This is a genomic window from Cellulomonas sp. ATA003 (genome assembly GCF_031582905.1).
GTDB lineage: Bacteria > Actinomycetota > Actinomycetes > Actinomycetales > Cellulomonadaceae > Pengzhenrongella.
On sequence record NZ_CP133990.1, the window covers coordinates 2,866,386 to 2,924,056 of the forward strand.

Below are 57,671 nucleotides of genomic sequence, written 5' to 3' on the forward strand. Positions count from 1 at the left end.
CGCCGGGGCTCTCGGCGGTCGCCGCCGCGGTGTGGGACCTGGTGTGGGCGGGCCACCTCACCAACGACGGGCTCGGTCCGCTGCGGGCACGCCTGGGGGCGGGGGCACGGCGGGGGGCACCACGGAACCGGGCCCCGGCCCCGCGGTCCCGACCGATGCTGCGCGGGACCCGGCTCGGGCTGCGCCCGGGGGCGTCCCGGCCCGCGTCGTCGGTCGCCGACCTCGCCAACCCCGACGCGGGCGGGCGCTGGTCCATGCTGCCCGCGCGCGAGACCGACCCCACCGTCCGTGCGCACGCCCTGGCCGCCCAGCTCCTCGACCGGCACGGCGTCGTCACCCGTGCGGTCGCACCCGCGGAGGGCATCGCCGGTCAGTTCGGGCTGGTCTACAAGGTGCTCGCGGCGCTCGAGGGGGCCGGGCAGGTCCGGCGCGGGTACTTCGTCGAGCACCTCGGCGGCTCGCAGTTCGCGCTCCCCGGCGCGGTCGACCAGCTGCGCGCCGACGCGAAGGAGGCGACGACGGAGTCCGCGGACGACGACGTCGCCGGCCCGCCGCGCGGGGGTCGTGCGCCCGCGGTCGCGGTCGTGCTCGCGGCGACCGACCCGGCGAACCCGTACGGGGCAGCCCTCGCCTGGCCGGCCGCCGGCACGGCCGGCGCATCGGCGGCGGGTGCCCCGGCGGTGGGCACCACGTCGGCGGCCGGCACCACCTCGGCAGCCGGCACCACCTCGGCAGCCGGCACCACCTCGGCGGCCGGCACCAGCGCCTCGGCGGCCCGGCCGACCTCGGGGACCGGCACCACGGCCGCATCGCCACCGGCCGTCGGCGCCACCACGGCGACCGCCGCCTCCGGCGACGCCCCCGCCACGACGCGGCACCGGCCGGGGCGCAAGGCGGGATCCGTCGTCGTCCTCGTGGCCGGTGCGCTGGTCCTCTACGTCGAGCGGGGCGGGCGCACCGTGCTGTCGTTCACGGACGACGCGGACCGCCTCGCCACCGCGGCGGCCGGGCTCGCCGACGCCGTCCGCACCGGCCGTCTGGGACGCACGGCGTTCCAACGCGGCAACGGGACCGAGCTGCTCGGTGACCTGCAGAGCCCGCTCGGCCGGGCACTGGTCGGTGCCGGCTTCGCGCCGACCCCACGCGGGCTCCGGCTGCGGGGCCAGGTGTGACCGATGCCTGAGGGGGACACGGTCCGGCGCACCGCCCGGACCCTGGAGCAGGCGCTGACCGGACGCGTGCTGGAGCGCGCCGAGCTGCGCTGGCCGTCCGCGGTCGGTGTCGACCTGAGCGGGCGCACCGTGGTCAGCACCCGGTCCTACGGCAAGCACCTGCTCACCCGTGTCGACGACGGCCGGACCCTGCACACCCACCTCCGGATGGAGGGGTCCTGGAAGATCGCGCGGACCGGGGCGCCCGGTGCGCAGGGCCGGGTGCGTACATCCGCGCCGTGCTCGCCAACGCGGTGTGGACGGCCCTCGGGGACCGGCTGGGCATGCTCGACGTGGTCGCGACGCGGGACGAGGGCACGCTCATCGGCCACCTGGGCCCGGACATCCTCGACGACGCGTTCCCGACCGAGGGGCTCGCCGAGGCCCTGCACCGGATCGCTCAGCGCGGCCGGACGCCGATCGCGGAGGTGCTGCTGGACCAGACAGCGCTCGCGGGGATCGGCACCATCTGGGCCTCCGAGCCGCTGTTCCTGCGGCGCATCTGGCCGTGGACGCCCGCCGCCGAGGTGCCGGACCTCGCCGGGCTGCTGCTCATGACGCGGGGGCTCATGGTGCGGTCGGTGGAGTCGACGTCCGGGCCGACGGTGACCGGCGAGGGTGGGCGCGGGCAGGGCAGCTATGTGCACAGCCGGATGGGCCGACCGTGCCGGCGGTGCGGCACGCCGATCGAACGCGGGGTGGCCGGCGAGCCGCCCACCGAACGCCCCATCTCCTACTGCCCGCGGTGCCAGCCGGCGCCCTGAGGGGCCGCGGGTGCCGTGCCGGCGACCGGCCGGAGGGTCCCGGACGCACGAACGCACCGGCCATCGGCCGGTGCGTTCGGGTCGTGTGTCGATCGACGGCGCGTCGCGGTGCGCCCGTCGGTCGCGTCAGCCGGTCGGGGCGAGCTCTCCGCGGGCGCGGGCCCAGCCCAGTCCGGGCTCGGCGACCGGGCTCATCGACGTGGCGAGCTCGACCGGGACCGTGTCGGGGATGAGGAGGCCCTCGGCGACGGCGACCCGGTCGCTGACCTCGCGCAGCACGAGCGACAGCGGGATGTCCAACGCGTCGCAGATGCTGCCGAGCAGCTCCGACGACGCCTCCTTCTGGCCTCGCTCGACCTCGCTGAGGTATCCGAGCGACACCCGCGCGGCGGAGGACACCTCACGCAGGGTCCGACCCTGTCGCTGGCGGGCATCCCGCAGCACGTCACCGATCTCGCGGCGCAGTACCACCATGTGGCGTCCCCCTCCCGTACCTCGTGCGGTCGACGACCGCGGATCCTGTCGGGCCACCGGCGGTCGTCCGACGACCACCCCGTTGACCCGCCCCTTCGTGGGGACGTTCCTACCGTACCCCGGCGCATCCGGCCTGCCCTGCGGGGCGCCGGTCACCGGTCCTGTGTTGTGCACATTTCATCCAACGCCGTGCTCCACCCGGGTGTTCCCACCCGGACGAGCGTCCGTGAGGACCTCGACGGCGTAAGCGAGCACCGCACGCGCCGCACCGGCACGGACCTCGGCCCGCCCCCCGTCGAGCCGCAGGGAGCGCACGTGCACCTCCTCGCCGACGGCCACCGCGACGTGGACCTCCCCGGTGCGTGCCCGTCCTGGGGATCCGGTCCGGCCACACCGGTCGTCGCCAGCCCGACGTCGGCGCCCAGCCGGGCGCGCACGCCCTGCGCCATCTCGCCGGCGACGCCGGGGTCGACCGCGCCGACGCGGGCGAGCAGCGCACGGTCCACCCCCAGCAGCTGGGCCTTGAGGTCGGTCGCGTACGCCACCACGCCCCCGCGGAGCACGCGGGACGCCCCCGGGACGTCGACCACCGCGGCGGTGACCATCCCGCCGGTGAGCGACTCCGCGACGGCCACGGACCGGCCGTGCGCGGCGAGCGCGGCAACCAGGGCCGCGGCGTCGGACAGACCTGGCTCCCCGCTCACGGCGGGACGGACGTCGTCCGGACGCGGGACCTCGCGACGCGGGACCTCGCGACGCGGGCCGTCCGCACGTGTCACGCGCGGCCGGCGTGGCGCAGCCGGAGCGCCTGGCGCACGTAGTCGGCGCCGGTGAGGAGAGTGACCGCGACCGCCGCCACCATCGTGATCGTGGCCAGGACCCCGACGAGGTCCGGCAGGCGGTCGAGCGGGAGCAGGTAGAGCGCGATCGCGATCACCTGCAGCACGGTCTTGAGCTTCCCCCGCGCGAGGCCGGCATCACGGCGTAGCGCAGCACCATGAAGCGCATCGCGGTGATCCCGAGCTCGCGGACGAGGATCACGGCGGTCACCCACCACGACAGGTCGCCGAGGACGGACAGGCCGATGAGCCCGGACCCGATGAGCAGCTTGTCGGCGATGGGGTCGAGCAGCTTGCCCAGGTCGGTGATGAGGTTGTCGCGCCGGGCGAGGTAGCCGTCCAGCCGGTCGGTGACGGCCGCGAGCAGGAAGATCCCGGTCGCGGTCAGACGCCACGCCACCGAGTCGCCACCGTCGGCGAGCAGCGCCAGCACGAAGAACGGCACCAGCGCGATGCGCGCGAGCGTCACCGCGTTGGCGACGTTCCATCGGGACGGGGCTGTGGTGACCACTCCGCCAGCCTAGGCCTCCCGGGTGCGCCCGCCTCCCGGGCCGTCCGCGTCCGCCCTGCTCCGGTGTGGTCGACGACCGGGCGACCTCGTCCGGCGACGGCGCCCACCGACGTGACCGACACCCGGTGGCGGCGACACCCGGGCGACACCCGGGCGACGCCGGCGGGCGCCCGGCACGCACTCGCTAGGGTCACCGGTGTGAGCTCGACCAGCGCCGATCGACGTCCCACGGGGCCGGCTGGCCGCATCGCCGCGGTGATGCTGGCGCTGGCCCTGCTCGCGGCGCTCGGCTGGGCGCTCGTCGCCGGGTGGCGTGCCACCTCGACGGACGCGCCCGGGTCACCGGTGGTGTCCGAGCCGGCGCCGACGGACACCCCGGCCCCGCCGACCCCCACGCCCACACCCACCGCCACACCACCCCCGGACGCGACCTTCACGCTCCTCGCCGCCGGCGACGTGCTGCCGCACGGGTCGGTGATCAGGTCGGCGCAGACACCGGCGGGCTTCGACTTCGGACCGCTGCTCGAGCCGCTCGACCCGTGGGTGCGCGGTGCGGACCTCGCCCTGTGCCACCTGGAGGTCCCGATCGCGCCGGACGGCTCCGCACCGTCGGGGTACCCCACGTTCGGCGCGCCGCCCGAGCTCGCCGACGCCCTGCGGGCCCAGGGCTGGGACGGCTGCTCGACGGCGTCGAACCACTCCCTGGACCGTGGCCGCGCGGGCCTGGTCGCCACGCTGGACACCCTGGACGCCGCGGGCCTGGGGCACGTGGGCACCGCACGCACCGCGGCCGAGGGGGCCGCAGCCCAGCTGTACCGCCTGGAGCGCGCCGGTCAGACGGTCACGGTGGGCCACGTCGCCGGGACGTACGGGCTCAACGGCCAGCCGGTGCCCTCGGACGCCCCGTGGTCGGTGACCCTCCTCGACCCCGCCGTGCTGATCGCGCAGGCGACCGCGGCGCGCGCGGCCGGGGCCGACGTCGTGGTGGCGAGCGTCCACTGCTGCGTGGAGTACGTCACCGCGCCGTCCCCCGAGCAGGTCGACGTCGCCCGGACGCTCGCGGACTCCGGTGTCGTGGACCTCGTGATGGGGCACCACGCCCATGTGCCGCAGCCCGTGGCCCGGCTCGAGGGGGTCCGCGGGGAGAGGGCATGTGGGTCTTCCACGGGCTCGGCAACCTGCTGTCCAACCAGGACGCCGAGTGCTGCCCGGCCGCGACGTCGTCGGGGCTGGTCGGGACCGCGGAGGTGGTCAAGCCGGCCGACCGACCGGCGCGGGTGACCGCGGTCGGGTGGACCGGGGTCACGGTCGACCGCGGCGCGGGGCACCGGGTGCACGCCCTGCCGGACGTGACCGCCGGGACCGCGACGCTCGACGCCGCGGAGGTCGCCGCCCGGGCCGCGCGGGTCGCCGACGCGGTGGGCGCCGAGGCCCCCGGACGGACGTCACCGCCCGAGCCGACCGGACCACCGCCCCAGGTGGTCGCCCGCACCGGGTGAGCGGGAGCGCCGGGTGAGCGGGGGCAGCGGGTGGGCGGAGCCCGTCAGCCCGGTGCGTGCGCCGGGTAGGCGACCCCGAACAGCCAGCCCTGCGCGTAGCGCCAGCCGCCGTCCCGCAGGACCGTCGCCTGCTCCTCGGTCCGGACGCCCGCCGCGATCGTGGCGAGCCCGAGCTCGGCGGCCAGGACACCGACCGCGCGCGTGACCCGGGCGGCGGCGGGGTCGTCGGCGAGGCCCGCGGTGAACGACGGGTCCAGCCGCACCCCGTCGAGCGGCAGGTCACGCACCGCCGTCAGGGAGGACCCGACACCGAAGCCGTCGAGCACCACCGCGACGCCCGCGGCACGGAGCACCTCGAGGTCGCGGCGCACGCGCCCGGCGCCGTCCGGGGTGGACGCCTCGGTGAGCAGCACGACCAGCGGTCCCCCGGCCGGCCCGGCGGGGGGCAGGTCGGCGACCAGGGACTCGACGACCGCGCCGTCGCCCAGCACCGACGCGGGCACGGTGACCGCGAGGCGCGTGCCCACCGCAGCGGGTGCCGTGCCACCCGTCCGTGCCGCGTCGCGCAGGGACGCCGCCGCGAGCCCCAGCACGTGCCGGGTCAGGGCACCGGTCAGGCCCGCTGCCTCCGCGGCCGGCCGGAACGCGGGCGGGAGCAGCAGCCCGCGGGTGGGGTGCTGCCAGCGCACCACCGCCTCGTGCCCGACGACCGCCCCGTCGGCGAGGTCCACGAGCGGCTCGAGGTGCAGCACGAGCTCACCTCGCGCCATCGCGTCGGCGAGCTCGTCCGAGGGCGCGACGGGTGCACCGGCGTCCTGCATGCTCGGGTCGTACACCTCGGTCCGGGAGCGGCCCGCGGCCTTCGCCCGGTACAGCGCCGCGTCGGCGGCGGCGAGCAACCCCGGGGCGCCCCGGGCGACGAGGTCGGCCGAGGCGATCGCGACACCGACGCTCGCCCGCACGGTCACCGGGTGCCCGTGCAGCCGGACCGGCTCGCGCAAGCCGGCGTGGACGGCGCCGGCGGCCTCCAGCACGGCCTGCGGTCCGCGCACCGCGGGCAGCACCACGACGAACTCGTCCCCGCCCAACCGCGCCACGGTGCCCGCACCCCCGGCCGCCGCGCGGAGCACCCCGGCCACGTGCACCAGGACCTCGTCGCCCGCGGCGTGCCCGTAGCGGTCGTTGATCGGCTTGAACTCGTCGAGGTCGCAGGCCAGCACGGCGACCGTGCCCTCGGCGCCCGCCCGGTCGAGCACCGTCCGGAGGACCTCCTGCAGCAGTGCCCGGTTGGCGAGCCCCGTCAGCGGGTCGTGCATCGCACGGTGCGTCATCGCCTCGGAGCGCTCGCGGTACTCGCTGACGTCCCGGGCCGTCACGAGAAGCCCCTCGGGCTGCCCCGAGGGGTGGCGTACGAGCGCGACGTCCAGGGCGACCCACGCGTGCCGTGCCTCGGCGCGCGGGACGCGCCGCTCGAGGGAGAAGCGGTGCCGCCCGCCGGCCACGAGCGCGGCCACGGCGTCGCGCCACCCGTCGGCGCCCGCCCCGGCAGCGCCGGCCCCGTCAGCACCGACCCCGTCAGCCCCGAGCCCGTCGGTACCGCGCCCGCCAGTACCCGCCCCGTCGGCACCGGTCTCGCCGACACCGGGGAGCACCCGCCCGACGACGTCGCCCGGACGCGACCCGAGCGCCTCGGCGAACGCCCCGGTCGCGTCGACCACGCGGCCGTCCAGGTCGGTCAGCGCCATCGGGACCGGGGCGCTGCGCAGCACCGCGCGCACCGCGGCCGCGGCCGACGCGGAGGTGCCCGCGGCGAGGTCGACGAGCGCGGTCACGACCAGGGCGTCGTCCGCATCGGTCGCGGGCAGGACGGCGCTGCGGACGCGCAGGCGGCGCGGACGCCCGTCCGGCCCCGGGGCGCCCTGCACGCCCACGACCACCGGCTCGGTCGCGCGTCCCGCGGCAGCGGACGCCCGGTGGCCCAGCACGGAGGCCGGGGTGAGGCTGCGTCCGGCGTCGTCCAGGAACACCACGGGCAGGTCGCTGATCGCGCGCCCGCGGGGGTCGGCCGCATCCGCGAGGCCGAGGACGCGCCGGGCGCCGTCGGTCAGGTCGTGGACGCGGCCGTCGACGGACTGCACGAGCGCACCGGTGCCGGTGAGCTCCTCGAGGGCGTCGTCGCGACGTCGCACCGCGCGCAGCCGGGACTCGATCGCCGCCGTGCGGGCCGCCTCCCGCCGCGACCGCACCAGCAGGACGACCACGGCCGCGAGCGCGAGCGCTGCGACGAGCGTCACCACGACCAGCGGCCACGCCGCGGTGTCGGGTGCGGTGACGGCGTCCGTCACCGACCCCACCGGGCGGCGTCCTCCTCGTCGGCTCCGTCGTGGTAGTCCGTCGCAACCGGGGGCATCCCCTCGCCGATGACGTCGTCGTCGGCGGCCACCGGTGGCTCACCGCGCAGCAACGCGAGCGTCCCGGGCAGGTCGTCCGGCTGGACCATCACCTCACGCGCCTTCGACCCCTCGGAGGGCCCGACGATCTCGCGGGACTCGAGCAGGTCCATGAGGCGGCCGGCCTTGGCGAACCCGACCCGCAGCTTGCGCTGGAGCATCGACGTCGACCCGAACTGGGTGGTGACGACGAGCTCGGCGGCCTGCAGCAGCAGGTCGAGGTCGTCGCCGATGTCCTCGTCGACGGCCTTCTTCTCGACGGTCGGGATGACGTCCTTGCGGTACACGGGCTTGAGCTGGGTCTTGACGTGCTCGACGACGGCGTGGATCTCGCTCTCGGACACCCAGGCCCCCTGGGTGCGCATGGGCTTGGACGCCCCCATCGGCAGGAACAGCGCGTCACCCTGACCGATGAGCTTCTCCGCGCCGGGCTGGTCGAGCACGACGCGGGAGTCGGTGAGCGACGACGTCGCGAACGCGAGGCGCGAGGGCACGTTCGCCTTGATGAGGCCGGTGACGACGTCGACCGAGGGTCGCTGCGTGGCGAGCACGAGGTGGATGCCCGCGGCGCGGGCGAGCTGGGTGATCCGCTGGATCGACGCCTCGACGTCGCGCGGGGCGACCATCATGAGGTCGGCGAGCTCGTCCACGATGACCAGCAGGTACGGGTACGGGGCGATCTTGCGCTCGCTGCCCGGAAGCGGGTGCACCTTGCCCGCACGGACCGCGGCGTTGAAGTCGTCGATGTGCTTGAACCCGAACATCGCGAGGTCGTCGTAGCGCGCCTCCATCTCCCGGACCACCCACTCCAGGGCCTCGGCGGCCTTCTTGGGGTTGGTGATGATGGGGGTGATGAGGTGCGGGATGCCCTCGTAGATCGTCAGCTCGACGCGCTTGGGGTCGACCAGCACCATGCGGACGTCGTCCGGCGTGGACCGCATGAGGATCGAGACGATCATCGAGTTGACGAAGCTCGACTTCCCCGCGCCGGTGGCGCCGGCGACGAGGAGGTGCGGCATCTTGGCGAGGTTCGCCACGACGTAGCCGCCCTCGACGTCCTTGCCGACGCCGATGACCATGGGGTGCTCGGTGCGCCGTGCCGCGGAGGACCGCAGGACGTCGCCGAGCGAGACGGTCTCCCGGTCGGTGTTCGGGATCTCGATGCCGATCGCGGACTTGCCCGGGATCGGCGAGAGGATCCGCACGTCCGCGCTGGCGACCGCGTAGGCGATGTTCTTGCTCAGCGCGGTGACCCGCTCGACCTTGACCGCGGGCCCGAGCTCGACCTCGTACCGAGTGACCGTCGGCCCGCGCATGAAGCCGGTGACCTGCGCGTCGATCTCGAACTGGTCCAGGACGGTGGTCAGCGCCTCCACGACGCGGTCGTTGGCCGCCGAGCGGACCTTGTGCGGGGCGCCCTTCGCGAGCACCTCGTCGGTCGGCAGCGTGTAGACGACGTCACCCTCGAGCATGGGCTGCTCCCCCGCGGCACCCCCGACGTGGGCGGTGGCGCGAGATCGCGGCCCGGGGCCCCCGGCGACGGCACGACGGCGGTCGGTGCGGTGGCCGCGGGGTCGGTGGGGACGTCGGCGGCGTCGTCGTCGGCGGGGGCGACGATCGCGGCGCGCTCGAAGGCCTCGTCCGCCTCGTACTGCGCGAGCAGCGCGGCGGCCTCCGCCTCCGCCTCGGCCTGGGCCTCGGCGCGCTTGCGGGCGCCCAGACGACGCGGGCGCTTGGTCGGCGGCTCCTCGGGCTCGGGCTTCGCCGTGTGACCGGCGTTGATGACGAGCGGGGCGTCGTCGTCGTCGGCGGTGTCCGTGGCGTCGTCCGTGCGCTGCTCCCCGGTGAGCCGGTGGTAGACCGCGCGCAGCCGCGGGACGACCAGGTGCACGGGCGTCGCGGTGACCACCAGGACACCGAACAGCCCGAGCATGAGCAGGAGCGGGACGGCGACCCAGGCCGTCAGGGCGCTGGCGAGCGGGGTGGCGCTGAGGTAGCCGATGATGCCGCCGGCCTCCCGCAGCGCGGCGAAGCCGTCCGCCGGGGCGGGCAGCCCGGTCGACAGGTGCACGAGCGCGCACGCCGCCACGCCCATCGCGGCGATCCCGATCGCGACGCGCGAGTTGGCCTGCTCGTGCTCCGGGTGGCGCAGCAGCCGGACGGCGAGGCCGAGCAGCACGAGCGGCACCACGACGCCGACCCGGCCGAACGTCCCGGCCACCACCGCATGGATGACGTCACCCGCGGTCCCGGCCAGTCCCCACCACTCCCGGGAGGCGACGACGACCGCGAGCGCGAGCAGCGTGAAGCCGATGCCGTCGCGGCGGTGGGCGGGGTCGAGCTCGCGGGCGCCGTGGCCGATCCGGCGGGCCGTCCCTCCGACGACGTGCGCGCACCCCATCCACACCCCGCGGACCATGCGGACCGGGAGCGCGGGCCGGTGCGGCGCCGGCACCGCGGTCGCCCCGCGGCCGGGTGGGCGCGACGAGCCGCCGCCCGTGGACGCGGACCGGGGAGCGGAGGTCCGGGTGCGCGTCGCCTGGGCGGACCGGCCGGAGGAGGACGTGCGGGTCGCCATGGTCCCCGACCGTAGCCCCAGCAGGTCGGCGGGTCGCCGCCGACACCCCGCACCGCGGGTGCGTGGCCGACCTCACGTCGCGGTCAGCAGTCCGATCCCGAGCGTCACGACGGCCACTGCGAGGACGACCGCGCCGACCACGAGCAGCCCCACCCATTGGCTGGGGCGCGTGCGACCCCGGCCCATCGCGGAGAGGAAGAACCCGGCGGGCATGAGGATCGCCGCGACGAGCACGCCGGTCTGCGCCAGCCACCGGACGGCGCCGCCGAGGGCCGTCGCCTCGGCGAGCAGCAGGCACACCAGCCCCAGCGTCACGAGCACACCGGCGTGCGCGTGACCGGCCCGGTAGAAGCGGTGCTGGAACTCGGTGGTCGCCACCGCGCCCGCGTTCACCCGGAGCATGAACACCCCGCCCGACTCGACGGCCACCACGGTCAGCAGGACGATCCCGGCCGTGGACCGAGCCGCCTCGGTCAGCTCCAGCACGGTGCGCTCCTCGGGCCGCCACGGTTTGTGAACGTTGTTATGGAACAGCGTCACAGAACCCCTGTCAAGACCCTAGACTCGGCCGATGGCCCGCCCCCGCCTGCACGACGACGCCCTGCGCACCCGCCTGCTCGAGGTGGCCTCGCGGGTCGTCGCGGACGGCGGCCCCCGTGCGCTGACGGTGCGCGACGTCGCCGCGCGCGCCGGGACGTCGGCGTCGGCCGTGTACGCCCTGTGGGGCGGACGCGACGAGCTCGTCCGGGCGGTCGGCGAGGAGGCGCTGCGCCGGTTCGCCGCCCACCTGGCCGCCGCCCCGGGCACCGACGACCCCGAGGCCGACCTGCTCGCGCTGGGCCTCGCCTACCGGGACAGCGCCCTCGCCGACCCGCACTTCTACCGCGTCATGTTCGACACCGCGGGCGCCGGGGCACGCGGCCCGGACGCCCCGCCGTCGACCGCGCAGCCGACGTTCACCGTGCTGGCCGACGCCGTCGCCCGGGTGCTGCGCTCCCACGGCGCACCACCGGACGTGGCCGCTCGCGCGGCGGTGCCGGCGGCGCTGACGCTGTGGGGCCTCGCGCACGGGCTCGTCGAGCTGGAGCTGTCCGGACTCCTGCCGGGCGACCCCGCCGAGCGGGCGGAGCGGTTCCGCGACTCGCTGGTCGCGGTCGGCGGGGCGGCGGTGCCCGGCGCCGCCGCTACGCCGCGACGACCACCGGCATGATCATGGGGCGCCGCCGGAGCCGGGTGTTCACCCACCGCCCGACGACCCGCCGGACGATCTGCTGGAGCTCGTGGGTGTCGACGCCGCCGGCGTGCGGCGCCTCCGCGAGCGCCCGGGCGATCTCCGGGACGACCTCCGTGAGCACGGCGTCGTCCTCGGCGAAGCCGCGGGCCTGCAGGTGCGGGCCCGCGAGCACCGCACCGGTCGAGGAGTCCACGACCACGACGATCGAGATGAACCCTTCCTCGCCGAGGATGCGCCGGTCCTTGAGCTCGGCGTCGGTGATGCCGCCGACGCTCGCGCCGTCGACGTACACGAGCCCGCACGGCACCGCGCCGACCACGGTGGCCCGCCCGTCGACGAGGTCGACGACGACGCCGTCCTCGGCCAGCACGACGTTCTCGGCCGGCACCCCGGTCTGCACCGCGAGCGCGGCGTTCGCGACGAGGTGCCGCACCTCCCCGTGCACGGGCATGACGTTGCGCGGCCGGACGATGTTGTAGCAGTACAGGAGCTCGCCGGCGGACGCGTGCCCGGACACGTGCACCTTGGCGTTGCCGCCGTGGACCACGCGGGCGCCGAGCCGGGTCAGCCCGTTGATGACGCGGTAGACGGCGTTCTCGTTGCCGGGGATGAGCGACGACGCCAGCACGACCGTGTCCCGCGGCCCGACGGCGATCTTGTGCTCACCGCTCGCGATCCGCGACAGCGCCGCCATGGGCTCGCCCTGCGAGCCCGTGCACATGAGCACGAGCTCGTCGTCCGGCACGGTGTCGATCCGCTTGGCGTCGACGAGCACGCCGTCCGGCACGGCGAGGTACCCCAGGTCCGCGGCGATCGTCATGTTGCGGACCATGGACCGCCCGACGAGCGCGACCCTGCGGCCGTGCGCCGCGGCGGCGTCGAGCACCTGCTGGACGCGGTGGACGTGCGAGGCGAACGACGCCACGACGATGCGCTGCTCGGCGGCCGCGAAGACCGCGTCGAGGACCGGCCCGATCTCGCGCTCGTGCGTGGTGAAGCCGGGCACCTCGGCGTTCGTCGAGTCGACCATGAACAGGTCCACGCCCGCCTCGCCGAGCCGGGCGAACGCCCGCAGGTCCGTGATGCGACCGTCCAGCGGCAGCTGGTCCATCTTGAAGTCCCCGGTGTGCAGGACCGTGCCGGCCGGCGTCCGCACCGCGACCGCGAGCGCGTCCGGGATCGAGTGGTTGACCGCGACGAACTCGCAGTCGAAGACGCCCAGCCGCTCGGTCTGCCCCTCGCGCACCGCGAGCGTCAGCGGCGCGATGCGGTGCTCCTTGAGCTTGGCCTCGACGAAGGCGAGCGTGAGCTGGGACCCGACGAGCGGGATGTCGCGGCGCAGCCGCAGCAGGTACGGGACCGCGCCGATGTGGTCCTCGTGGCCGTGCGTGAGGACGATCGCCTCGATGTCGTCGAGCCGGTCGGCGATGTGGCTGAAGTCCGGGAGGATCAGGTCGACGCCCGGCTGGTGGTCCTCGGGGAACAGCACGCCGCAGTCGACGACGAGCAGCCGGCCGTCGTACTCCAGGACGGCCATGTTTCGGCCGATCTCCCCCAGCCCGCCCAGCGCCACGACGCGCAGAGTGCCGTCCGCGAGGGGCGGCGGCGGGCCGAGCTCGGGCAGGGGCTGGGACATCGGTCCTCCGGGGTCGTGGCCGGCGCGTCGCGCCGGCGCGTCGGTCGCGTCAGGCGGTGGGCAGGAGCCCAGCCGCGACCATCGCCGTGCGCACCGCGTCGACCTCGTCGTCGGTCGCGGTCGCCTGGGGCAGTCGCATCGTCCGGCCCGGGATGAGGCCGAGGAGCTCGAGGGCCACCTTCGCCCGCAGCGCCCCGTTCCCGGAGCCGCAGACGATGTCGATCGCCGGCAGCATCCCGAGCACCGTCGCGCGCGCGGCCGGCAGGTCCCCGGCGTCCACGGCCCGCACCAGCGCGGCGAGCGCGTCCCCCGCGACGTGCCCCACCATGCTGACGACGCCGGCCGCGCCGTGGGTGAGGAAGGCGAGGTTGAGCGGGTCGTCGCCCGAGTAGTAGGCCAGGCCCGTGCGCTCCATGGCCCGCAGCGCGGCGAAGACGTCCCCGGTGGCGTCCTTGACCGCGACGATCCGGTCGTGGGCCGCGAGCCGGTCCAGCGTCTCGGGCGCGTACCGGACGACCGTGCGGCCCGGGACGTCGTACAGCATGACCGGCAGGTCGGTGGCGTCGGCGACCGCAACGGTGTGCTGGTACACGCCTTCCTGCGACGGCCGGGTGTAGTACGGGGTCACGACGAGGAGCCCGTGGGCACCGGCCTCGGCAGCCTGCTCGGCCATCCGGACGGCGTGCTTCGTGTCGTTCGACCCGGCGCCGGAGACCACGATCGCGCGGTCGCCGACCGCCTCGACCACGGCCTCGATCAGGGCCACCTTCTCCGGCGCGTGCGTGGTCGGGGACTCGCCGGTGGTGCCGTTGAGGACGAGCCCGTCGTGGCCGTGGTCCACGAGGTGCCGCGCCAGCTGCGCGGCCGCCCGCAGGTCGACGTCGCCGGCGTGGTCCATCGGCGTCACCATCGCGGTCAGCACCGCTCCGAACGGCCGCGCGGGGGTCGGGGAGGCAGGCATGGGGGCGAATCTACCGCTCCCGGGGCCTGCGCCCGCGTCGTGCCCCGCGCCCGGCCCGCTGCCGGTCCGACGCGCCGGCCCCCACCCGCACGGCGACGCGGTTGTGGAGGCCCGGCGAACATCCGGCGAACGTTCGCCGGTGCGACCCCGTGCGCCTTCCGCACGGCCGCGGGCGGCTGATGGGATCGGGCACGGGCCCGACCGGGTCCGGCGCAGCACCGCACACCGACACCCGCACCGGAGGCATCGCCCGTGCACCCCACCACCGACCCGCTCGTTATCGCCCACCGCGGCGACTCCCGGTCGTTCCGGGAGAACACCGTCGCGGCGGTCGAGGCCGCCGTCATCACCGGCGCCGACGCGATCGAGGTCGACGTCCAGCTCGCGGCCGACGGCACCCTCGTCGCCGTGCACGACGACACGTTCGAGCGGCTGTGGGGCGACCCTCGCCCGGTCGCGGCCATGACGTGGGACGAGATCAGGGGCTGGGGACGGCCGAGCAGCGCGTCCCGCGCCTGGCGGACCTGCTGGAGATCTCCCGGTCCAGCGGCATCCCGCTCGTGCTGGACCAGAAGCACCCCGTCGCCGCGATGGCCGCGGCGCGCCTGGTCGACCGCATGCACGTGCCCACCACGGCCTTCTGCGGGTCCACCGAGGGGCTCGTCGCGATCCGGGCCGCTCGCCCGGACGCGACCATCTACCTCAACGACGCCGCGTACACCCCGCCGGACATCCGGCTGCTCGCGACCGTCCGGCCGCAGTTCTACAACCCGCTGTGGACGAACCTGTCCCCCGGGACGGTGCACGCGATGCGGACGTTCGGCATCGCGCTGTGCTGCTGGACGCCCAACGAGGACGCCGACCTCGCGCTCGTGCTGGACCTCGGCGTCGACGCCGTCATGACCGACCGCCCCGGCCGGCTGCGGGCGCTGCTCGAGGAGCGCGCGGACGCCGGTCGGCGCCCGGCCGCCACGTCGCCGACGACGCCCGGGCCCACGTCCTCCCAGCCCGCGGTGTATCAGCCTGCGGTGTCCCGACCCGCGGTGCCGGCGGTCCCGCAGCGCGCCCTCAGCGGCGCCGCAGGGTGAGGTAGCGGTACCGCGTCCCCGTCGTGGACGTGTGCCACCCCTCCTCGGGGTCGGTGCGCACGGGCCGCCACACCGCCGGGTCGACCGGCGGGGCGACGGCGTCACCGGCCACCTCGACGTCGACCTCGGTGATCTCGAGCAGGTCGGCGCGGTCGAGGAACGCGGTGTAGACCTGCCCGCCCCCGATCACCCACGCGTCGCGGCCGGCGAGGACCCGGACGGCGTCGGGCACGCCCGCGACCACGACGGCGCCCGGCGCGTCCCAGCCCGCGGTGCGGGTCAGGACGACGTTGTCCCGCCCGGGCAGGGGGCGGAAGCGCGGGGGCAGGGAGTCCCACGTGGCGCGCCCCATGACCACGGGGTGCCCGGCGGTCAGCCGGCGGAACCGGGCCAGGTCCTCCGGGACCCGCCACGGGATGCCGCCGTCGTGCCCGATGACCCCGGCCGGCGTCTGCGCCCAGATCATGGCCAGCGTCATCGGACGGTCACACCGCGACCGGCGCCGCGATGGCGGGGTGGTGCCGGTACCCGACGACCCGGACGTCGTCGAGCGTGTACTCGAAGAGCGACGGCGCACGGCGCAGCTCGAGCGTGGGCAGCGGGTACGGCTCGCGGGTGAGCTGCTCGGTGACCTGGTCGACGTGGTTGTCGTAGATGTGGCAGTCCCCGCCGGTCCAGATGAACTCGCCGACCTCGAGGCCGACCTGCTGGGCGACCATGTGGGTGAGCAGCGCGTACGACGCGATGTTGAACGGCACCCCGAGGAACAGGTCGGCGCTGCGCTGGTAGAGCTGGCAGGAGAGGCGGCCGTCGGCGACGTAGAACTGGAAGAACGCGTGGCAGGGCGCGAGCGCCATCGCGTCCAGGTCCGCGACGTTCCACGCCGAGACGATGATGCGACGGGAGTCCGGGTCGGACCGCAGCTGGTCGAGCACGCGCGCGATCTGGTCGATGTGGGCGCCGTCCGGCGTGGGCCACGAGCGCCACTGCACGCCGTAGACCGGGCCCAGGTCACCGTCCGCGTCGGCCCACTCGTCCCAGATCGTCACCCCGCGGTCCTGCAGGGAGCGGACGTTGGACTCCCCGCGCAGGAACCACAGCAGCTCCTCCACGATCGCCTTGGTGAAGACCCGCTTGGTGGTGACCAGCGGGAAGCCGGCACGCAGGTCGAACCGCATCTGGTGCCCGAAGACGCTGCGCGTGCCGGTGCCTGTCCGGTCCGCCTTGGGCGTCCCGGTCTCCAGGACGAGCCGCAGCAGGTCCTCGTAGGGGGTGGGGACGGGCGTGTGCGGCGACGGCGTGGCGGCTGCGGCCGGCGGGAGCGCCGTGGGCGGCGTGGGCGCGGTCATGGCCGCCATCGTAGGTCGCCGCCGGCGCTCGTCAGCCCGGCGGCACCGTGCCGTGGCTCATCCCCCGCGTGATACTCGAGGGATGTCCCACGCGACACCCAGCGCCCTGCCCCGCGACCTCGCGCACCACGTCCCGACCGGCCTGCTGGTCGACGGCGAGTGGCGCCCGGCGCAGGGCGGCGGCACGTTCGCCGTCGACGACCCCGCGACCGGCCGGACGCTCACCGAGGTCGCCGACGCCGGCCCCGAGGACGGGCTCGACGCGCTCGCCGCCGCGCACGCCACCGCGCCGGCGTGGCGCGACGTCGCCCCACGGGAGCGCGCCGAGCTGCTGCGCGCGGTGTTCGAGACGCTCGTCGCCCGGACCGAGGACTTCGCCGCCCTCATCACCGCGGAGGGCGGCAAGCCGCTCGCCGAGGCCCGCGCCGAGGTCGCCTACGCGGCCGACTACGTGCGGTGGTTCTCCGAGCAGGCGGTCCGCGTCGGTGGGCTGACCCGCACCGCACCGTCCGGGACCAACCGGCAGCTCGTCCTGCGCCGACCGGTCGGCCCCGCGCTGCTCATCACGCCGTGGAACTTCCCCTCGCGATGATCACCCGCAAGGTCGCGCCCGCGCTCGCCGCGGGCTGCACCGTCGTCGTCAAGCCCGCCGAGCTGACGCCGTTGACCACCGCGCTGTTCGCCGAGGTCGTGCGCGACGAGCTCGAGCGCCGCGGCCTGCCGACCGGCGTGGTCGCCGTCGTGCCCACGTCCTCCGCGAGCGCGCTCAGCGAGCCGCTGCTCGCCGACCCGCGGCTGCGCAAGCTGTCGTTCACCGGGTCGACGGAGGTGGGCCGGATCCTGCTGCGGGGCGCCGCCCAGAACGTGCTGCGCACCTCGATGGAGCTCGGTGGCAACGCGCCGTTCCTCGTGTTCGACGACGCCGACGTGCCCGCCGCGGTCGAGGGCGCCGTCGCGGCCAAGATGCGCAACTCCGGGCAGACCTGCGTCGCCGCCAACCGCTTCCTCGTGCACGAGCGGGTCGCCGGGGAGTTCACCGCCGGGCTCGCCGAGGCGTTCCGCGGGCTCGTCGTCGGGCCCGGCGCCGATCCTGCGACGACCGTGGGGCCGCTCATCGAGGAGCGCGCGGCGGTCCGGGTGGACGAGGTCGTGCAGGAGGCCGTCGACGGCGGCGCCCGCGTCACGGTCGGCGGCGGGCGGCCGGACGGCCCCGGCTGGTTCTACCGACCGACCGTGCTGACCGGGGTGGACCCCGGGGCCCGCGCCGTGCGCGAGGAGGTCTTCGGTCCGGTGGCGCCGGTCGTGACGTTCGGGTCCGAGGCCGAGGGCCTCGAGCTGGCGAACGCGTCGGAGTTCGGGCTGGTCGCGTACGCCTACACCCGGGACGTGGGCCGGGCGCTGCGGGTCGCCGAGGGGCTCGAGGCCGGGATGGTCGGGCTCAACCGCGGCATGGTGTCCGACGCCAGCGCGCCGTTCGGGGGCGTCAAGCACTCCGGGCTCGGCCGCGAGGGCGGCGAGGCGGGCATCGAGGAGTACCTCGAGAGCGTGTACGTCGCGCTGTAAAGCCGCTGGTGCCGTGGCCCGTGGCAGTGCCGGCACGGGGGCTGGTTAGGGTGGCCGCCGTGTCCCGCCGGCCCCTCGCCCCACGCGCACGCCCGAGGAGCGCGGCGCCGTCCGGCAGGCGGTCAGCGTCTCGGTCGCGACCGGGCTGTACGGGGTCTCGTTCGGTGCGCTGTCGGTCGCCGCGGGCCTGGACGTGCTGCAGACCATGGCGCTGAGCCTGCTGCTGTTCTCCGGCGGATCGCAGTTCGCGTTCATCGGTGTCGTCGGCGCCGGCGGCGCCCTCGCGGCGGTCGCGACGGCCGGACTGCTCGGTGCGCGCAACGGCCTGTACGGCGTACAGGTGGCACCGCTGCTCGGTGCCCGCGGTTGGCGGCGACCGCTCGCCGCGCACCTGACCATCGACGAGTCGACCGCCGTCGGGACCGCGCAGACGACGCCGTCCGCGGTCCGTGCCGGGTTCTGGTGGACGGGTGCCGGCGTCTTCGCGCTGTGGAACGCGTTCACGCTCGCCGGTGCGCTCCTCGGCGACGCCCTGGGCGACCCGTCCCGCTACGGCCTGGACGCGGCCGCGGCCGCCGCCTTCCTCGGGCTGCTGTGGCCGCGGCTCGCCACCCGGCTCGCCCGGGTCACCGCGGTCGCCGCGCTCGGGGTCGCCCTGGCCCTGACGCCGCTCGCCCCCGCCGGCGTCCCGGTCCTCGCCGCGGCCGCGGTCGCGGTCGTCCTCGGGTGGCGGGCGCCGGCCGGCAGCGTCCCCGTCGTCCCCACGGACGCCGCCCCGGGCACGGGGTCGAGCCCGCACACCGACGCCCGCCCCCGGAGGCACCGTGAACCCCGACGTCGCGACCTGGCTGGCCGTCCTGGCGGCGTCCGCCGTCTGCTTCGGGATCAAGCTCGTGGGCCACCTCGTCCCCGAGCACTGGCTCGCGGAGCCGCGGGTCGCCCGCACCGCGTCCCTCGTCACGGTCGCGCTGCTCGCCGCGCTCGTCGCAGTCCAGACGGTGACGACCGGGCAGGCGGTGAGCCTGGACGCGCGCCTGCCGGCGCTCGTGGTCGCCGCCGTCGCGCTCGCGCTGCGCGCACCGTTCGTCGTCGTGGTCATCCTCGCAGCGGGGACCGCGGCCGGGCTGCGCGCGCTCGGCTGACGCGACCCGGACCCCGCGGCGGCTAGCCTCGTCCGGGACCGTCCATCGACCCGGGAGCCACCGTGCGCGCACCGACACCGTCCGACGCGACCGAGACCCGGCGCTGATGGCCCTGTTCCGCGAGACCGCCGACGTCTCGGTCCGCCCCGCCGTCCGGGGGACGAGGACGCGATCGCCGACGTCCAGCTCGACGCGTGGCGCGCGACGCACGCGGAGGTGGTGGGTGTCGACGCCCTGAGCGCCCTGGACCGCGACGCCGTCCGCGCCCAGTGGGCCGCGGCGATCACCCGGCCGCCCGGCCCCGGCTACCGCGTGCTGGTGGCGTGCGAGGGCGCGACCGTGGTCGGCCTGGCGGCGGTGGCCCCGCTGCCCGCGCCGGAGGACTCCCCGCTGGCCGCACCGGGTGGCGAGCTGCTCGCGCTCGAGGTCGCGCCGGGGGCTCGCCGGTCGGGGCACGGGTCGCGGCTGCTGACGGCGGTCGTCGACGGGCTGCGCCAGGACGGCGCCGACCACCTGCTGGCCTGGGTGCTCGACGGCGACGCGGCGCGCGGGCAGTTCCTGCGGTCCGCCGGCCTGGGACCGGACGGGACGGTGCGCGAGCTCGCCACCGGACCGGTCGCGGCCGACCAGGGCCCGGACGGCTCCCCGCCGTCGTGCGCACGGTCGCCGAGCACCGCTGGACCGCGGCGATCTGACCGCTCCGGGCTACGACTCCTTGCGCAGCCGCGCGGCGAGCCGCAGCGCGGCGCGGGCCCGGCGGCGATCCCCCGCGGCGTCGTACGCGAACCCGAGCCGGAACCGGGCTGCCCAGTCCTCGGGGTGCGCCTCAGCCTCGACCCGCGCGGCCCCGAACGCCTCGCGCGCCGCGGCCCGGTCGATCCGTCCGCTCGGGAACCGCGGCAGGGTGTCCTCCGGCAGCTCGCCGCGCGCGGCGAGCTCGTCCGCCATCCGCTGGACGGTGGCGCCGAGCATCCACTCCCGCACGATCAACCCGACGGCGAGCAGCGGCAGGAGCAGCACGCCGAGCCCGAGCAGGACCCCGACCGGCTCGCCGGTCGCGATGAGCGCGACCCCGCGCAGCGCGACCACGACGACGTAGATCGCCAGCAGCGCCGTGAGCGCCAGGGCACCGAGGACCGCCCGCTTCCTCACGGTGCCGTCACCGTGCCCGGCGACCCCGCGCCGTCCAGCCCGAGGAGAGCCTCGAGCCCGACGGTCAGACCGGGCCGGTCGCCGATCCGGCGCACCGCGAGCAGGACGCCGGGCATGAACGAGGCACGGTCGAACGAGTCGTGGCGGATGGTGAGCTGCTCGCCGGGGTTCCCGAGCAGGATCTCCTCGTGGGCGACGAGCCCACGCAGCCGGACGCTGTGGACGCGGACCCCGTCGACGTCCGCCCCGCGCGCACCCTCCAGACCGGTCGCGGTGGCGTCCGGCATGGCGCCGAGCCCGCCGGCCTCGCGCGCCGCGGCGATCGCGGCGGCCGTGTGCCGCGCGGTGCCCGACGGCGCATCGACCTTGTCCGGGTGGTGCAGCTCGACGACCTCGGCGGACTCGAACCAGCGCGCCGCCTGCGCGGCGAACGACATCGCCAGCACGGCACCGAGCGCGAAGTTGGGGGCGACGAGCACGCCGACGCCGGGTGCCTCGGCGAGGTGGTCGCGCACCCGGCCGAGGGACGCCGCGGTCCAGCCGGTCGCCCCGACGACGGCGTGCACGCCGGCGTCGACCAGGGCGTGCACGTTGGCCTCGGTGACGTCCGGGACGGTGACGTCGACGGCCACGGTCGCACCCGCGGCGGCGGCCGCGGCCGGGGCGTCCCCGCGGTGCAGGGCCGCCGCGAGCTCGAGGTCGGGCGCGCCGCGGACGGCGTCGCACACCTGGGTCCCCATGCGCCCACCGGCGCCCAGCACCGCGACCCTCAGCGGGGCGGTCACGGCTGCGTCCCGGCACCGCCCGAGCCGACCGGCCCGACGAGGACGCGTGAGCGGGGCATCGCGGCGAGCTCGCCGGCGAGCACCCGGACCTCCTCGGCGGTGACGGCACGGATCCGCTCGAGCGACTCGTCGAGGCCGAGGATCTCCCCGTGCACGAGCTCGGACTTGCCGAGGCGGCCCATGCGGGACCCGGTGTCCTCCATGCCGAGCACGAGGCCACCGGAGAGCTGGCCGATGCTGCGCTCGAGCTCACCCGGCGTGAGCCCGTCGTTCGCGAGTCGCTCCCACTCCTCGGCGAGCAGCGCGGTGACCTCGTCGACCTTGGCCGGCGTGCACCCCGCGTACAGCCCGAAGACGCCGGTGTCGGCGTGCCCGGACGAGAACGAGTAGGTCGAGTAGGCCAGGCCCCGCTTCTCGCGGATCTCCTGGAACAGCCGCGACGACATCCCGCCGCCCAGTGCGGCGTTGAGCACCGACAGCACGAACCGGCGGGGATCGGTGGCGGTGAGCCCCGGTCCGCCGATGAGGACGTTGGCCTGCTCGGTGGGTCGGTGCACGACGACGTCGGCACCGGTCTGCGGCGTCCACGCGGCGACGAGGCCGTCCTCACCACGACGGGCGAGCGGTGCGACCGACGACGACGTGTCCCAGCCACCGGCCCCGAGCGCGTCGAGGACCTGCGCGCACAGCGCGTCGTGGTCGACGCCGCCCGCAGCCGTCACGACGAGCGTGCGGGGGCCGTAGTGCTCGCGGTAGTGGTCCCAGACCGCCGCGCGCGGGACCGCCATGATCGAGTCGGGCGTGCCGCCGATCGGGCGGCCCAGCGGGTGCGAGCCGAGCACCGCGGTGGCGAACTGCTCGTGCGCGACGTCCGACGGGTCGTCGTCGTTCATCGCGAGCTCTTCGAGGATGACCCCGCGCTCGGTCTCGAGCTCGCCGGCGTCCAGGCGCGCGGAGGTGACCATGTCCGTGATGACGTCGACCGCCATCGGCAGGTCGAGGTCGAGCACCCGGGCGTAGTAGCAGGTGTGCTCCTTGCCGGTCGCCGCGTTGGCCTCGCCGCCGACGGCGTCGAACGCCTCCGCGATGTCCATCGCGCTGCGCCGGGCCGTGCCCTTGAACAGCAGGTGCTCGAGGAAGTGCGTCGAGCCGTGGTGGCCGTCACGCTCGTCACGCGAGCCGACGCCCACCCAGGCCCCGACGGTGGCCGAGCGCAGGCCGGGCATGCGCTCGGTCAGGACCCGCACACCGCCGGGCAGGACGGAGCGGCGCACGATGGCGCCGCCGTCCTGCCCGGCGGAGAGCTCGCTGCCCGGGTCACCGGGCACCGCGAGCGGGAGTGCGAGCGGCACGTCAGGCGTCGGTTCCCGCGGAGGCCGAGGCCGCCGCGGCACCCTCGCCGCCCTCGGAGCCCTCACCGGCGGTCTCCTCGACCACGGCGTGCAACGAGAGCTTGCCGCGCGGGTCGATCTCGCCGATCTCGACCTGGACCTTCTGGCCCACCCCGAGGACGTCCTCGACGTTCTCCACGCGCTTGCCGCCGACGAGCTTGCGGATCTGCGAGATGTGCAGCAGACCGTCCTTGCCCGGGGAGAGCGACACGAACGCACCGAAGGTCGTCGTCTTGACCACGGTGCCGACGAAGCGCTCGCCGACCTCGGGCATGTGCGGGTTGGCGATCGCGTTGATCGCCGCCCGTGCGGCCTCCGCCGACGGACCGTCGGTGGCGCCGATGTAGACCGTGCCGTCGTCCTCGATCGAGATGTCGGCGCCGGTCTCCTCCTGGATCTGGTTGATCATCTTGCCCTTCGGCCCGATGACCTCGCCGATCTTGTCGACCGGCACCTTCACCGCGATGACGCGCGGGGCGTTCGGGGACATCTCGTCCGGGACGTCGATGGCCTCGGCCATGACGTCGAGGATCGCCAGGCGCGCGTCGCGGGCCTGGGTCAGCGCGCCGCCCAGGACGGACGCGGGGATGCCGTCGAGCTTGGTGTCGAGCTGGATGGCGGTGATGAACTCCTTGGTCCCGGCGACCTTGAAGTCCATGTCACCGAACGCGTCCTCCGCGCCGAGGATGTCGGTCAGCGCGGCGTAGCGCGGCTGGCCGTCGACCTCGTCGGAGATGAGGCCCATGGCGATGCCGGCGACCGGCGCGCGCAGGGGCACACCGGCGTTGAGCAGCGAGAGGGTGGACGCGCAGACCGAGCCCATCGACGTCGAGCCGTTGGAGCCCAGCGCCTCGGAGACCTGACGGATCGCGTACGGGAACTCCTCGCGGCTCGGCAGCACCGGCATCAGGGCGCGCTCGGCGAGCGCGCCGTGGCCGATCTCGCGGCGCTTGGGCGAACCCACGCGGCCCGTCTCACCGGTCGAGTAGGGCGGGAAGTTGTAGTTGTGCATGTAGCGCTTGCGCGTCTCGGGCGCGAGGGTGTCCAGCTGCTGCTCCATGCGGAGCATGTTCAGCGTGGTGACGCCGAGGATCTGCGTCTCGCCACGCTCGAAGATCGCCGAGCCGTGCACGCGCGGCAGGACCTCGACCTCGGCCGACAGCGTGCGGATGTCCGCGAGCCCACGGCCGTCGATGCGGACGCCGTCGGTCAGCACGCGCTTGCGGATGAGGGACTTCTGGACGCTGCGGTACGCGGCGGACAGCTCCTTCTCGCGGCCCTCGAACTGGGCACCGAGCGAGTCGACCATCGACGCCTTGATCTCGTCGATCCGGCTCTCGCGCTCCTGCTTGCCCGCGATCCGCAGCGCGGCGGAGAGGTCGGCGGAGACCGCACCCTCGACCGCGGCGTACGCGTCGTCCTGGTAGTCCAGGAAGCGCGGGAAGTCCTGCACCGGCTTGGCGGCGCGGCGGGCCAGGTCGGCCTGCGCCTCGCACAGCGCGCGCAGGAACGGCTTGGCGGCCTCGAGGCCCTCGGCGACGACGGCCTCGGTCGGCGCGGCGGCGCCCTCGGAGATGAGGTGCCAGGAGCCCTCGGTGGCCTCCGCCTCGACCATCATGATCGCGACGTCATCACCGACGACGCGCCCGGCCACGACCATGTCGAAGACGGCGCGCTCCTTGTCGGAGTGCTTGGGGAACGCGACCCACTGGCCGTCGACGAGCGCGATGCGCACACCGGCGATCGGGCCGGTGAACGGCAGGCCGGACAGCTGCGTGGACAGCGACGCCGCGTTGATCGCGAGCGTGTCGTACGCGTCGTCCGGGTGCAGGGCCATGACCGTGATGACGACCTGGACCTCGTTGCGCAGCCCCTTCGCGAAGGTCGGGCGCAGCGGGCGGTCGATCAGGCGGCAGGCCAGGATCGCCTCGGTGGACGGGCGTCCCTCACGGCGGAAGAACGAGCCGGGGATGCGGCCCGCGGCGTACATCCGCTCCTCGACGTCGACCGTCAGCGGGAAGAAGTCGAACTGGTCCTTGGGGTACTTGCCGGCCGTGGTGGCCGACAGCAGCATCGTCTCGCCGTCCAGGTAGGCGGCGGCGGAGCCGGCGGCCTGGCGCGCGAGGCGTCCGGTCTCGAAGCGCACGGTGCGCGTGCCGAACTTGCCGTTGTCGATGACGGCTTCGCTGAACTCGATCTCGGGACCCTCCATGGGTGCCCTCCTCTTTCGTGAGGCGCCCCCCACGCTCTGCGATCAACGGTCGACGTGCGCGGAGCGGCTGCTCTGCGCACCTCGGCCGGCGACCGCACGCGCGGGTGGCGCGGGGTGGTGCTCTGCGGTGGTGCTGGGGTGGTGCTCTGCGGTGGTGCTGGGGTGGTGCTCTGCGGTGGTGCGGGGGACGCGCCCGGGCCCCATGCGACACAGCCCGGACCTGCAGGCAGGTCCGGGCTGGGTCGAGAGGGGCTAGCGGCGCAGGCCGAGGCGCCCGATCAGGGTGCGGTAGCGGTTGACGTCCACCTTCTGCAGGTAGCCGAGCAGCCGACGGCGCTGGCCGACGAGGAGCAGCAGACCACGACGGCTGTGGTGGTCGTGCTTGTGCTCCTTGAGGTGCTCGGTGAGGTCGAGGATGCGCTGCGTCAGCATCGCGATCTGGACCTCGGGGGAACCGGTGTCGCCCTCGTGCGTGGCGTACTCGGTCATGATCGACTTCTTGGTTGCTGCGTCGAGGGGCACGGCTCTCCTTGGTGGTGTCTCGTTGCGCGGTGCTCCGGGGCATGTCCACCCGGGCGCTCTGGGTCCGCGGCCGATCTGACGGCGGTCCGAGTTTACCAGGTGCCCGCTGCGGCCCCGTCCGGCGGTCCGGCGGCGTCGAGGGCGGCGCGGACCCGCTCCACGTCGCCGTCCATGGTCGCGACGAGCTCGGTGACGGACTCGAACCGCAGCGTCGGCCGGATCCGGGCCACGAACTCCACGACCACCTCGCGGTCGTACAGGTCGAGGTCGGTGCGGTCCAGGACGTACGCCTCCACCCGGCGGCCGACGCCGTCGAAGGTGGGGTTGGTGCCCACCGAGATCGCGGCCGGCAGGCGCGGCCCCGGGAGCGCGGTGTGCGCGTCGGCGGCCTTGACCGCGTCGATCTCGGGCGTGCACTCGGTGAATCCCGGCAGCGGCTCGCGCGTGACGTGCAGCCAGCCGGCGTAGACGCCGTCGGCGGGCACCATCCCGGCCGACGACGGCGCCAGGTTGGCGGTCGGGTAGCCGAGCTCGCGCCCGCGGGCGTCACCGTGCACGACCTCCCCGCGCACGCGGTGCGGGCGCCCGAGCACGTCGGCCGCCTCCGCGACCCGGCCGGCGGCGAGCAGCTCGCGCACCCAGGTGGACGACCAGCGCCGGTGCAGCGGCTCGGCGACCCGCCGCAGGCGCTCCACCTCGGCGCGCGCGACGTCGTCGTCGTCGGCCCGGTCCGCACCGTTCGCACCGTCCGGGACGTGCGTGCGGGCGCCGTCGGCGGGCTCCGGCTCGGCCGCCTGGTCCTCGATGACCTCGACCGCGAAGCCGAACCGCTCCCCGAGCTCGGTCATGGTCGCGAGGTCGCCGGCGTTCTCCCAGCCGAACCGCACGTCACGCCCGACGACGACGGTGCGTGCCCCGAGCGCCTCGACGAGGTAGCGCCGGACGAACTCCTCGGGCGACTGGCGGGCGAAGTCGAGCGTGTACGGGAGCACCAGCACGGCGTCCAGGCCGGTCTGGCCGAGCAGCTCCAGGCGGTCGTGCACGCCGGTGAGCAGCGGGGGCGCGTCCTGCGGGTGGTGGACCTGCGCGGGGTGCGGGTCGAACGTCACGACGACGGCACGTGCGCCCGCGGACCGGGCGTCGGCGACCATCCGGGCGAGGACGCTGCGGTGGCCGCGGTGGACGCCGTCGAAGTTGCCGAGGGTCACCACCGACGGGCCGTAGCCCTGCGGGACCTGGCCGAGATCCGTCCAGCGGTGCACTGCGGCTCCTGTCTGACGTGCGGGCGGGCGACGGGGACGACCTCGACGCGGGGACGGGGCGAGGTCGGCTGCGGTGCGCAAGCCTGCCACGCGCGCGGACCGCTCGCGGTACCGGTGACCGCGGTCAGGCGGGGGCGAACACGAGGACGGGCCGGGCCTGCGGTCCCGCGCTGTGCAGCAGCGCGACCAGGGTGCCGTCCGGGCCGATCGCGGCGACCGGCTCGCTGGGCGTCGGCGGCCCGGGCGCGATCCGGTGACCGTAGGACAGCGAGCGGGCCTCCCCTCGGTGAGGTCGCGGACGGGGAAGGTGGCCCGCGCGGCGTCGGCGAGGGACAGCACGGTGAGCGGCACGTCGTCGGGCGTCGCCGCGAGGTCGTCCAGCGTGCGCGCCACCCCGAGCCCGTACCCACCGACCCGGGTGCGGCGCAGCGCGGTGAGGTGCCCGCCCACCCCGAGGGCGGCGCCGAGGTCACGGGCCAGCGCGCGGATGTACGTGCCGGACGAGCACACGACCGTGACGTCGACGTCCAGCGCCGCCGGCCCCGGCGCCCTCGGTCCCCTCGGGGGGCACGGGGCGCACGTCGTGCACGTCGAAGCGGGAGACGGTCACCGGCCGGTCGGCGAGCTCGACGCTCTCCCCGGCGCGGACCCGGGCGTAGGCCCGCTGACCGTCGACCTTGATCGCGCTCACCGAGCTCGGGACCTGGCGGATCTCCCCGGTGAGGTCGCGGACGCCGGCCCGGACCGCGTCCTCGTCGACCCCGGCGGTGTCCGTCCGTGCGAGGGCCTCCCCTCGGCGTCGTCGGTCGTGGTGGCGACGCCGAGCCGGATCGTGGCGGTGTACTCCTTGTCGGCGCCGACGACGTAGGTGAGCAGCCGCGTCGCGCGACCGACGCCGAGCACGAGGACGCCGGTCGCCATCGGGTCGAGCGTCCCGGCGTGCCCGACCTTGCGGGTGCCGGCCAGCCGGCGCATCCGGGCGACGACGTCGTGGCTGGTCCACCCGGCGGGCTTGTCGACGACGACGATCCCGTCCGGCGCGGTGGGCCGGCGGGCAGGGCGCACGGTGTCGTCGGCCATCCCCCGAGCGTATCGGCGCGCTCCGACGACGCCGGACACGCCCGGCGGTCGCCGGCGTCAGTCCGTCTCGTCGTCCTCCGCGGGCTTGCGGTAGGGGTCGGCCTCGCCCGCGTAGGCGGCGCGGGCGGCGAGCGCCGCCACCTCGGCGTCGCGCCGGGCGGCCTCCTGGAGGGCGGCGTCGAGCTGCGCGGCGGTCTCCGGGACGGCGTCGAGGAAGAAGTCCAGCGAGGGCGTGAGGCGGATGCCGGTCTGCTTGCCGACCTCCGACCGCAGCAGCCCCTTCGCGCTCTCCAGGGCAGCAGCGGTCCCGGCGCGGGCCTCCTCGTCGCCGAGGACGGTGTAGAAGACCGACGCGTGCTGCAGGTCACCGGTGACCTTGACGTCGGTGATCGTCACGAAGCCCAGGCGCGGGTCCTTGACCCGGGTGTCGAGCAGGTGGGCGACGATCTGCTGGATCCGGTCGGCGAGCTTCCGGGCGCGTGCGGGATCAGCCATGACGGATCTTCCTCTCCTCCCCGCGGACGACGGGCGTCGCGGGGCCGAGACGTCCGCTGCGGGTGGCGCGGACGTGGGTGTGGTGGGACGGACGGCGGCGGGGCCGGGGGCACGTGTGCCCTCGGCCCCGCCGGACGGCCGGCGCCGCACCCCACCCGGGTGCGTCACCGACCGTACCCCGATCAGCTGCGGGGCTTGACCCGCATCTCGAACGTCTCGATGACGTCGCCGATCTCGACGTTGTTGAACGACCCGAGGCCGATACCGCACTCGTAGCCCTCGCGGACCTCGGTCGCGTCGTCCTTGAACCGCTTGAGCGACTCGACCGTGAGGTTGTCCCCGATGACGGCACCGTTCCGCAGCACACGGGCCTTGGTGTTGCGGGTGATCGACCCGGACCGCACGAGCGAACCGGCGATGTTGCCGAACTTGGAGGAGCGGAACACCTCGCGCACCTCGGCGGTGCCGAGCTGGGCCTCCTCGTACTCCGGCTTGAGCATGCCCTTGAGGGCGGACTCGACCTCGTCGATCGCCTGGTAGATGACCGAGTAGAACCGGACGTCCACACCCTCGCGCTCGGCGAGCGTCTCGACCCGCTCGGCGTACTTGACGTTGAACCCGATGATGATCGCGTTGTCGACGGTCGCCAGGTTGACGTCGTTCTGCGTGATCGCACCGACGCCGCGGTGGATGACGCGCAGGTCCACCTCGTCGCCGACGTCGATCTTGAGCAGGGCGTCCTCGAGCGCCTCGACGGCACCCGAGACGTCGCCCTTGAGGACGAGGTTGAGCGTGTCGACCTTGCCCTGCTGCAGCGCCTGCGTGAAGTCCTCGAGGCTGATGCGCTTGCGACGCTTGGCCAGGAGCGCGGCCCGCTCGGCGGCCTCGCGCTTCTCGGCGATCTGCCGCGCGGTCCGCTCGTCCGGCGCCACCAGGAAGGTGTCACCGGCGCCCGGCACCGACGCCAGACCCAGGACGAGGACCGGACGTGCCGGCCCCGCCTCGGTGACGTTGTTGCCGTGCTCGTCGAACATCGCCCGGACGCGGCCGTGGGCCGTGCCGGCGACGATCGCGTCGCCGACGCGCAGCGTCCCGGTCTGGACCAGGACGGTCGCGACCGCACCGCGGCCCTTGTCGAGGTTGGCCTCGACCGCGACACCACGGGCGTCCTTGTCGGGGTTCGACCGCAGGTCGAGCGCGGCGTCCGCGGTCAGCAGGACCGCCTCGAGCAGGTCGTCGATACCCAGGCGCTGGAGCGCGGAGATGTCGACGAACATCGTGTCGCCGCCGTACTCCTCGGCCACCAGGTTGTACTCGGTGAGCTGCTGGCGGATCTTGGCGGGGTTCGCCCCTCCTTGTCCACCTTGTTGACCGCGACCACGATCGGCACGCCGGCCGCCTGGGCGTGGTTGAGCGCCTCCACGGTCTGCGGCATCACGCCGTCGTCGGCCGCGACCACGAGGATCGCGATGTCGGTGACCTGGGCACCACGGGCACGCATGGCGGTGAACGCCTCGTGACCCGGGGTGTCGATGAACGTCACCGCACGGTCCTGACCCTCGTGGGTCGTGTGCACCTGGTAGGCGCCGATGTGCTGGGTGATGCCACCGGCCTCGCCCGCGACGACGTCCGTGCGACGGATCGCGTCGAGGAGCTTGGTCTTCCCGTGGTCGACGTGGCCCATGACGGTCACGACCGGCGGACGGGCCATGAGCTGCGAGTCGTCCTCGTCGGCCAGCTCGGCGTCGAGGTCGATGTCGAAGGCACCGAGCAGCTCGCGGTCCTCCTCCTCGGCCGACACCATCTCGACGCGGTAGCCGAGCTCGTTCGCGAGCGTGCCGAACGTGTCCTCGTCGAGGGACTGCGTCGCGGTCGCCATCTCACCGAGGTGGAACAGCACCGTGACGAGGCTCGCGGGGTTCGCGTCGATCTTGTCGGCGAAGTCGTTCAGCGACGAGCCGTGCCGCAGCCGGACGACCGTCTGGCCGTCGCCGCGCGGGACCTGCACGCCACCCAGCGAGGGGGCCTGCATCTGCTCGAACTCCTGGCGCTTCGCGCGCTTCGACTTCCGTCCACGGACGGGGCGCCCACCGGCGCGGCCGAAGGCACCCTGCGTGGAACCACGGCCGGCACCACCGGGACGACCGCCACCGCCGGGGCGACCGGCGAAGCCGCCACCGCCACCGGGGGCGCCGCCCGGGCCGCCACCGGGGCGACCGGCGTAGCCGCCGCCCCCACCGGGACGACCGCCCGGGCCACCACGGCCGGGGGCCGCGGGACGCTCACCGGGACGACCGACGCCGCTCGAGGAGCGACCCGGCATCATGCCGGGGTTGGGGCGCGGACCGCCCGGGCGCGGGGCCGGCGGACGCGGCCCGCCGGGACGCTCGCCGGCACCGGCCGGAGCGGCCGAGGCCGCCGGGTCGGCCGGGCGGCGGTCGCCGGGACGCGGCATGCCCTGGCTGGGCGCGAACGGGTTGTTGCCCGGACGCGGACCGCCGGGGCGCGGACCGGCCGCTCCACCGCCGGCACCGGGGCGCTGGTTCGCGCCGCGGTCCCCGCGGGGCATGCCCTGGCTCGGGGCGAACGGGTTGTTGCCGGGGCGCGAGGCCGCCGGACGTGCCGGCGCCGGGGCGGCCGGACGCGGGGCGGCCGGACGCGGCCCCGGTGCTGCCGGGGACTGCGCCGCGGGGGCGTCACCGGCCGGCGCCGGAGCGGCAGGAGCAGCCGGGGTCTGCGCAGCAGGAGCCGGAGCAGCCGGAGCCTGCGCAGCGGGTGCCTGAGGGGCCTGGGCCGGAGCAGCCGGAGCCTGCGGAGCGGGTGTCGCAGCCGGGGCGGGCGCCGCCGGCGTCGGTGCCTGCGCAGCGGGAGCCGGAGCAGCCGGAGCGGGCGCGGCCGGAGCCGGCGCGGGAGCCGCGGCGGGCTTCGGGGCCGAGGCCTTGGGTGCGGAGGCGCCGTCGGCGCTCCCCGCGGGGTACAGGTCGCGCAGCTTGCGCACGACGGGCGGCTCGATGGTCGAGGACGCCGAACGGACGAACTCCCCGAGCTCGCCCAGCTTGGTCATGATGGTCTTGCTTTCCACCCCGAGCTCTTTCGCGAGCTCGTAGACGCGGACCTTGGCCACAACTCTCCCTGTCTCGGTCCGCCCAGGACAGGGTCGGACCGTGGTTAGTGCTGGGTACTCATCGCTGGGTACTCATCGGTCAGTGCTCATCGGGCAGCCATCGGCTCGGTGACCCGCTTCCCATGTCGCAGTTGACGTTGCGTCGACCGGTACGGTCGCGCGCCGGGTACGGACCCGGCACGTCCTCTCTCTAACCCCGCCGGCGCTCGAGATAGTCCTGCACCGCCCCGGCGTCCAGCGGGCCTGCGTGACGCAGGGACCGCGGGAACGCCCGACGGCGCTCGGCGAGCTCGAGACAACGACGGTCTGGGTGCAGCCAGGCACCCTGCCCGGCAGGCTCCGCCGGGTGTCCACCACCAGGACGGGCTCGGATGAGCCGTCGCGGGTGACCACCACGCGGAGCAGGTCGGACCTGGACCCGACGGACCGGCATCCCACACACGTACGCACCGGACCCGTGTCGGGGCCCGGCCGCGGTGGTCGGGGAGGCCGAGCGCCGGGCTCAGCGTCACCCAGCCTACCGCCCCGGGGCACCGGGCGTCACCGTGGTGCGCCGGCACCGGCGCCGGACGCACCGGAGTCGACGGGCGCGGCGTCGGAGCGGATGTCGATCCGCCACCCCGTGAGCTTCGCGGCCAGGCGGGCGTTCTGCCCCTCCTTGCCGATCGCGAGCGAGAGCTGGAAGTCCGGCACGATGACGCGGGCGGCGCGGGCCTCGCGGTCGACGACCTCCACCGAGAGCACCCGGGCCGGGGACAGCGCGTGCGCGACCATCTCGGCCGGGTCGTCGCTGTGGTCGACGATGTCGATCTTCTCCCCGTGCAGCTCGGCCATGACGGCGCGGACGCGCGCCCCCATGGGTCCGATGCACGCGCCCTTCGGGTTCAGCCCGGGGACCCGGGCACGGACCGCCATCTTCGTGCGGTGGCCCGCCTCGCGCGCGATCGCGGTGATCTCGACCGAGCCGTCGGCGATCTCCGGGACCTCCATCGCGAACAGCTTGCGGACGAGGTGCGGGTGCGTGCGGGACAGCACGATCGACGGCCCCTTGGGCCCGCGGGTGACCTCGAGCACGTAGGCGCGCAGCCGCTCGCCGTGCACGTACTTCTCGGTCGGCACCTGCTCGTGCGCGGGCAGCACCGCCTCGGTGCCTCCGACGTCGACGAGCACGATCCGCGGGTCGCGGCCCTGCTGGATGACCCCGCCGAGGATCTCGCCCTCCTTGCCGCGGAAGGTCCCGAGCACCTGGTCGTCCTCCGCGTCCCGCAGGCGCTGGACGATCACCTGGCGCGCGGTCGCGGTCGCGATCCGGCCGAAGCCCTCCGGGGTGTCGTCGTACTCGGGACCGGGGTCCGTCGCGACGCCGTCCTCGTCGACCACGGGCGGGTCGGTCGCCCACACGGTGACGTGACCGGTCTTGCGGTCCACCTCGACGCGGGCCTTCGCGCGCGCACCGGGGGTGCGGTGGTAGGCGGACAGCAGCGCCTGCTCGATCGCGGAGACCAGGACGTCGAAGCTGAGGTCGCGCTCACGCTCCAGCAGCCGCAGCGTGGTCATGTCGATGTCCATGTCAGGCCTCTTCGTCGGAGTCGTCGTCGGTGGTGACCCGCGAGAGCTCGACCTCGACGAGCCCGCGGGCCACGTCGGCGAGCGGCACGCGGGTCGGGTCGCCCGTGGTGTCGCGTCCGTTCGCCGGGTCCACCGGGCCCAGCACGAGGGTGTCGCCCTCGACGGCCAGCAGACGGCCGAACGCGGAAGAGCCGTCCACCATCGCCAGGCGGACGAGGCGGGTCCGGGCGCGCTTGAAGTGCCGAGGCTCGGTCAGCGGACGGGAGGTGCCGGGCGTGGACACCTCGAGGGTGTACTCCCCGGCCACCGCGTCGGTGTCGTCGAGCGCGGTGCCGACGTCGCGGGAGACGTCGGCCAGGGTGTCCAGGTCGAGGCTCCCGACGGCGTCCTCGTCCAGGTCGATGACCAGCCGGACGACCGAACGCTTGCCGGCCCGGGCCACGGCCACGTCCTCGAGCACGAGCCCGGCGGTCGCCACCACCGGCTCGGCGGCGTCCCGGACCCGCTGCGTACTGGCTGGCGCCACCATCGTTCACTCCCGTCGTCCCCGTGCAGACACCGCACAACACCGCGGTGCGGGTTCGACCCTGTGGTGTTGTGGGGCCCCAGCCTATCGAGGTCGGGCGGGGGCGGACGCATGGCAGGATCACCCGCGATGAGCCAGCCCCGGACCGCCGTCGCCCGACCCGCCCGGCCGTCCGCCGCGCTCGGGCTGGTGCTCGTGATCGTGCTCACGCTCGTGGCCGGGTGCGGCGTGCGCCTCGAGACGCCCCCGCCCGCCGCGCCGTCACCGGACGCCCAGGAGTCCGCGCGGCAGCGGGCGTCCGCGGACGCCGTCGCGCTGGAGGTCCTCGCAGGCCCCGCGGACGCACCGCCGGACCCGGCGGCCGACCCGCTCGGCGCGGCGCGCGCCGCCGTCGCCGCCGACGCCCGGGTCCACCTGGACGCCCTGGGCGGGCTCTACCACCCGGACCCCGCGACGACGCCGCCGGCCGACGGCGACGACACCCGCACGACCACAGGGACGAGCACACGGACGGACACGGGCACGGCCGCCGACGCCACGGGTGCCTCGCCGACGCCGGGCACCGCCGCTGCGCCCGTGCCGGAGCCGGCGCCCGCCGCGCCGGAGGTGCTCGCCAGCGCGCTCACCGAGGCGGCGGCCACCGCACGCGCCGACGCCGACGCCGTGGCCGACGGCCCGTTGGCCCGCCTGCTCGCGTCGATCGCGGTCAACCGGCTCCTCGCCGCCGACCGGCTCGCGGACGCATCGGGTCTGGCTGCTCCCCGGTCCCGCCGGTGCTCGTCCCGGACGCCGCACCCGAGGGCGTGGCGGGCGCGGACCTGTCGGCACTGGTCGCGAGCGAGGACGCCGCGGGGTACGCGCTGGAGGTCGTGGCCGCCCAGCACCGGGACGACCTCCGCCGGCGCGCGGGCGACCGCGCCGTGACGCACCGGTCGCGGGCCGAGTCGTGGGCCCGCGCCGCCGGTGTCGCGGGGACCGGGCTCGATCCCCGGCGGGTCGCCTACACCCTGCCCTCCGGGCTGGGTGACCCGGCGGGTGCCGCCGCCGCCGTCGCGGGCCTGGAGACGTCCCTCGCCGCGCACTACGCCGGCCTCGTGGCGTCCGCTCCCGCCGGGGGCAGGGCGGCCCTGGTCGATGCCGTCGCGGAGACCACCGCCGAGGCGGTGGCCTGGGGTGCGGCTCTGCCCGCCCTGCCGGGGATGCCGGAGCAGGACGCCGGCTGAGGACGGCACGGCCGCGCGGGCCTGCACGGCCGCCCGCCGGGGCGACCGTACGGACCCGCGGGACGGTCAGGCCTTGGCGAGCAGCGCGTCGACGAGCTCGGCGACGCGGTCCGCAGCCGCGTCCACCGGGACCTGCTCGGCCCCGATGCCGGCCTGGCCGGCGCGTCGCGGACGGACCTCGACGACGCCCTCGGCGAGCCCGCGCCCCACGACGACGAGCAGGGGCACACCGAGCAGCTCGGCGTCGGCGAACTTGACCCCGGGCGAGACCTTGGGGCGGTCGTCGTAAAGCACCTCCACCCCGCGCCCGGCCAGGGTCGTGGCGATCGACTCCGCGGCGGCGAACACCGCCGGGTCCTTGCCGGTCGCCACGACGTGCACGTGTGCGGGCGCGACGGGGCCGGCCAGGCGAGGCCGGCGTCGTCGTGGTTGGCCTCGGCGAGCGCCGCGAGCACCCGGCTGACCCCGATGCCGTAGGAGCCCATCGTGACCACGACGGACTTGCCGTTGCGGTCCAGCACGGTCAGGCCCAGCGCCTGGGCGTACTTGCGCCCCAGCGCGAAGATGTGGCCGATCTCCATGCCGCGCGCGAGCTCCAGCGGGCCGGAGCCGTCGGGCGCGGGATCGCCCGCACGGACCTCGGCGGCCTCGATCGTGTTGTCGGCGCCGTCCTGGCCGGCGGCGACGAAGTCACGCCCGGCGACGAGGTCGAACACGTGCCGACCCGGGGCGTCGGCGCCGGTGATCCACCGGGTGCCGGCGACGACCCGCGGGTCGAGCAGGTACCGGACGCCGAGCGGGGCGCCGTCCGCGTCCACCCCGCGGTTGGCGCCGAGCACACCGGGTCCGATGTACCCCTTGACCAGCTCGGGGTGCCGGGCGAAGTCCGCCTCCGTGGCGGTCTCCACCTCGGCGGGTGCGACGCCCGCCTCGAGCCGCTTGAGGTCGACCTCGCGGTCGCCGGGGAGCCCCACGACGAGCAGCTCCCGCTCGCCGGTCGGGCTCACCAGGGCGAGCACGACGTTCTTCAGGGTGTCGGCGGCGGTCCATGGCCGGTCGGGGCGGGGAAGCGCTCGTTGGCGACCGCGACGAGGGTCCCGATCGTGGGGGTGTCCGGGGTGTCCTCGACGTGCGCCGCGGGCGCGTCGTGGAACGGGACCGCGGGCGGCACGACGGTGGTGACGGCCTCGACGTTCGCGGCGTAGCCACCGGGTGACCGGACGAAGGTGTCCTCCCCGATCGGGGTCGGGTTGAGGAACTCCTCGCTGCGCGAGCCGCCCATCGCCCCGGACGTCGCCGCGACGATGACGTACTCGAGCCCGAGCCGGTCGAAGATGCGCTGGTAGGCGGCGCGCTGCGCGGCGTACGACGCCTCCAGGCCGTCGTCGTCGACGTCGAAGGAGTACGCGTCCTTCATGACGAACTCACGTCCGCGGATGAGCCCGGCCCGCGGGCGCGCCTCGTCGCGGTACTTGGTCTGGATCTGGAACAGCGCGAGCGGCAGGTCCTTGTACGAGGAGTACAGGTCCTTGACGAGCAGCGTGAACATCTCCTCGTGCGTCGGCGCGAGCAGGAGGTCGGCACCCTTGCGGTCCTGGAGGCGGAACAGGTTGGGGCCGTACTCGGTCCACCGCCCGCTCGCCTCGTACGGCTCCCGGGGCAGCAGCGCCGGGAAGTGCACCTCCTGCACGCCGGCCGCCTCCATCTCCTCCCGGACGACGGCCTCGACCTTGCGCAGCACGCGCAGCCCGAGCGGGAGCCAGGTGTAGATGCCGGGGGCGGCGCGCCGGATGTACCCGGCCCGCACGAGCAGCCGGTGGCTCGCCACCTCGGCGTCCGCCGGGTCCTCTCGCAGGGTCCGCACGAACAGGGACGACATCCGCAGCAGCATGCGCGCCAGCCTAGTGGCCGCCCCGGCACCCCTCGGTCGGGGTGGACAACGGCCCGCGGTGCGCCACGATGAGCGCATGCCCGAGCTGCCCGAGGTCGAAGCCCTCGTCCGGTTCCTGCGCGACCGCACCACCGGTGTGGCGATCGCCGGGGTCGAGGTGGGCGCGATCAGCGCGCTGAAGACCTTCGCGCCCGCGCCGGCCGACCTCGCCGGGCGCACCGTGACCGACGTCGTGCGCCGCGGCAAGTGGCTCGACGTCACCACGGAGCCCACCACGCCTGGCGACGGCGGCGGGCTCCACCTCGTCCTCCACCTCGCCCGGGCCGGGTGGCTGCGCTGGTTCGACCGGGTGCCGGCCACCGCCGTCCGTCCTGGCAGGTCCCCGATCGCGCTGCGGGTGCGCCTCGCGGACGGCGCCGGCTTCGACCTCACCGAGGCCGGGACGCGCAAGCGCCTCGCGGTGCACGTCGTCACCGACCCGGGGTCGATCCCCGCGGTCGCGACGCTCGGGGTGGAGCCGCTGTCGGACGAGTTCACCGCGGAGCGGTTCGCCGCGCTGCTCGCGTCCCGCAACAAGCAGGTCAAGGGCGTGCTCCGCGACCAGGGGACGATCGCGGGGATCGGCAACGCCTACTCCGACGAGATCCTGCACGCGGCCCGCACGAGCCCGTTCGCGCTGACGCGGTCCTTCGACACCGTGGCGGCCGGGGTGCTGCACGCTGCGATCCTGCGGGTGCTGCGCGAGGCGGTCGAGGCCGCGGCGGGCAAGCCCGCGGCCGAGCTCAAGGACGCCAAGCGACGCGGCATGCGGGTCCACGGCCGCACCGGGCTGCCGTGCCCCGGGTGGGACGGCGTCCCGTGCGGCGACACCGTCCACGAGGTGTCCTTCGCGGACTCGTCCCTGCAGTACTGCCCGACGTGTCAGACCGGCGGGCAGCCGCTCGCCGACCGCCGGCTGTCCCGGCTGCTGCGCTGAGTGCCGGCCGCGGCCGACGCCGCCCGAGCAGGCGCCCCTCGGAGCAGGCGCCCCTCGGTGCCGGCGTCGGTCAGAACAGGACGGTCGCGTACGTGCCCACCTGGCGGAACCCGACCCGGCGGTAGGCCGCGAGCGCGCGCACGTTGTAGTCGTTGACGTACAAGGAGACCGTGGGGGCCACGTCGCGACGGGTCAGCTCGACGACCGCCGCCATGCCGGACTCCGAGAGCCCGCGCCCGCGGTGCCCGGGCTCGACCCAGACGCCCTGGACCTGGGCGACCCCACCGGCGACGGCGCCGAGCTCGGCCTTGAACTCGACCTGCGCACCCAGGCGGCCCTTGCCGAGCCGCACGAAGGACCGGCCCTCGGCGATGAGGGTCCGGACGCGCTGCTCGTACGGACCGTGCGGGCCGGACGCCGGGGAGTAGCCCACCTCCTCGGCGAACATCTCGATGCAGGCGGGCAGCACGACGGGGTACTCCTCGGGCACCGACCGGCGCACGACGGCGTCGGGCTTGACCAGCGGGTCGTGGTCGATGACCAGCGACGGCTGGTTGGCCCGGACCTCGCGCGGGGCGGGCCACCGGTCGCGCAGCCGCTCCCACAGCCCGAGGGCGGCGTCCGCCTGCCCGACGATCGACGAGGACCGTCGGCCCTGCTCGTGCGCCATCCGGGCGAAGGCGTCCAGGGCGCGGGGGTCGCCGTCGGGCACCACCGGGACGACGTTGGCGCCGGCCCAGCAGACGGCGTTGAGCTCACCCTCGCGCTCGTAGCCCCACAGCTGGCCACCCGCGGGTCCCAGCCCGGTCCGGGCGGCCACGGCGATGCGGCTGGCGGCGAGGACGGAGTCGACGGGCACGCGTGCGCACACGGCCATGGCGGCCTCGATGTCGGCGTCCTGGAGCAGGCGACCGTCGGCCGCTCTGCCGCTCAGGGTCGCGCCGTGCCAGCGTCCCATGGGTGAATTGTGCACCACCGTCCGGATGGTCGCGCGGCGCATCGCCGTCCGGTGCGGACGGGTCCCTCCGGGACCCGTCCGCAGGGGCGGTGTCAGCCGACGGTGACGACCGGGGCGCCGTCCGCGGTGCGCTCCATTCCGTCGGCGATGCGCATGGCCTCCTCGATGAGGGTCTCGACGATCTGCGACTCGGGGACCGTCTTGACGACCTGCCCCTTGACGAAGATCTGCCCCTTGCCGTTGCCGGACGCGACGCCGAGGTCGGCCTCGCGCGCCTCCCCGGACCGTTGACGACGCAGCCCATGACGGCCACGCGCAGCGGGACCTCGAGGCCCTCCAGGCCGGCGGTGACCTTCTCGGCGAGCGTGTAGACGTCGACCTGCGCGCGCCCGCACGAGGGGCAGGACACGATCTCCAGCTTGCGGGGTCGCAGGTTCAGCGACTGCAGGATCTGGATGCCGACCTTGACCTCCTCGACCGGCGGCGCGGACAGCGAGACCCGGATGGTGTCCCCGATGCCCTTGCTCAGCAGCGCGCCGAACGCGGTCGCCGACTTGATCGTCCCCTGGAACGCCGGGCCCGCCTCGGTGACCCCGAGGTGCAGCGGCCAGTCCCCGGCCTCGGACAGCAGCTCGTAGGCGCGGACCATGATGACCGGGTCGTTGTGCTTGACCGAGATCTTGAAGTCGTGGAAGCCGTGCTCCTCGAACAGCGACGCCTCCCAGACCGCGGACTCGACGAGCGCCTCGGGCGTCGCCTTGCCGTACTTCGCCAGCAGGCGGGGGTCGAGCGAACCGGCGTTGACGCCGATGCGGATGGAGACGCCCGCGTCGGACGCCGCGCGGGCGATCTCCTTGACCTGGTCGTCGAACTTGCGGATGTTGCCCGGGTTCACGCGGACCGCGGCGCAGCCGGCGTCGATCGCGGCGAACACGTACTTGGGCTGGAAGTGGATGTCGGCGATCACCGGGATCTGCGACTTGCGCGCGATGACTGGCAGCGCGTCGGCGTCGTCCTGCGTCGGGACCGCGACCCGCACGATGTCGCAGCCGGACGCGGTCAGCTCGGCGATCTGCTGCAGCGTCGCGTTGATGTCGGTGGTCTGCGTGGTGCACATCGACTGCACGCTCACCGGGGCACCGCCGCCGACGGCGACCTTGCCGACCTGGATCTGGCGGGTGGGACGGCGGGGGCCAGCACGGGGGGCGGCGCCTCCGGCATGCCAAGGCTGATCGGGATGCTCACGCTCCCAGTATCGCCCCGGACGGCGCCCGCACCGCCCGCGGGGGGCTGTGATACGTGTTTCACCCGCGTTCCCTCACGCGACGTCCACATCGTGCAGCGGCCGGTCCCCCGCTCGCGGAGCGGCCCAGCAGGCCCGCGCGGCAGGGCCGCGGATCAACCCGGGAGGGTCACCGGGCGGACCAGGTCGGCGTACACGAGCAACGCCCCGAGCCCGAGGAAGACGACCACCATCCCCAGGGTGAGGGGGTCATCCGGGCGATGTCGACCGGCCGTGGCCGGGGCAGCCCCCGGACGCGCGCCACCTGCCGACGGGCCCCCTCGTACAGCGCCCCCGCGATGTGCCCCCCGTCGAGCGGCAGGATCGGGATGAGGTTGAACACGAACAGGGCGATGTTGAGCGACGCGATGAGCTGCAGCAGCAGGATGACCTCGGCGGTGAGCCCGAAGACCCCCTCCTCCGCCGCGGTGACCTCGCCGGCGACCCGGCTGATGCCGACCACGCCGATGACGCCGTCCGGGTCACGGGGTGCGGTGCCGAAGGCGGCCTCGGCGACATCGGCGATGCGGCTGGGCAGGTTGACCACCACGCCGACGGTGCGCACGACGTACGTGCCGAGCAGCGTCGGCACCTCGGTCAGCGGCTGACGCACGAGCGTCGGCGTGGGACCGACACCCAGGAAGCCGACCGGCTCGGTGGTGACCTCGCCGTCCGCGTCGAGCACCGGGCCGTCGTCGGGCCCGATCACCGGCCGCTCGGTGACCAGAGGCGTGACCGTGAGGGTCAGGGGCTCGCCGTCGCGCTGCACGACGAGGGCGACCGGGTCCGCGCCCGTGTCGCGGATGGCGTCCTGGAGCGACTCCCAGGAGGCGACCGGCTCACCGCGGAAGGCGACGAGCTCGTCCCCCACCCGCACGCCCGCGGCCGCCGCCGGTGCGACGGGGTCGTCCGGGCCGCACTCGCGGGCCTCGGAGGCGGCGGGCACGACGCAGTCCGACACCGAGCCCACCGTCGTGCTCCAGCCGGGCACCCCGATGCCGACCATCACGACCGCGAGCAGCACCGCGGCGATGACGAGGTTCATCACCGGGCCGCCGAGCATGACGACGAGCTTCTTCGGCGTGGACAGCCGGTAGAACGCGCGGTGGTCCTCCCCGGGTGGATCTCCAGCGCGCTCTGCTCGCGCGCGTCCTGGATCATCCGGCCCAGCCAGCCACGCACCGGCGGGTTGCCGACCGCGTCCGGCGGGGGTACATCCCGACCAGGCGCACGAAGCCGCCCAGCGGGATGGCCTTGATCCCGTACTCGGTCTCCCCGCGGGTGCGCGACCACAGGGTCGGGCCGAACCCGACCATGTACTGGCTGACCCGCACGCCGAACCGCTTGGCGGGGACCATGTGACCGACCTCGTGCAGCGCGATCGAGACGAGGATCCCGACCACCATGACGAGCACACCGACGCCGTACTCCATACCGCTCCGTCCCCCGGGCGCGTCGCGGCAGAGGCCGGCCGCGCGTCGGGGCCCATTGTGCCCCGCCGACCTGGGTGCGTCGGCAGCCGTGCGGGCGATCCGCAGCAGGCCGGCACGCGGCGGTCAGCCCGGCAGCGGCGACCCGACCCGGACGAGGTTGCCGCTGGGGTCCATCAGGGCGAACTCCCGCATCCCGTACGCGGTGTCGGCCGGCTCGGTCAGCCTGCTGCCGGTCGCCGGGTCGGTCCCCGGTGGCACGACGTCGCGCCACGCGGCGTGGACGGCGTCCGCGTCGTCGACGGAGGCGAAGCACATCCCGGCGGTGGTGAGCGGGTCGACGTCGGGCGACGCCACGACGTGCAGCACCAGCCCGCCGCGCCGCAGGATGAGTAGTCCCACTCCTCGGGCTCGGCGCCCACGTTCTCGAACCCGAGCGCCCCGTAGAAGCGCAGCGTCTCGCGCAGGTCACGGCTGGGCAGGATCGGCACGGTCAGCTCGGCCATCGTCCGACGGTAGACCCGCCGGTCCGCCGCGCGACAGGGCCGACCGACGCGCGTCAGCGGCGGTCGAGCAGCTCGTCCGCCCGGGCGCGCGCCCAGGTCTCGGCGTCCAGGACCGCCTCGAGGGTGAGGTCGCTGCCGCCGACGCCGTCGTGCTCCTCGAGGACGGCGGCGACCGTGTCGACGATGTCGAGGAAGCCGACCCGGCCGGCGAGGAACGCCGCGACGCACTGCTCGTTCGCGGCGTTGAGGACGGCGGGGTGGGTCGCCGACGCGGCCACCGCCGCGCGGGCGAGCCCGACGGCCGGGAACGCCGTCTCGTCGAGGGGCTCGAAGGTCCAGCTCGTCGCGCTGCGCCAGTCGCACGCCGGGGCGACGTCGGGCAGGCGGTCGGGCCAGGACAGGCCGAGCGCGATCGGCAGCCGCATGTCCGGCGGGGACGCCTGGGCGATCGTGGAGCCGTCGCGGAACTCGACCATGGAGTGCACGACCGACTGCGGGTGGACGACGACGGTGATGTCGTCGGTCGGTACCCCGAAGAGCAGGTGCGCCTCGATCAGCTCGAGGCCCTTGTTCATCAGGGTCGCGGAGTTGATCGTCACCACCGGCCCCATGGACCAGGTGGGGTGGGCGAGCGCCTCGTCGGCCGTCACCGGCTCGAGCTCGTCGCGCGAGCGCCCGCGGAACGGCCCGCCCGAGGCGGTGAGCACGAGGCGGCGCACCTCGGAGTCGGGGCCGCCGTGCCGCCCGGAGCGCAGCGCCTGGGCGATCGCGGAGTGCTCGGAGTCGACCGGGACGATCTGGTCGGGTCGCTGCAGCTCGGCGGCGACGAGCGCCCCACCGACGACGAGCGACTCCTTGTTCGCCAGCGCCAGCGTGCTGCCGGCCCGTAGGGCCGCGAGGGTCGGCCCCAGGCCGACCGACCCGGTGATGCCGTTGAGGACGACGTCCGCGCCGCGGGCCGCGAGCTGGGACGCCGCGTCCGGGCCGGTGAGGACCTCGATGCCGGCGAAGGGCCGGCCCGAGGAGAAGGCGGCGTCGGCGACCGCGGCGAAGACCGGGCCGGCCGCGTCGGCGTCGGCCACCGCGACGGTCTGGGCGCCGAGGGCCACCGCCTGCCGCGCGAGGGCGACCGGGTCGGCGCCGCCCGCGCTGATCCCGGTGACCCGGAAGCGGTCCGGGTGGCGCTGCAGGACGTCGACCGCCTGCGTGCCGATCGAGCCGGTCGAGCCGAGCAGAACCACGCTGCGGGGCTCGGCGGCCGGGGTGGTCTCGTGGGTGCCGGTCATCGTCACTCCGTTCCCAGCAGGATCTCGACGGCCCGCGCGAGGAACGCGTCGACCGGCGCCTCGGCGTAGCCGGCGGCGCCACGGCGGCGCCCGAACGTGGCCGACCGGACCTCGTCCGCGCTCATCGGCTCGCGGTGGTCGAAGCAGGCGACCAGCCGGCGGCACAGCGCGTCGACGTCGGCCCGGTCGTAGGCCGGCTCGCCGCGCCCCGCCGGGGCGAACCGCTCGCCGTCGGGACGGGTCAGGCGCGCGTCGAGCGTCCGCGCGCCGTCGGCGAGCTGGGCCGTCCACGCCTCCCGGCCGTGCCGGGCGACGTACTCCTCACGGGCCCGGCTCGCGAACGCGGCCTCGAGCCGGTCCAGCGCCGCGTCGACCGCACCGGTGACGTACCCGCCGCGCACGAGGTCGAACGCCGTCCCCCGCACGTCCCGCCCGGTGAGGGAGCCCTCGGCCTTGCCCTCGTACACCCGACGGGCGCGGTCGAAGAACGCGTCCACCTCGGCCGGGGCGTACCCGTGCCTCAGGCGGGACACCGTGCGGAAGGCGCCCTGACTCATGCCGGGGTCCTCCTCGGCCGCGAGCTGGCCGCACGCCCCGTCGATGTCGCTGCCCCGCGTGTCGCGGATCGTCGTCGGGATGCCGTGGGCGCGCAGGCGCCGGACGAACTCGTCCTCGACGTCCCGCTCGCTCGCGGTCCACTTCGACCCGGGGGTCGGGTTGAGCGGGATGGGGTTGCAGTGCACCCAGCCCTTGCCGCGCGCGTTGAGTTTCTCGCCGAGCAGGTCGGCGCGCCACGCGTGGTCGTTCATGTCCTTGATGAGCGCGTACTCGATGGACACCCGGCGGCCGGTGACGTCGAAGTAGCGCCGGGCGGCGTCGAGGGTCTCGTCGACGCTCCACCGGGTGTTGATCGGGACGAGCTCGTCGCGCAGCTCGTCGTCCGGCGCGTGCAGGGACACCGCCAGCGTGACCGGGATGCCCTCCTTCGTCAGCTTCTCGATCGCCGGGACCAGCCCGACGGTCGACACCGTGATGTTGCGGGCCGACATGCCGAAGCCGTCCGGCGTCGGGGCGACGAGCCGGCGGACGGTCTCCATGACGGCCTTGTAGTTGGCCAGGGGCTCGCCCATGCCCATGAACACGAGGTTCGACAGCCGGGTCGGACCGCCGGGGACCTCGCCGTCGGCGAGCGACTTCGCCGCGGAGCGCACCTGCTCGACGATCTCGGCCGTGGACAGGTTGCGGGTCAGACCGAGCTGGCCGGTCGCGCAGAACGGGCACGCCATGCCGCAGCCGGCCTGGCTCGAGACGCACAGCGTCGAGCGGTTCGGGTAGCGCATGAGCACCGACTCGACCTTGGCGCCGTCGAACAGGTGCCACAGCGTCTTGACCGTGGTGCCGCCGTCGGCCTGCATGGTGCGCACGGGGGTGAGCAGCTGCGGGAAGAGCCCCTTGACCAGCGTGTCGCGGCTCGCGGCGGGCAGGTCCGTCATCGCGGCCGGGCTCGGGTCGAGGTGGGTGAAGTAGTGCGTCGCGAGCTGCTTGGCCCGGAACGGCTTCTCCCCCAGCTCCGTCACCGCGTCGACCCGCTCGGCGGGCGTGAGGTCGACGAAGTGGCGGGGCGGCTTGCCGCGCTTGCCACGCGTCGTCGGCGGGGCGAGGTTGAGCGGGATCGGCGTCGCCGGGCGGGGCGACACCTGGATCCCGCCGGCCGCGTCGCGGCTGGTCGGGGTGGCGGTCGGTGTGGCGGTCATCGTGGGGTCTTCCATCCGTCAGGCACCCACCGGCAGAGCAGCCAGCAGGACGAGGTGCACGACCGGTGCGGTCAGCAGCATGGAGTCCAGGCGGTCCAGGACCCCACCGTGCCCGGGGAGCACGCTGCCCATGTCCTTGAGCTCGAGGTCGCGCTTGATCAAGGACTCCGCGAGATCACCCAGGGTCGCGGTGGCGACGGTCGCCAGGCCGAGGCCCACGCCGATCAGCGGGTCACCGCCGAGCAGCCAGGTGATCCCTGCCGCCCCGACCAGGCAGGACAGCAGGACAGATCCGCCCAGCCCCTCCCAGGTCTTCTTGGGGCTGACGGACGGCGCCAACGGGTGGCGCCCGGCGAGCACGCCGGCGACGTAGCCGCCGACGTCGCTGGCCACGGCCAGCAGGACGAACAGCAGGACGCGACGTGCCCCGTCCGGCATCGCGAGCATGAGCATCACGAAGCCGCCGAGGAACGGCAGCCAGGCCGCGGCGAACACCCCGGCCATGCTGTCGCGCAGCGCCGCCGGACCGGTGCCGTCGATCACCCGCCAGACGACGACGCCGCCTGCCGTGAGCATGAACGACACCAACAGCGCCTCCTCACCGGCCACGTACGCCGAGACGAGGATCCCTGCCGCTCCCACCAGCAACGGCAGCAGCGGCAGGTTGATTCCCCGGCGTGCGAAAGCCTGCGCGAGCTCCCACAGGGAGACCCCGACCGCGGCGAGCGCCACCAGGACGAACGCCTCCTTGACCAGGAACAGCGACGCTCCCACCAGCGCGAGCAGCCCCAGGCCGACGACGATCGCGACCGGGAGGTTGCGGCCGGCGCGGGGGCCCGGGCGGTGGTGTCGGGGCTCGCGAGCTCTGTCATCAGACCGCCAGGAGCTCGCTCTCCTTGGCCGCGAGGACGGTGTCGATCGCCTCGATGCGCTTCCGGGTCAACGCCTCGAGCTCCTTCTCCGCGCGGCCGACCTCGTCCTCGCCGGCCTCGCCGTCCTTGGCGATGCGGTCGAGCTCCTCCTTGGCGCGGCGGCGGATGTTGCGGACCGAGATGCGTGCGTCCTCCGCCTTCGTCTTCGCGAGCTTGACGTACTCCTTGCGTCGCTCCTGGGTCAGGACGGGCAGGTTGATCCGGATGACGTTGCCGTCGTTCGACGGGTTCACGCCGAGGTCGGAGTCGCGCAAGGTCCGCTCGATCGACCCGAGGGACGACTTGTCGAACGGGGAGATGAGGATGGTGCGCGCCTCGGGCGTCGTGAACGACGCGAGCTGCTGCAGCGGGGTCGGGCTGCCGTAGTACTCCACGGTGATCTTGGAGAACATCGCCGGGTTGGCGCGTCCCGTCCGGATCGTCGCGAAGTCCTCCTTGGCGACCTCGATCGCCTTGTCCATCTTCTCCTCGGCCTCGAAGAGGGTCTCGTCGATCACCGGTGCTCCTTCGTCAGTGGTGCTGCGTGTGCTGCTCGCGGGCGTCGGTCGCGGGCGTCGGTCATGCGCGTCGGTGCGCGCGCCGGGCGCGCGTCAGGCGGAGGTGACGAGCGTGCCGATCTTCTCACCCTGTAGGGCGCGGGTGACGTTGCCGGGCTCGTTCATGCCGAACACCCGCATGGTCACGTCGTTGTCGCGGCACAGGCTCATGGCCGTGGCGTCCATGACGGCCAGGTCGCCGACGAGTGCGTCGGTGTAGGTCAGGTGGTCGAGCTTCACGGCCGCCGGGTCGGTGCGCGGGTCGGCGGTGTAGACGCCGTCGACGCCGTTCTTGCCCATGAGCACCTCCTGGCAGTGGGTCTCCAGGGCGCGCTGCGCGGCGACGGTGTCGGTCGAGAAGTACGGCATGCCGGCGCCGGCGCCGAAGATGACGACGCGACCCTTCTCGAGGTGCCGGATCGCGCGCAGCGGGATGTACGGCTCGGCGACCTGGCCCATCGTGATGGCGGTCTGCACGCGCGTCGACACCCCCGCCTGCTCGAGGAAGTCCTGCAGCGCGAGGCAGTTCATGACCGTCCCGAGCATGCCCATGTAGTCGGCGCGCGCCCGGTCCAGACCGCGCTGGGAGAGCTCGGCGCCGCGGAAGAAGTTGCCGCCGCCGACGACGATCGCCACCTGGACACCGGTGCCCACGGCGACGGCGATCTCGCCGGCGACCCGCTGGACGACGTCGGGGGCGAGGCCGACCGAGCCCCCGCCGAACGTCTCGCCGGAGAGCTTGAGCAGCACCCGGCGCGCTCCGTCGCGGTCGACACCGCGCACCCTCGTGGTCCGTGCGGCCGTTCCCGGCTCGAGCCCCTGCGTCATGCGTCCTCCACTGGCCGTCGGTCCCGGGGCTGTGCTGCTGCGTGCTGATGGGTGCTGCTGGTGGTGCTCCGTGCGGTCGGCCCCGGGTGCGGCGCTCACACGGTCCCTCGGCAGGAGCCCCTGCGCAGGTGGCCCCGGTCCGTGCGGACCGGGGCCACCTCAGCGGGCTCGCGTCAGGCGCCGACGCGGAACCGGGCGAACCCGGTGACCGTGCCGCCGGCCTCGGTCAGCACCTGGCCGACCGTCTTCTTCGGGTCCTTCGCGAAGGCCTGCTCGACGAGCACGTTCTCCTTGAAGAAGCCGTTGAGGCGCCCCTCGATGATCTTCGGCAGCGCGGCCTCCGGCTTGCCCTCGTTGCGCGAGGTCTCCTCGGCGATGTGACGCTCCGACGCGACGACGTCGGCGGGGACGTCCTCGCGCGTCAGGTACGTCGGGGAGTACGCCGCGATGTGCATCGCGATGTCCTTGGCCACCGAGGCGCCCTGGGCGTCCGCGGCGACGAGCACGCCGACCTGCGGGGGCAGGTCCTTGTTGACCTTGTGCAGGTACGTCGCGACGCTCTCGCCGGCGACGCGGGCCACGCGACGCACGACGATCTTCTCGCCGAGGGTCGCGGCGGCCTCGTCGACGACGGACTGCACGGAGCCGCCCTCGACCTCGGCCGCGGCGAGCGCCGCCGCGTCCGAGGCGCCGGTGGAGACGGCGGCCGCGAGGACGCGGTCCGCCAGGGCGAGGAACGTGGCGTTCTTCGCGACGAAGTCCGTCTCCGAGTTGATCTCGACGAGGACGCCGACCTGGCCGTCGGCCGAGTCCTGCACGTCGGCGGCCACGAGGCCGTCGGACGCCGCGCGCCCCTCGCGCTTGGAGACGCCCTTGAGACCCTTGACGCGGATGATCTCCAGCGCCTTGGCCGAGTCGCCCTCGGCCTCGTCGAGCGCCTTCTTGACGTCGAGCATGCCCGCACCGGTGCGCTCGCGGAGCGCCTTGATGTCAGCGGCGGTGTAGTTCGCCATAGGTGTCAGTCCTCTGTAGTCGGAAGGTGTGCTGCGTCAGGCCTGGTCGGACGCCGTGTCGGCGGCCTGGGCCTCGGCGATCTCCGGGGCGGCAGCCGCAGCGGCGGCGTCGACGGCCGGGGCCGCGTCGTTGCCGGGGGGCGTGGCGACCTCGGCCGGGCCGGGCTGGCCGGGCTGCGTCTCGGTCAGGTCCTCGGCGACCGCGGGGGCCGGCGACTGCGTGGCGTTGACGACCGACTCCGCGGACTCGGTGCCCGGGTTCGTGTCGACGGGCGCCTCGACGGCGGACGGCGAGGCGAGCTCGGCCTCGGAGCCGGCGAGCAGCTCGCGCTCCCACTCGGCCAGCGGCTCCGCGGCGGCGTCCGCACCGGCGGCGGCCTTCCCGGAGTGACGCTGCATGAGGCCCTCGGCGACGGCGTCGGCGATCACGCGGGTCAGCAGGGTGACGGCGCGGATCGCGTCGTCGTTGCCCGGGATCTTGTAGTCGACGACGTCCGGGTCGCAGTTGGTGTCGAGGATCGCGACGATCGGGATGTTGAGCTTGCGCGCCTCGTCGACCGCGAGGTGCTCCTTGTTCGTGTCGACGATCCACACGGCGGAGGGCACGCGGCCCATGTCGCGGATGCCGCCCAGGGTCTTGGCGAGCTTGTCCCGCTCGCGACGCATGATGAGCAGCTCCTTCTTGGTGAAGGAGGAGCCGGCGACGTCGTCGAAGTCGATCTGCTCGAGCTCCTTGAGGCGCTGGAGCCGCTTGTTGACCGTCTGGAAGTTGGTGAGCATCCCACCGAGCCAGCGCTGGTTGACGTAGGGCATCCCCACGCGCGCGGCCTGCTCGGCGACGGGCTCCTGCGCCTGCTTCTTCGTCCCGACGAACAGGATGGTGCCGCCGTGGGCGACGGTCTCCTTGACGAAGTTGTAGGCGGTGTCGATGTACCCGAGCGACTGCTGCAGGTCGACGATGTAGATGCCGTTGCGCTCGGTGAAGATGAAGCGCTTCATCTTGGGGTTCCAGCGACGGGTCTGGTGCCCGAAGTGGACACCGCTCTCGAGCAGCTGGCGCATGGTCACGACGGCCATGGCACGTCCTCTCGGCGCACACGCGGTGTGCGCACTCGTGCAGGCGGGTCGGTGACGACCCGCGTCGGTTGTCGGCACCGGCCGGGTGGTCGGTGCCCCTGGCGCCCGTCCGTGCTGACGCCGGCAAGGCCGGACCGCTGTCAGTACGGCGTCCCGTGGCCGCAGGCCGTCGGACCGGGGTCCGAGGCGGCTGGCGGCGTGGTGAGGGCGCGCGAAGTCGACCGGCTCAGGCCGGTCGCGACCCCTACTGTACCGGACGGCGCTGGTCGCCCCGGTGGGCCGCCGCCCCCAACCGGTGTGACGTCGCCCCCGTCCACCGGCGCCACGCGCGCGGCCGTGCCGCCCCGCCGCCGAGGACGACGGTCGGGCCATGGTGCGAGCAGCGGCGGTGGTGGCAGCGGTGGTCGTGGGCGTCTCGCTGGGAGCGGTGGGTGTCGCCGGCGGGGTGGGTACCGGGGGCGCGCCCCCCAGCGGCGACCCGGCGGCCGCATGGGCCGCCGGACCCGCCGGAGAACCGGACGAGCCCGCCACGGGGGCGGCCACGACAGGGGCGGCGGGGCCGACGTGGCCGCTGGGTGTCGACGCCCCGCCGGCCCTGCGGCCCGCGGCACCCCGCTCGGCACCCGACGACCCGGCGCCCATCCGGACGTTCGCACTGCCCCTCCCCGCACCGGTCGTCGTCCTCCGCCCGTTCGACGGTCCGGCGCGACCGTGGGCCCCCGGGCACCGGGGGTGGACCTCGCCGCCCGTCCGGGGCAGCCGGTGCACGCGCCCGGTCCCGGCGTGGTGACGTTCGCCGGCACGGTGGTCGACCGCGGGGTCCTGACCGTGACGCACGACGACGGCCTGCGGTCGAGCCTCGAACCGGTCGCGGCGTCGGTCGGCGTCGGCCAACGGGTCGTCCGCGGTCAGGCGGTCGGCTCGGTGGGTGCGGAACCCGGGCACTGCGTGCCCGTGACGTGCCTGCACTGGGGGCTGCGCCGCGGGGAGGAGTACCTGGACCCCATGCGCTGGGTGCTCGGCCGCGGACCGGTCGTCCTGCTCCCGCGGGGTGACGGGACCAGCGGCGAGCGGTGTCAGCCGCGCTCGGACTCCGCGAGCGTGGCGCGCAGGCGCACCATCGCGGCGCTGTGCATCTGGGAGATGCGGGACTCGGTGACCCCGAGGATCCGGCCGATCTCCCCGAGCGTCATGTTCTCGTAGTAGTAGAGGACCAGGACGATCTTCTCCCGCTCCCCGAGCTGCTCGATCGCGCGCGCGAGCAGGTACTTGGTCTCGCGCGTCTCGAACGTGCCGGCCGGGTCGGGTGCACGGTCGTCCTGCAGGGTGTCACCGAGCGAGGCGGCGTCCCCGCGCTCGCCGCCGCCGAGCAGCTCGTCGAGCGCCGCGACGTTCACGGTCGCCACCTGCGCGAGGACGGCACGCAGCTCGCCCACGCCCATCTCGAGCCGCTGGGCGACCTCGTGCTCGGTGGGCGTCCGCCGCAGCTCGCCCTCGAGCTCGGCGTAGGCACGGTCCACCGCGCGGGCCTTGGTGCGCACGGAGCGCGGGATCCAGTCGGTCGACCGCAGCTCGTCGATGATCGCGCCGCGGACGCGGGTGCCGGCGTAGGTCTCGAACTTCACCCCGCGTCCGGGTTCGTACTTCTCGATCGCGTCGATCAGGCCGAACATGCCGGACGAGACGAGGTCGGCGTGCTCGACGCTGGAGGGCACCCGCATGCCGACCCGGCTGGCGACCGCGGTGACCAGCGGCGCGTAGTGCAGGATCAGCCGTTCGCGCTGCACCCGGTCCCCGGTGGACTTGTACCGCACCCACGCGTCGGTGATGAGGTCGGCGACGGACGGGTCGGACAGGTCGACCTCGACGTCCAGGTCCACGTCCAGGTCCGCGCTCTCGATGACCGCCTCGACCTCGGCGACGACCTCCGCGACGCGGTCGTCGTCCTCGAACACCACCGTGGGGTGCGGCGCCCGGGGCCGGGGCAGCGCGTCGCCGCGACCCGGCGGGGGACCCACCGGTGGCGCCGACGTGGAGGTGGTAGAGCCGTCGCGGGGGCCGTGGCGGTCGCTCATGCGCGTGGGTGCGCCTGGCGGAAGGAGTCGCGCAGCCGGTCGGCGGACACGTGCGTGTAGCGCTGCGTGGTGGCGAGGCTGGCGTGACCGAGGACCTCCTGGACGCTGCGCAGGTCCGACCCGCCGGCGAGCAGGTGCGTGGCGACGCTGTGGCGCAGCGCGTGCGGGGCGACGTCCGGGACCCCTGCGAGCAGGGCGGCGTCGTGCGCGGCGGCGCGCAGCTGACGCTGGTCGACCCGTCGGCCGCGACGGCCGAGGTAGAGCGCGGGGCCTGAGCCGTCGACGGCGAGCCGGGGGCGGCCGGTCTCGAGCCAGACGGTGAGCGCCCGGGCCGCCGGGACACCGAAGGGCACCACCCGCTCCTTGCCGCCCTTGCCCAGGACGCGCAGGGTGCGGTGGGAGAGGTCGGCGTCGTCGACGTCGGCGCCCGCCACCTCCCCCACCCGGGCCCCGGTCGCGTAGAGCAGCTCGAGCGCCGACCAGTCACGCAGGTGGATCGGGTCACCGTCGTCGGCGCGGGTCCGGGCGACCTCGAGCAGGCGGGCGGCCGGCTCGACGTCCAGCACGACGGGCAGCGCGACCGGGGTCCGAGCCGACGCCAGCCGCAGTGCCGGGTTCTCCGTCACCCGGCCGGTGCGGTGCGCCCAGGTGAAGAAGGAGCGCACCGCCGCCGCCCGGCGCGCCAGGGTCGCGCGACTGAGGTCTCCCTCGACCATGGTGGCGAGCCACTCCCGCAGCAGGGCGAGGTCCACCTCCTCGAGCCCCCGTCGGCCGCGGTCCTGCGCGAAGCGCACGAGGTGCGTGAGGTCGCCGACGTAGGCGCGGACCGTGTGCTCGGACAGGCCCCGCTGGAGGGCGAGGTGCTCCGCGAACGCGTCGAGCGGCGCCACGGAGGCGTCGTCGACGTCGGCGGGCGGATGCATGGCGTCTACCGTGACGTCCGTCGCCCGCAGCGACAAGGCCAACACCCCTGTGGCAGGGCCTTTCCCGTCCCCGGGAGCCCGATCCGCGGCTTTTGCCCCGTGCCCGGTGACCGACGCCGTGACCAAAGTCACAACATCGTGCGACCGGCGGTCGCGTTCAGGTCCCGGCACGTGGGACCCGTCGCGTGCGCCGCCATCCACCCGCCTCGCTGAGCGCCAGCCCGTCGAGCTCCAGCAAGCCCAGGACACCCCGGACCTCCGCCTCGCCGAGACCGCTGGCGCGGGCGATCGACGCCACCGACGCCGCGCGGGTGATCGGGAGCCCGTCGAGCACGCGGCGCGCCTCCTCGCCCATCCCGTCGCCGTCGGCGTGCGGACCGGGGGCACGGGCGCGAGGTCGGTCCCCAGGTCCCCGGCGAGCTCGGCGACCTCGGCGGCATCCGTGACGCACACCGCAGACCCGTCGCGCAGGAGCCGGTGGCAGCCGGCGGACGCCATCGACGTCACCGGTCCGGGGACCGCGCCGACCGGCCGCAGCATCGCGAGCGCGTGCCCCGACGTGCTCAGGGCCCCGGAGCGCCAGGCCGCCTCCACGACCACGGTGGCGCGGCTCGCCCCGGCGATGAGGCGGTTGCGCAGCAGGAAGCGGGTACGGCTGGGCACGCTGCCGGGCGGCACCTCGCTGACCACCGCCCCGCCGGTCTCCACGACCCGCCGCAGCAGCGGGGCGTTGCCCGCCGGGTAGGGCCGGTCCACCCCGCCGGCGAGCAGGACGACCGTCGGCGCTCCGGCGACCACCGCACCGCGGTGCGCGGCGGCATCGATGCCGTAGGCCCCGCCGGAGACGACCGTGAACCGCCGGTCCGCGAGCCCGGTGGCGAGCTCGCCCGCGACGTGGTCGCCGTACGCGGTGGACGCGCGCGCGCCGACGAGGGCGACCGACCGCCGCACGAGCGACCCGAGAGCACTCTCCCCGCACCCAGAGGCAGGCCGGAGCGGTGGCGCCGAGGTCGTCGAGCCCCGCCGGCCAGGACTCCTGGCCCGGGTGCAGCAGCGTGCCACCGAGGGTCTCGAGCAGGTCGAGGTCGCGGCGCGGGTCGAGGCCGGGCCAGCGCGGCGCCCACCGCACGACCGCGGCACCGAGGCGGCGTCGTCCGCCGGGGTCCACCGGCCCCGCGTGCTCGGTCAGGCGGTCGAGGTGCCGGTCCGTGACCGCCGGTGCTCCTCCGCCGCAGGCGGCTGGGCCGTCCGGACCGTCCCCGAGCACGTCCTGCACCCAGTCGAGCGCCCCGACGGCCCCCAGGACGCCCACGAGCGTGCCGGCGGTGGTGTCCCCCGGCTCCGCCAGGCGGCTCCAGGCGGCGCGGGCGCACCGCTCGTCGTCGCGCCACGGCGGCCGCGAGCGCGCGGTCATGCCCCCACCTGCCCGCGGGTCCGCAGCAGGAGCCCCTGCCCGACGTCGGCGCGTCCGGGAGCAGCCCGCCCCGCGAGGTCGGCCAGCGTCCACGCGACCCGCAGCACGCGGTCGACGCCGCGCAGGCTCAGCAGCCCGCGGTCGAGCGCACGGTCCAGCTCGGTGAACAGCGCCGGCTGCCCGCGCAGGGCGGCGCGCATCCAGTGCCCGGGCACCTCGGCGTTCGTCCGCCACGGGGTGCCGGCGAGCCGCTCCGCCTGCCGGCGGCGCGCGGCGTGGACGCGGGCGGCGACCGCGGCGGTGCTCTCCCCCGCCACCGCGCCGTCGATCTGCGCCCGGGACGCGGCGTGCACCTCGACCTGCAGATCGACACGGTCCAGCAGCGGCCCGGAGAGACGGGACCAGTAGCGGCGTCGGGCGATCGGGGCGCACACGCAGTCCAGGCCCTTGCCGACCGCCTTGCCGCACGGGCAGGGGTTGGCGGCGAGCACGAGCTGGAAGCGGGCGGGGTACCGGGCCGTCCCGCCGGCTCGCTGGATGACGAGCTCGCCGTGCTCGAGCGGCTGCCGCAGCGTCTGCAGCACGCCCGGGGAGAACTCCGGTGCCTCGTCCATGAACAGCACACCGCGGTGGGCGCGCGACGCCGCCCCGGGGCGCGGCACCCCCGACCCGCCGCCGATGACGGCGGCCGCGGTCGCGGTGTGGTGCGGGTCCTCGAACGGGGGCCGACGCAGCAGCCCACCCGCGGGGTTGAAGGTGCCCGCCACCGAGTGCACCGCGGTCACCTCGACGGCCTCGTCCTCGGCGAGGTCGGGCAGGAGGCCCGGCAGCCGCGCCGCGAGCATCGTCTTGCCGGCCCCGGGCGGGCCGACCATGAGCAGGTGGTGCCCGCCCGCCGCGGCGACCTCCAGGGCGGCCCGGGCCTCGTGCTGCCCGAGCACCTCGGCGAGGTCGGGCGGTGCACCACGCGGGGTCGGCGCAGCCGCGAGGAGCGCGGGCGGCACCGCGACCGGCTCCGGGACGTCCGCGCCGAGCCGCCACGCCACCTCGAGCAGCGTGTCCGCCGCCAGGACCTGCGCGCCGGGGACCAGTCGCGCCTCGGCGGCGTTGCCGGCCGGGACGACGACCCGGACGTGCCCGGCGGCGACCGCCGCGGCGACGGCGGGCAGCACCCCCGCACCGGACGGAGCCGACCGTCGAGCCCGAGCTCGCCGAGGTGGACCACGGGCGCGGCGCGGGCGGGGTCCAGGGCGCCGGCCCCGGCCAGCATGGCGACCGCGATCGCGAGGTCGAAGGCGGACCCTGCCTTGGGCAGCGACGCGGGCGACAGGTTGACGGTGATGCGGCGCTGCGGCCAGCCCAGCCCGGAGGACGTGACCGCCGCCCGGACCCGGTCCCGGGACTCGGCGAGCGCCGTGTCCGGCAGGCCGACGAGGGTGAAGCCGGGGACGGACGCGGCCAGGTGCGCCTCGACCTCGACGAGGTGCCCGGACATCCCGAGCAGGCTCACCGCCAGGGTCCGCCCGAGGCCCATCAGACGATCCCGACGAGGTGCTCGACGTGGGCGGCACCGCTGCGTGGGACGAGCACCGCGATGACGTCGATGCGGATGGACCGCGGGCGGACGTCGTGCGCGGCGACCCACTGCGCCGTCAGGCGTCGCAGCCGGGCCACCTTGCGCGCGGTCACCGCCTCGGCCGGATGGCCGAAGCCCACACCGCGGCGAGTCTTGACCTCGACCGTGACCAGGGCCGTGCCGTCCAGGGCGACGATGTCGAGCTCACCATCCGCGCCGCGCCAGTTCCGGTCCAGGACCTGCCACCCGGCGTCCTGCACGAACCGCGTCGCGACGTTCTCGCCGTACCGCCCCACCGCGTCCTTGGCGCGCACGTGACCACCTCCACGACCGAGCGTCGCGGTCGGGCACCGGTCCCCGCGGAACCGGCGGTGGACGGTGTGGACGACGCCGCGCGGAGCCGGCCCTGGGTCGGACGCACCGGGGCGCGGGCTCGCGACAGGCGCGGCCGGATCGTCGCGCGGGGGTGCGACGGTGCCGGAGCACCGTCACGGGCGGCCGGTCAGCGGGGGAACGCGCTCCCGCCGGACAGGTCGAGCTCGGCCTTGGCGAGCTCCTCGACGTTGACGTCCTTGAACGTCACGACCCGCACCGACTTCACGAACCGGGCCGAGCGGTACACGTCCCACACCCAGGCGTCACCGAGCCGGAGCTCGAAGTACACCTCCCCGGCGGCCGAACGCACCTGCAGGTCGACCTGGTTGGCGAGGTAGAACCGTCGCTCGGTCTCCACGACGTACGCGAACAGGCCCACCACGTCGCGGTACTCGCGATACAGGGCGAGCTCCATGTCCGTCTCGTAGTTCTCGAGGTCCTCCGCGCTCACCGCACCATCATGGACCATCCCCACGGCGTCCGGCGTCACGCGTCCGGCGGGGACGCGTGACGGCGAGGACGCTCAGCCGGCGAGCAGACCGCGGTCCACCGCGGTGGCGGGCCCGTCGTCGACGAGCACCAGACCGTCCCGGGGCGGCACCTCGTCCCCGGGCACCCCGTCGACCGGCACCCCGTCGCCAGGCACCCCGTCACCCGGCGCACCGCCCCCAGGCACCTCGTCCGCCGGCACCGGGACGTCGCTGACGGCGTCGCCCGCACCCGGGACGTCCCACAACGGGTCGCAGTCCGGCCCCGCGAGCTCGGGCAGGCGCCAGCTCTGGCGGTGGTGCACCGACGGCCCGAGCCGGCGCAGCGCCTCGAGGTGCGCAGCGGTGGAGTAGCCCTTGTTCTCCTCCCACCCGTATCCGGGGTGCAGACCCGCGAGGCGGACCATGATCGCGTCGCGCTCGGTCTTGGCGAGCACGCTCGCGGCGGCGACCGACGAGCACTGCAGGTCCGCCTTGATCATCGTGCGGACGCGCGGCGGCTCGGGGTCGGCCAGCGGCGTGCCCTCGAACAGGGTGGGCTGGCGCGGCACGGACAGCCAGTCGTGGTTGCCGTCGAGCAGGACGACGTCGGGGCGGGCGGGCAGAGCCGCCAGCGCCCGGTGCCCCGCCATCCGCAGCGCCGCGATGATGCCGTGCTCGTCGACCTCCTCCGCCGACGCGTGCCCGACGGCGTGGCCGACCACCCAGCGGCGGATGCGGGGCACGAGTGCGACCCGGGCGGCCGGGGTCAGCAGCTTGCTGTCCCGGACGCCCGCGAGCGGCCGCTGGACGCTCGCGTCCACCAGGACCATCCCGACGGTGACCGGCCCACCGAGCGCACCCCGTCCGACCTCGTCGCACGCGCCGAGCAGCGTGTGCCCGGACCGCAGCAGCCGCTTCTCCACGCGCAGCCCGGGGACGGTCGCCCGACCACCGGCGGCGGACCGCGCCGCGCTCATGGCGCGGCGTCGGGGACGGCCTCGAAGGTCTCCCCGGGGTTGCGCAGCAGGGTGAGGCGGTCGAGCGGCCACACGGTGACGAAGGCGACGCCGACGACGTTGTCGACGGGGACGGCCCCGCCGCCGGGGTCGCCGAGGTGGTAGCGCGAGTCCTGGGAGTTCTGCCGGTTGTCGCCCATGACCCACAGGCTGTCGTCCGGCACGACGACGTCGAAGGCGACCTCGCTGGGCACCGAGGACGGCCGCAGGTACGGCTCGGTGACGGGGACGCCGTTCACCGTGAGCGGGCCGCCCTCGCCGTCGGACGAGACCCGGTCACCGGGGAGACCGACGATGCGCTTGATGAGGTGCTCGCCGGAGTCCTGGGGCAGCAGGCCGACGTAGGTGAGCACCGACGTCACGCGCTCGCGCAGCGGGGACTGCTCGGTCCGGGTGGGCGGCGGCAGCCAGCCACCCGGGTCCTTGAAGACGACGGCGTCACCGCGGTGCACGTCGAACGGCCCCGGCGCGAGCTTGGTGACCAGCACCCGGTCGCCCTCGATGAGCGTGTCGCGCATCGACGCGCTCGGGATGAAGAACGCCTGGAACAGGAACGTCTTGATGACCAGGGAGAGCACGAGCGCGCTGGCCAGGATGATGACGGTCTCGCGCAGCAGCGCCCCGCCGGACGTGCGGCGGTCGCGGGCCCGGTGGCCCGCCGCGGTGGGCCCGACGGCGTCGTCGTCCGGGTGCGCGTCGACAGCGGCGGCCTC

The 57,671-nt window shown here is 75.1% G+C and carries 44 protein-coding genes and 15 pseudogenes (2 of these 59 cut by a window edge); 16 read left to right on the forward strand and 43 right to left on the reverse strand.

The window, feature by feature from the left end; all coding sequences use genetic code 11:
* The 3 genes and pseudogenes from REH70_RS20780 to REH70_RS14325 form a co-directional block, all read left to right on the forward strand.
* On the forward strand, positions 1–1,087 hold the 3' portion of the coding sequence (locus REH70_RS20780) for a hypothetical protein (RefSeq protein WP_396134759.1). It extends 1,982 nt beyond the left edge of the window; 1,087 of the gene's 3,069 nt are visible here — the last part of the coding sequence; the start codon falls outside the window, past its left edge; its stop codon occupies positions 1,085–1,087.
* 88 nt (positions 1,088–1,175) lie between these two features.
* Positions 1,176–1,376 (forward strand): annotated as a pseudogene (locus REH70_RS14320) (DNA-formamidopyrimidine glycosylase family protein); the annotation flags it as partial.
* Positions 1,377–1,450: 74 nt separating this feature from the next.
* The gene (locus REH70_RS14325) at positions 1,451–1,975 is read left to right on the forward strand and encodes a hypothetical protein (protein WP_310748235.1); all 525 of its coding nucleotides are present in this window, start codon (positions 1,451–1,453) and stop codon (positions 1,973–1,975) included.
* Positions 1,976–2,101: 126 nt separating this feature from the next.
* Here REH70_RS14325 and REH70_RS14330 read toward each other — a convergent pair whose 3' ends face one another.
* The 3 genes and pseudogenes from REH70_RS14330 to pgsA form a co-directional block, all read right to left on the reverse strand.
* Positions 2,102–2,506, reverse strand: coding sequence for a helix-turn-helix domain-containing protein (locus REH70_RS14330; RefSeq protein WP_396134544.1), 405 nt, complete (start codon positions 2,504–2,506; stop codon positions 2,102–2,104).
* A 95-nt stretch (positions 2,507–2,601) separates the two neighbouring features.
* A complete protein-coding gene (locus tag REH70_RS14335) occupies positions 2,602–3,153 on the reverse strand; it encodes a CinA family protein (RefSeq protein WP_396134545.1) in 552 nt (183 codons plus the stop codon).
* Positions 3,154–3,224: 71 nt separating this feature from the next.
* Positions 3,225–3,799 (reverse strand): annotated as a pseudogene (gene pgsA, locus REH70_RS14340) (CDP-diacylglycerol--glycerol-3-phosphate 3-phosphatidyltransferase).
* A gap of 198 nt (positions 3,800–3,997) precedes the next feature.
* Here pgsA and REH70_RS14345 point away from each other — a divergent pair.
* Together REH70_RS14345 and REH70_RS14350 are read left to right on the forward strand one after the other, a co-directional pair.
* On the forward strand, positions 3,998–5,080 hold the full coding sequence (locus REH70_RS14345; protein WP_310748240.1) for a CapA family protein: 1,083 nt from the start codon (positions 3,998–4,000) through the stop codon (positions 5,078–5,080).
* Positions 5,077–5,298: a hypothetical protein gene (locus tag REH70_RS14350; RefSeq protein ID WP_310748243.1), complete on the forward strand. Its 222-nt coding sequence runs from the start codon at positions 5,077–5,079 to the stop codon at positions 5,296–5,298. The genes REH70_RS14345 and REH70_RS14350 overlap by 4 nt, the downstream gene beginning before the upstream one ends.
* A gap of 44 nt (positions 5,299–5,342) precedes the next feature.
* Here REH70_RS14350 and REH70_RS14355 read toward each other — a convergent pair whose 3' ends face one another.
* From REH70_RS14355 to REH70_RS14365, 3 genes and pseudogenes are all read right to left on the reverse strand, one after another.
* Entirely contained in the window at positions 5,343–7,643 is a 2,301-nt protein-coding gene (locus REH70_RS14355) for an EAL domain-containing protein (protein WP_310748246.1), read from the reverse strand.
* Positions 7,640–10,167 (reverse strand): annotated as a pseudogene (locus REH70_RS14360) (DNA translocase FtsK 4TM domain-containing protein). The gene REH70_RS14355 and the pseudogene REH70_RS14360 overlap by 4 nt, the downstream one beginning before the upstream one ends.
* Positions 10,168–10,398: 231 nt before the next feature.
* A complete protein-coding gene (locus tag REH70_RS14365) occupies positions 10,399–10,812 on the reverse strand; it encodes a hypothetical protein (protein WP_310748249.1) in 414 nt (137 codons plus the stop codon).
* 85 nt (positions 10,813–10,897) lie between these two features.
* Between REH70_RS14365 and REH70_RS14370 the strand changes: the two genes are divergently transcribed.
* A complete protein-coding gene (locus REH70_RS14370; protein ID WP_310748252.1) occupies positions 10,898–11,536 on the forward strand; it encodes a TetR/AcrR family transcriptional regulator in 639 nt (212 codons plus the stop codon).
* On the opposite strand, the gene REH70_RS14375 is transcribed toward REH70_RS14370, so the two are convergent.
* A complete protein-coding gene (locus tag REH70_RS14375) occupies positions 11,511–13,196 on the reverse strand; it encodes a ribonuclease J (protein ID WP_310748255.1) in 1,686 nt (561 codons plus the stop codon). The genes REH70_RS14370 and REH70_RS14375 overlap by 26 nt on opposite strands.
* Positions 13,197–13,245: 49 nt before the next feature.
* The gene (dapA, locus tag REH70_RS14380; RefSeq protein ID WP_310748259.1) at positions 13,246–14,157 is read right to left on the reverse strand and encodes a 4-hydroxy-tetrahydrodipicolinate synthase; all 912 of its coding nucleotides are present in this window, start codon (positions 14,155–14,157) and stop codon (positions 13,246–13,248) included.
* A gap of 252 nt (positions 14,158–14,409) precedes the next feature.
* On the opposite strand from dapA, the pseudogene REH70_RS20785 reads away from it, so the two are divergent.
* A pseudogene (locus tag REH70_RS20785) lies at positions 14,410–14,589 on the forward strand (glycerophosphodiester phosphodiesterase); the annotation flags it as partial.
* A gap of 35 nt (positions 14,590–14,624) precedes the next feature.
* Positions 14,625–15,245, forward strand: a complete 621-nt coding sequence (locus REH70_RS14385) for a glycerophosphodiester phosphodiesterase family protein (RefSeq protein WP_310748262.1) — start codon at positions 14,625–14,627, stop codon at positions 15,243–15,245.
* Here REH70_RS14385 and REH70_RS14390 read toward each other — a convergent pair.
* Both REH70_RS14390 and REH70_RS14395 read right to left on the reverse strand, forming a co-directional pair.
* Complete coding sequence (locus tag REH70_RS14390; protein WP_310748265.1) at positions 15,226–15,723, reverse strand: dihydrofolate reductase; 498 nt, start codon at positions 15,721–15,723, stop codon at positions 15,226–15,228. The two genes, REH70_RS14385 and REH70_RS14390, sit on opposite strands and share 20 nt — an antisense overlap.
* Positions 15,724–15,730: 7 nt before the next feature.
* Positions 15,731–16,594: a thymidylate synthase gene (locus REH70_RS14395; protein ID WP_310748269.1), complete on the reverse strand. Its 864-nt coding sequence runs from the start codon at positions 16,592–16,594 to the stop codon at positions 15,731–15,733.
* 82 nt (positions 16,595–16,676) lie between these two features.
* Here REH70_RS14395 and REH70_RS14400 point away from each other — a divergent pair.
* From REH70_RS14400 to REH70_RS14415, 4 genes and pseudogenes are all read left to right on the forward strand, one after another.
* Positions 16,677–18,157: pseudogene (locus REH70_RS14400) on the forward strand (NAD-dependent succinate-semialdehyde dehydrogenase).
* Positions 18,158–18,248: 91 nt separating this feature from the next.
* Positions 18,249–18,947: pseudogene (locus REH70_RS14405) on the forward strand (AzlC family ABC transporter permease); the annotation flags it as partial.
* 34 nt (positions 18,948–18,981) lie between these two features.
* A complete protein-coding gene (locus tag REH70_RS14410) occupies positions 18,982–19,299 on the forward strand; it encodes an AzlD domain-containing protein (protein ID WP_310748272.1) in 318 nt (105 codons plus the stop codon).
* A gap of 339 nt (positions 19,300–19,638) precedes the next feature.
* Positions 19,639–19,797 (forward strand): annotated as a pseudogene (locus REH70_RS14415) (GNAT family N-acetyltransferase); the annotation flags it as partial.
* A 207-nt stretch (positions 19,798–20,004) separates the two neighbouring features.
* Here the strand turns inward: REH70_RS14415 and REH70_RS14420 are convergent.
* The 12 genes and pseudogenes from REH70_RS14420 to rimP all read right to left on the reverse strand — a co-directional run bounded on the left by REH70_RS14420 (position 20,005) and on the right by rimP (position 33,420).
* Positions 20,005–20,451: a hypothetical protein gene (locus REH70_RS14420; protein WP_310748275.1), complete on the reverse strand. Its 447-nt coding sequence runs from the start codon at positions 20,449–20,451 to the stop codon at positions 20,005–20,007.
* Positions 20,448–21,236: a 4-hydroxy-tetrahydrodipicolinate reductase gene (gene dapB, locus REH70_RS14425; protein ID WP_310748278.1), complete on the reverse strand. Its 789-nt coding sequence runs from the start codon at positions 21,234–21,236 to the stop codon at positions 20,448–20,450. Before dapB ends, REH70_RS14420 begins: the two co-directional genes overlap by 4 nt.
* Positions 21,233–22,588 (reverse strand): pitrilysin family protein, encoded by a 1,356-nt coding sequence (locus REH70_RS14430; RefSeq protein WP_310748282.1) that lies wholly within the window; start codon positions 22,586–22,588, stop codon positions 21,233–21,235. The genes dapB and REH70_RS14430 overlap by 4 nt, the downstream gene beginning before the upstream one ends.
* Before the next feature lies 1 nt (position 22,589).
* On the reverse strand, positions 22,590–24,839 hold the full coding sequence (locus tag REH70_RS14435) for a polyribonucleotide nucleotidyltransferase (protein WP_310748285.1): 2,250 nt from the start codon (positions 24,837–24,839) through the stop codon (positions 22,590–22,592).
* Between the two features lie 252 nt (positions 24,840–25,091).
* Positions 25,092–25,361: a 30S ribosomal protein S15 gene (rpsO, locus tag REH70_RS14440; RefSeq protein ID WP_169323924.1), complete on the reverse strand. Its 270-nt coding sequence runs from the start codon at positions 25,359–25,361 to the stop codon at positions 25,092–25,094.
* A 92-nt stretch (positions 25,362–25,453) separates the two neighbouring features.
* Entirely contained in the window at positions 25,454–26,623 is a 1,170-nt protein-coding gene (locus REH70_RS14445; protein WP_310748289.1) for a bifunctional riboflavin kinase/FAD synthetase, read from the reverse strand.
* A 124-nt stretch (positions 26,624–26,747) separates the two neighbouring features.
* A pseudogene (truB, locus tag REH70_RS14450) lies at positions 26,748–27,703 on the reverse strand (tRNA pseudouridine(55) synthase TruB).
* Between the two features lie 57 nt (positions 27,704–27,760).
* Positions 27,761–28,198 carry a 30S ribosome-binding factor RbfA gene (gene rbfA / locus REH70_RS14455; RefSeq protein ID WP_310748292.1) on the reverse strand — a complete coding sequence of 146 codons (438 nt, stop codon included), beginning with the start codon at positions 28,196–28,198 and terminating at the stop codon, positions 27,761–27,763.
* Positions 28,199–28,380: 182 nt separating this feature from the next.
* Positions 28,381–31,322, reverse strand: a pseudogene (gene infB / locus REH70_RS14460) (translation initiation factor IF-2).
* Between the two features lie 190 nt (positions 31,323–31,512).
* Positions 31,513–31,856: pseudogene (locus tag REH70_RS14465) on the reverse strand (YlxR family protein).
* A 6-nt stretch (positions 31,857–31,862) separates the two neighbouring features.
* Positions 31,863–32,891: a transcription termination factor NusA gene (nusA, locus tag REH70_RS14475; RefSeq protein ID WP_310748297.1), complete on the reverse strand. Its 1,029-nt coding sequence runs from the start codon at positions 32,889–32,891 to the stop codon at positions 31,863–31,865.
* A gap of 1 nt (position 32,892) precedes the next feature.
* Complete coding sequence (gene rimP, locus REH70_RS14480; protein ID WP_310748300.1) at positions 32,893–33,420, reverse strand: ribosome maturation factor RimP; 528 nt, start codon at positions 33,418–33,420, stop codon at positions 32,893–32,895.
* A 126-nt stretch (positions 33,421–33,546) separates the two neighbouring features.
* On the opposite strand from rimP, the gene REH70_RS14485 reads away from it, so the two are divergent.
* Positions 33,547–34,341, forward strand: coding sequence for a hypothetical protein (locus tag REH70_RS14485; protein ID WP_310748303.1), 795 nt, complete (start codon positions 33,547–33,549; stop codon positions 34,339–34,341).
* Complete coding sequence (locus REH70_RS14490; RefSeq protein ID WP_310748306.1) at positions 34,287–34,640, forward strand: DUF4439 domain-containing protein; 354 nt, start codon at positions 34,287–34,289, stop codon at positions 34,638–34,640. Before REH70_RS14485 ends, REH70_RS14490 begins: the two co-directional genes overlap by 55 nt.
* A gap of 66 nt (positions 34,641–34,706) precedes the next feature.
* On the opposite strand, the pseudogene REH70_RS14495 reads toward REH70_RS14490, so the two are convergent.
* A pseudogene (locus tag REH70_RS14495) lies at positions 34,707–36,531 on the reverse strand (proline--tRNA ligase).
* A gap of 76 nt (positions 36,532–36,607) precedes the next feature.
* On the opposite strand from REH70_RS14495, the gene REH70_RS14500 reads away from it, so the two are divergent.
* Positions 36,608–37,507 (forward strand): DNA-formamidopyrimidine glycosylase family protein, encoded by a 900-nt coding sequence (locus REH70_RS14500; protein WP_310748309.1) that lies wholly within the window; start codon positions 36,608–36,610, stop codon positions 37,505–37,507.
* 70 nt (positions 37,508–37,577) lie between these two features.
* Here the strand turns inward: REH70_RS14500 and REH70_RS14505 are convergent, their stop codons facing one another.
* From REH70_RS14505 to rpsB, 13 genes and pseudogenes are all read right to left on the reverse strand, one after another.
* Entirely contained in the window at positions 37,578–38,366 is a 789-nt protein-coding gene (locus tag REH70_RS14505) for a GNAT family N-acetyltransferase (protein ID WP_310754325.1), read from the reverse strand.
* A gap of 191 nt (positions 38,367–38,557) precedes the next feature.
* Positions 38,558–39,686: pseudogene (gene ispG, locus REH70_RS14510) on the reverse strand (flavodoxin-dependent (E)-4-hydroxy-3-methylbut-2-enyl-diphosphate synthase).
* 191 nt (positions 39,687–39,877) lie between these two features.
* Positions 39,878–40,810 (reverse strand): site-2 protease family protein, encoded by a 933-nt coding sequence (locus REH70_RS14515; RefSeq protein ID WP_396134546.1) that lies wholly within the window; start codon positions 40,808–40,810, stop codon positions 39,878–39,880.
* 94 nt (positions 40,811–40,904) lie between these two features.
* The gene (locus REH70_RS14520) at positions 40,905–41,180 is read right to left on the reverse strand and encodes a site-2 protease family protein (protein WP_310748311.1); all 276 of its coding nucleotides are present in this window, start codon (positions 41,178–41,180) and stop codon (positions 40,905–40,907) included.
* Between the two features lie 123 nt (positions 41,181–41,303).
* Positions 41,304–41,579 carry a hypothetical protein gene (locus tag REH70_RS14525; RefSeq protein ID WP_310748314.1) on the reverse strand — a complete coding sequence of 92 codons (276 nt, stop codon included), beginning with the start codon at positions 41,577–41,579 and terminating at the stop codon, positions 41,304–41,306.
* Between the two features lie 157 nt (positions 41,580–41,736).
* Positions 41,737–42,969: a 1-deoxy-D-xylulose-5-phosphate reductoisomerase gene (gene dxr / locus REH70_RS14530; RefSeq protein ID WP_310748317.1), complete on the reverse strand. Its 1,233-nt coding sequence runs from the start codon at positions 42,967–42,969 to the stop codon at positions 41,737–41,739.
* A 2-nt stretch (positions 42,970–42,971) separates the two neighbouring features.
* Positions 42,972–43,526, reverse strand: a complete 555-nt coding sequence (locus REH70_RS14535; protein WP_310754329.1) for a DivIVA domain-containing protein — start codon at positions 43,524–43,526, stop codon at positions 42,972–42,974.
* A 6-nt stretch (positions 43,527–43,532) separates the two neighbouring features.
* Positions 43,533–44,738, reverse strand: a pseudogene (gene rlmN / locus REH70_RS14540) (23S rRNA (adenine(2503)-C(2))-methyltransferase RlmN); the annotation flags it as partial.
* 3 nt (positions 44,739–44,741) lie between these two features.
* Positions 44,742–45,497 carry a phosphatidate cytidylyltransferase gene (locus REH70_RS14545; RefSeq protein ID WP_310748320.1) on the reverse strand — a complete coding sequence of 252 codons (756 nt, stop codon included), beginning with the start codon at positions 45,495–45,497 and terminating at the stop codon, positions 44,742–44,744.
* Positions 45,498–45,594: 97 nt separating this feature from the next.
* Positions 45,595–46,152, reverse strand: coding sequence for a ribosome recycling factor (frr, locus tag REH70_RS14550; RefSeq protein WP_310748323.1), 558 nt, complete (start codon positions 46,150–46,152; stop codon positions 45,595–45,597).
* Positions 46,153–46,245: 93 nt separating this feature from the next.
* Positions 46,246–47,019, reverse strand: a complete 774-nt coding sequence (gene pyrH, locus REH70_RS14555; protein WP_310748326.1) for a UMP kinase — start codon at positions 47,017–47,019, stop codon at positions 46,246–46,248.
* A 173-nt stretch (positions 47,020–47,192) separates the two neighbouring features.
* Positions 47,193–48,032, reverse strand: a complete 840-nt coding sequence (gene tsf / locus REH70_RS14560) for a translation elongation factor Ts (RefSeq protein WP_310748331.1) — start codon at positions 48,030–48,032, stop codon at positions 47,193–47,195.
* A gap of 36 nt (positions 48,033–48,068) precedes the next feature.
* Complete coding sequence (gene rpsB, locus REH70_RS14565) at positions 48,069–49,109, reverse strand: 30S ribosomal protein S2 (protein WP_310748335.1); 1,041 nt, start codon at positions 49,107–49,109, stop codon at positions 48,069–48,071.
* Positions 49,110–49,598: 489 nt separating this feature from the next.
* On the opposite strand from rpsB, the pseudogene REH70_RS14570 reads away from it, so the two are divergent.
* Positions 49,599–50,054, forward strand: a pseudogene (locus tag REH70_RS14570) (peptidoglycan DD-metalloendopeptidase family protein); the annotation flags it as partial.
* 131 nt (positions 50,055–50,185) lie between these two features.
* Here the strand turns inward: REH70_RS14570 and whiG are convergent.
* From whiG to lepB, 7 genes and pseudogenes are all read right to left on the reverse strand, one after another.
* Positions 50,186–51,064, reverse strand: coding sequence for an RNA polymerase sigma factor WhiG (gene whiG / locus REH70_RS14575; protein ID WP_310748338.1), 879 nt, complete (start codon positions 51,062–51,064; stop codon positions 50,186–50,188).
* Between the two features lie 116 nt (positions 51,065–51,180).
* Positions 51,181–53,058, reverse strand: a complete 1,878-nt coding sequence (locus REH70_RS14580; protein WP_310748341.1) for a DNA-processing protein DprA — start codon at positions 53,056–53,058, stop codon at positions 51,181–51,183.
* 459 nt (positions 53,059–53,517) lie between these two features.
* Positions 53,518–55,055 (reverse strand): annotated as a pseudogene (locus tag REH70_RS14585) (YifB family Mg chelatase-like AAA ATPase).
* Complete coding sequence (locus REH70_RS14590) at positions 55,055–55,411, reverse strand: YraN family protein (RefSeq protein WP_310748344.1); 357 nt, start codon at positions 55,409–55,411, stop codon at positions 55,055–55,057. Before REH70_RS14590 ends, REH70_RS14585 begins: the two are co-directional and overlap by 1 nt.
* A 188-nt stretch (positions 55,412–55,599) precedes the next feature.
* Positions 55,600–55,923, reverse strand: coding sequence for a DUF2469 domain-containing protein (locus REH70_RS14595; protein ID WP_310748346.1), 324 nt, complete (start codon positions 55,921–55,923; stop codon positions 55,600–55,602).
* A 72-nt stretch (positions 55,924–55,995) separates the two neighbouring features.
* The gene (locus tag REH70_RS14600; RefSeq protein ID WP_310748349.1) at positions 55,996–56,919 is read right to left on the reverse strand and encodes a ribonuclease HII; all 924 of its coding nucleotides are present in this window, start codon (positions 56,917–56,919) and stop codon (positions 55,996–55,998) included.
* Positions 56,916–57,671, reverse strand: the 3' portion of a protein-coding gene (lepB, locus tag REH70_RS14605; protein WP_310748352.1) for a signal peptidase I. Its footprint extends 180 nt past the window's final position; 756 of the gene's 936 nt are visible here — the last part of the coding sequence; the start codon falls outside the window, past its right edge; it ends in the stop codon at positions 56,916–56,918. The genes REH70_RS14600 and lepB overlap by 4 nt, the downstream gene beginning before the upstream one ends.

Coding starts and splice junctions, on each gene's coding strand:
- REH70_RS14370 (WP_310748252.1), top strand. CDS start 10,898: ATGGCCCGCCCCCGCCTGCACGACGACGCCCTGCGCACCCGCCTGCTC.
- REH70_RS14375 (WP_310748255.1), bottom strand. CDS start 13,196: ATGTCCCAGCCCCTGCCCGAGCTCGGCCCGCCGCCGCCCCTCGCGGAC.
- dapA (WP_310748259.1), bottom strand. CDS start 14,157: ATGCCTGCCTCCCCGACCCCCGCGCGGCCGTTCGGAGCGGTGCTGACC.
- REH70_RS14390 (WP_310748265.1), bottom strand. CDS start 15,723: ATGACGCTGGCCATGATCTGGGCGCAGACGCCGGCCGGGGTCATCGGG.
- REH70_RS14395 (WP_310748269.1), bottom strand. CDS start 16,594: ATGACCGCGCCCACGCCGCCCACGGCGCTCCCGCCGGCCGCAGCCGCC.
- REH70_RS14435 (WP_310748285.1), bottom strand. CDS start 24,839: ATGGAGGGTCCCGAGATCGAGTTCAGCGAAGCCGTCATCGACAACGGC.
- rbfA (WP_310748292.1), bottom strand. CDS start 28,198: ATGGCTGATCCCGCACGCGCCCGGAAGCTCGCCGACCGGATCCAGCAG.
- nusA (WP_310748297.1), bottom strand. CDS start 32,891: ATGGACATCGACATGACCACGCTGCGGCTGCTGGAGCGTGAGCGCGAC.
- rimP (WP_310748300.1), bottom strand. CDS start 33,420: ATGGTGGCGCCAGCCAGTACGCAGCGGGTCCGGGACGCCGCCGAGCCG.
- REH70_RS14485 (WP_310748303.1), top strand. CDS start 33,547: ATGAGCCAGCCCCGGACCGCCGTCGCCCGACCCGCCCGGCCGTCCGCC.
- REH70_RS14500 (WP_310748309.1), top strand. CDS start 36,608: ATGCCCGAGCTGCCCGAGGTCGAAGCCCTCGTCCGGTTCCTGCGCGAC.
- REH70_RS14515 (WP_396134546.1), bottom strand. CDS start 40,810: ATGCTCGGCGGCCCGGTGATGAACCTCGTCATCGCCGCGGTGCTGCTC.
- REH70_RS14520 (WP_310748311.1), bottom strand. CDS start 41,180: ATGGAGTACGGCGTCGGTGTGCTCGTCATGGTGGTCGGGATCCTCGTC.
- dxr (WP_310748317.1), bottom strand. CDS start 42,969: ATGACCGGCACCCACGAGACCACCCCGGCCGCCGAGCCCCGCAGCGTG.
- REH70_RS14535 (WP_310754329.1), bottom strand. CDS start 43,526: ATGAGTCAGGGCGCCTTCCGCACGGTGTCCCGCCTGAGGCACGGGTAC.
- pyrH (WP_310748326.1), bottom strand. CDS start 47,019: ATGACGCAGGGGCTCGAGCCGGGAACGGCCGCACGGACCACGAGGGTG.
- tsf (WP_310748331.1), bottom strand. CDS start 48,032: ATGGCGAACTACACCGCCGCTGACATCAAGGCGCTCCGCGAGCGCACC.
- rpsB (WP_310748335.1), bottom strand. CDS start 49,109: ATGGCCGTCGTGACCATGCGCCAGCTGCTCGAGAGCGGTGTCCACTTC.
- REH70_RS14600 (WP_310748349.1), bottom strand. CDS start 56,919: ATGAGCGCGGCGCGGTCCGCCGCCGGTGGTCGGGCGACCGTCCCCGGG.